This window comes from Mycolicibacterium boenickei, assembly GCF_010731295.1.
In the GTDB taxonomy this organism is placed as follows: Bacteria; Actinomycetota; Actinomycetes; order Mycobacteriales; family Mycobacteriaceae; genus Mycobacterium; species Mycobacterium boenickei.
This window is the reverse complement of the sequence record NZ_AP022579.1, coordinates 3,176,927-3,233,304: the sequence shown is the minus strand read 5'-3', so window position 1 is coordinate 3,233,304 and position 56,378 is coordinate 3,176,927. Positions and strand designations below refer to the sequence as shown.

Below are 56,378 nucleotides of genomic sequence, written 5' to 3'. Positions count from 1 at the left end.
TCGGATTCGATGTGGCGCAACATCGTGTCGACGTCGAACCGGCGGTGCAGCCGCATCCACGCACCGGTGTCGAGCACCATGGCGATGTTGAGCAATCCCAGGATGTGCGACGGCGGCGTCATGATCTGCATGCGGTCCGCGCTGGTGAATCCCAGCGCCCGACGCCAATGCTCGACGGCCGCGGCGAACCCGCGATGGGTGTGGCGCACAGCCTTGGGCAGGCCGGTGGTCCCGGAGCTGAAGACGAACAATGCGTCGCTGTCCGGATCAGGAACGTCGAACTGCCGCAGGCCCGGGGTGATGGGCTCGTCCAGATGCAGCATCGGCATCTGCGAAGCCAGCGCGTCGTGATCGCCCACCGCATGGCTCGGCGCGGTCAGCTCAAGGACGTGAGCCACCTCGGCCGCCTTCCACGCCGGGCTGATCAGCACGGCCACCGCCCGCAGTCCCCAGATCGCCCGCAGGGCGACGACGAACTCGGGGCGATTGGACGACATGATCGCGACCCGGTCGCCCGGCCGCACCCCGCGGTGCTCCAACGCGGTGGCCATCCCGCTGGTCAGCGCATCGAGTTCGGCCAGGGTGTACTCGCGGTCATCGAACGCGAGCACGACGGGGTCACTCAAGGTCCAACCCCTTTCCCCGGACACCGCTGGGCGTCGAGCACACCGAGAAGATACTATCAGTTAGCGAGAATGGTATTCTCTTCATATCAGAACGTACGTGCACAGGGGAGTCAGATGACCGCAGAACCGACGGCCGGCAGCGAAGCGGACGGCAAGGTCACGATCGTGTTCGACCGCGAGCAGCTGTCCGTGCCGCGGCGGCAGGGCGAGACACTGCTGGAGAGCGCGCGCCGGGCCGGCATGACGCCGCCGTTCTCGTGCGAGGCCGGCAACTGTGGCACCTGCATGGCCAAGCTCCTCGAGGGCACCGCCACCATGCGGGTCAACGATGCGCTCGACGACGACGAGGTGGCCGATGGCTACGTGTTGACCTGCCAGGCCGTCCCGGACTGCGATTCAGTGACAGTCTCCTACGACGAAGATTGAGCTTGGTGGCGGTCGCGAGCCCGGCGGTTTCTACAGCTGGGTTGCACAAATCAACTTGAGTTCAAGGGGTCTACGCAACACACCTTCTGATTTGAGGAGTGTTGCATGGCTCGGGGTTCGTTCCAGTCGAGAAAGCGGTTGTTTTGGGAGCGGGTCCGCGAAGGCCTGTTGCCCGGGGATGCCGGTGTGGCCGTCGGCGTGTCAGCGACCTGTGGACGGCGGTGGTTTCGTCAAGCTGGCGGGGTGAAACCGCACGTGAGTAAGCCTTCGGGCACCGGTGCGCGTCGACGGTTGAGTTTGCAGGAGCGCATCGAGATCCAAGCCGGCGTCCACGCCGACGAATCGCTGCGTTCCATCGGTCGACGGCTGGGCCGACCGGCCTCGACGATCAAACGCGAGATCGACGAGAACACCGAACTGCGCACCCGCAAGAATCCACACAAATCGGGGTATCGACGCAAGCATGCCTTCGGGGCTCAACAGAGTGGAGCCTCGGCGAAAGTGGTCTACCGCGCGTTGTCTGCCCACGACCGATCCGCTGATCGGGCCAGGCGACCCAAACAACGCCGCCTGGCGCGCAATGACAGGTTGCGTCAGCAGGTGCAGAGTCGATTGAGTTGCGGCACAGCCCGGCGCAGATCGCCCAGCGGCTGCGCATCGACTTTCCCGACGATCCGGAGATGTGGGTGTCACACGAAGCCATTTACCAGGCGATCTACGTGCAGGGACGGGGTTCGTTACGCCGAGAACTGCACCAGTGTCTGCGAACAAAACGGGCAATACGACGACCTCAACATCAGCCCGGAACTCGACGCAGCCGCATCCCGGACATGATCAACATCAGCCAACGCCCACCGGAGGTGGCCGACCGCGCAGTGCCCGGGCATTGGGAAGGCGATCTCATCATGGGCAGCACCGCCTCAGGCTCGGCGATCGGCACCCTGGTCGAACGCAGCACCCGGTTCGTGATGCTGCTGCACCTGCCCGACGACCACAGCGCCGAAAGTGTGCAAAACGCCATCGTCGCCAAGATCACCCAGCTGCCCGCGCACCTGCGCCGCTCGTTGACCTGGGATCAGGGCATTGAGATGTCCAACCACCGTGCCATCGCCAAAGCCACCGATCTCGACATCTACTTCTGCGATCCACATTCACCCTGGCAACGTGGCAGCAACGAGAACACCAACGGGCTACTGCGCCAATACTTCCCCAAAAGCACTGACCTGTCGGTCTACGGCGAGCACTACCTCGACTACGTCGCAGCCGAACTCAACGGCCGACCCCGCAAAACCCTTGAATGGAAAACCCCGGCCGAAGCACTCAACGAACTACTCTCAAAACCACCAGCTGTTGCGTAGACCGCTTGAAACCACCCAAGCAGTCACGCCCCTGGTGCAGAAACCGGCGTGTCAGAAACCGGCGAATGCCTGCCGTACTCGTCGAACACCGGGGCAGGCCGGTAGTCGGGCGCATAGCCGGCGACGTGCACCGGGCTGCCCACCAACCGGAAATCACCTGCGTTCACCAGCATCTCGGGCGTCGCCTCCAGCGCCTGCGGCAGGGTACGCACCGCGGCCGCCGGAATCCCGAGCGGCTTGAGCCGTGACTCCCAGCCCGCAGCGGTATCGGTCGCCAGCACGGCGGTCACCACATCCAGGACCTCGTCGCGCCGCGCGGCCCGTTCGGCCATGGTGCCGAAGCCCTCGATCCCGGCCTCCCCGGCAAACGACTTCCAGAACCCGTCATGGGTGATGAACAACGCCAGATAGCCATCCGCCGTCGGGAACAGCTGCGCGGGTACGTAATACGAGTGCGCACCGAAGGGATGGCGACGCGGTTCGGCACCGTCGTTGAGATATGCCGAAGCCCGGTAATTGAGCTGCGAGAGCATGACATCACGCAGCGACACATCCACCTGACCGCCGTCGCCCGAGACGATCATGGCCAGCAGGCCCAGCGCAGCGGTCAGACCGGTCGAGTTGTCCGCCGAGGAATAACCGGGCAGGGTGGGCGGGCCGTCCGGATCGCCGGTCATCGCGGCCACCCCGGTAGCGGCCTGGATCACGTAATCGAACGCCGGGTCATCTCCCCCGTTCAACCCGAAGCCCGTCATCGCGACACAGACGATCTTCTCGTTGAAGCGCCGCAGATTCTCATACGTGAGGCCGAGCCGGCGGATCACCGACGGCTTCATGTTCACCAGCAACGCATGCGAATCCGCCACCAGCTCGCCGAGTTTCGCCTTGCCCTGCTCGGAGGTCAGGTCGAGGCAGATGCTGCGCTTGCCCCGGTTGAGGCTGGCGAAATAGCTGTCACTGACCTGACGGGAGATCTCCCCGCCCGGCGGCTCGACCTTGATCACCTCGGCGCCGAGGTCCGCCAGCATCATGGTGGCGTACGGTCCGGCCAGCATGACGCCGACCTCGATGACGCGGATGCCCGCCAGCGGCGCGGTCATTGGGCCGTCACCGCACGGCCTTGGCGAGCTCGGCGATCACCTCACGCGTCCGGTACTTCGACGCGATCAGCTCGTCGCGGGTCTCCCCGATCGGCAACAGCCGCACCGACAGATCGGTCACCCCGGCATCGGCGAACTGCTTGAACCGCTTCAGGATCGACTCTTCGTCACCCGCCGCGCACAGGTCGCCGACGTTGCGGGCCTCGCCCCGGTCCAGCAACCGCTGGTAGTTCGGCGAGGTCTCGGCCTCGGCCAGGATGCGGTTGGCGCGGTCCTTGGCTGCCTCGATCTCGGAGTTGGCGCACAGCGTGACGGGGATGCCCGCCACGATGCGCGGCGCCGGCTTACCCGCTTCCGCGGCAGCCTTGTTGATCTTCGGGGCGATGTGCTCGCCGATCGCCTTCTCGTCAGCCATCCACAGCGAGGTTCCGTCAGCGTGCTCGCCCGCGATCTGCAGCATCACCGGGCCGAGCGCGGACACCAGCACGGGCATCGGGGTGTCCGCGGCGAGCACCGTCGGGTTGTGCACGGTGAACGAATCGTTCTCCACGTCAACAGGTCCCGGGCCGGCGATCGCCGCGTTCAGCACCTGCAGGTAGTCCCGCGTGTAGGCGGCGGGCTTTTCGTAAGGCAGGCCGAGCATGTCGCGCACGATCCAGTGGTGTGACGGCCCGACACCCAGCGCCAGCCGGCCCGCGGACATGGCGTGCACCGACAGCGCCTGCCGGGCCAGCGCGATCGGATGCTGCGCCTGCAGCGGCACCACGGCAGTGCCGAGCTCGATGCGCGAAGTGTTCGCCGCCATCAAGGCCACCATGGTCAGGCAGTCGAAATCGTTGGGTACCTGCGGCATCCACGCGCTGTCCAGCCCGGCCGATTCGGCCCACTGGATGTCGGAGACCAGCTTGGACACCTTGCGGGCCATGTCGCCGCGCTCGGCCCCGATCATCACGCCCAGCCTCATGACTCCGAAACCTTTTCTGTCAGCGCACGAACGTCGGTCACCAGCGTGTCGAGCGACGTCCCCGTGGGGAACACCGCCGCCGCACCGGCATCAAGAAGTTTCTGAACGTCGGACTGCGGGATGGTGCCGCCGACCACGACGGCGATGTCACCTGCATCGGCAGCGCGCAACGCCTCGACGGTGCGGGTGGTCAGTGCGACGTGCGCACCGGAGAGGATCGAAAGACCCACCAGCGCAACGTCTTCCTGCAGCGCGATCGACACGATGTCCTCGATGCGCTGACGGATGCCGGTGTAGATGACCTCGAACCCGGCATCACGCAGCGTACGAGCGACGATCTTGGCCCCGCGGTCGTGGCCGTCGAGTCCGGGTTTTGCGACCAATACGCGAGTTGCCATCAGAACACCACCGGTTGCTGGAACTCGCCCCACACCGACTTCAACGTCGACACCATCTCTCCCACTGTGCAATACGCATTGGCGCAGTCGATCAACCGGTGCATCAGGTTGTCTGCCCCCGGTCCACTGCCCTCGGCCCCCCTGGCCAACGCGGCCAGAGTCTCTTTGACCGCGACATCGTCACGCTCGGCCTTGACCTTCGACAGTCGCTTGAGTTGCAGATCGCGACCTTCGGCATCGAGCTCGTAGGTGTCGATGTCGGGCGCCGGCTCGTCGGTGACGAACTTGTTGACGCCGACCACAGGTCGTTCCCCTGATTCGACTTCCTGGTGGATCTTGAAGGCCTCATCCGCGATCAGACCCTGCAGGTAGCCGTCCTCGATGCATCTCACCATGCCGCCGTGCTTCTCGAGATCGTCCATGATCTCGATGATCTTGGCCTCGGTGGCGTCGGTGAGCGCTTCGACGAAGTACGAACCGCCCAGCGGGTCCGCGACTTTGGTGACACCGGTTTCGTAGGCCAGGATCTGCTGGGTCCGCAGCGCCAGCGTCGCGGATTCCTCACTGGGCAGCGCGAACGGTTCGTCCCAGGCCGCCGTGAACATGGACTGCACGCCGCCCAGCACCGCGGCCAACGACTCATAGGCCACCCGCACCAGGTTGTTCTGTGCCTGCGGCGCATACAAAGAAGCCCCGCCCGCCACACAGCCGAACCGGAACATCGAGGCCTTGTCGGTGGTCGCGCCGTAGCGCTCCCGCACGATCGTGGCCCAACGCCGGCGCCCGGCACGGTATTTCGCGATCTCCTCGAAGAAGTCGCCGTGGGTGTAGAAGAAGAAGGAGATCTGCGGGGCGAACTTGTCGATCGTCATCCGGCCGCGCTCGACCACGGTGTCGCAGTAGGTGACACCGTCCGCCAGCGTGAACGACATCTCCTGAACCGCATTGGCGCCGGCGTCGCGGAAGTGCGCGCCGGCCACCGAGATCGCATTGAACCGGGGTACCTCGGCAGCGCAGAACTCGATGGTGTCGGCGATCAATCGCAGCGACGGCTCAGGCGGCCAGATCCAGGTGCCGCGCGACGCGTATTCCTTGAGGATGTCGTTCTGGATGGTGCCGGTCAGCTTCTCGCGCGGGACGCCCTTCTTCTCCGCAGCGGCCACGTACAAGGCCAGCAGGATGGCCGCGGTGCCGTTGATGGTGAAGCTGGTGCTGATCTTGTCCAGCGGGATGCCGTCGAACAGGATCTCCGCGTCGGCCAAGGTGTCGACCGCAACGCCCACACGGCCCACTTCCTCGCCGTACTCTTCGTCGTCGGAGTCGTAGCCGCACTGGGTCGGCAGGTCCAGCGCGACCGACAGACCCGTCCCGCCCTGATCGAGCAGGTAGCGGTATCGGCGGTTGGATTCCTCGGCGGTGCCGAAGCCCGAGTACTGCCGGAAGGTCCAGGTCTTGCCGCGGTAGCCGGAGGCGAAGTTGCCACGGGTAAACGGATAGGTCCCGGGCGGCGGAGGCTCCACGGCGCGGTCGCTCGGCCCGTAGACGGGCGCAAGCGGGATACCCGACGGAGTCTCTACCGGAGGGACAGCTTTCTCGCTCATCAGTGGATAACGTACTTGCTAAAAATGAGAATGCCAATACCGCATGCGGGAAATATGGCGCCTGTACTGGCCGGGAGCGCTCCGACCTGCGCACCGACCACCTGCGACGACACGGGCGAACGGGTCTGGTCGACGCCGGTTCGACGGGCGGTGCCCCTGACGATTACGACACTTGCTAAAAATGAGAATGCCAATACCATTTGGGTACGGTTGACACACGGCGCATAGCGGATGCTGCGCTCGACGAGGAGGACCATGTCCAGCCAGCAGGAGTCATTCACCGATCGCACGCTGGTGGTATCCGGCGGCAGCCGCGGTATCGGACTGGCGATTGCGCTCGGTGCCGCTCGCCGCGGAGCGAACGTGGTGCTGCTCGCCAAGACCGCCGAACCCCACCCCAAGCTTCCCGGGACCGTGCACACCGCGGTCGCCGAGGTCGAGGCTGCCGGCGGCAAGGGCGTCGCCGTGGTGGGCGACGTGCGCAAGGAAGAGGACGTGGCCCGCGCCGTCGAGACCGCGGTAGACCACTTCGGCGGCGTCGACATCGTGGTCAACAACGCCAGCGCCATCTCCACCGACCCCACCGAGGCGCTGTCGGCCAAGAAGTTCGACCTGATGATGGACATCAACATCCGCGGCACGTTCCTGCTCACCAAGGCCGCGTTGCCGCACCTGCGGAAATCGACGAACGCACAGGTGCTGACGCTGGCCCCGCCGATGAACATGAACCCCTACTGGCTGGGCACACACCCGTCCTACACGCTGTCCAAATACGGCATGACGCTGCTGTCGCTGGGTTGGGCCGCCGAATACGCCGACGCCGGAATCGGATTCAGCTGCCTGTGGCCCGAGACCTACATCGCCACCGCGGCGGTGACCAACCTCGCCGACGGCGACAAGATGGCCTCGCAGTCCCGCAACCCCGAGATTATGGCGGACGCGGCCGTGGAGATCCTGTCGCGCCCGGCCGCCGAGGTGAACGGTCAGACCTTCATCGACTCGGAAGTGCTCACCGCTTCGGGTGTCACCGATCTCTCCCGCTACGGCGGTGGGGATAATCCGATCATCGACATCTTCATCGACGCACCGGGACAGGGCCTATGAGCATCTCGCTACTGCTGGAGATGGCGGTCTCGGGCGGAGCAGACCGTACCGCGGTGGTGTCCGACGATCTGCGCCTGACCACCGAGGAACTCAGCACCCTGGCAGACGGCGGCGCCGGTGTCATCGCGGCCTCCGGAGCGTCCCATGTGGCCTATGTCGGCACCGGCGGCGCACTGCTGCCGCTGCTGCTGTTCGCCTCGGCCCGCGCCGCTGTGCCGTTCACCCCGCTGAACTACCGCCTGAGCCGTGACGGCCTGCACGAACTGATCGAGCGGCTGCCCGAGCCGCTGGTGGTCACCGACACCGAGTACGCCGACGTGGTCGCCGGAACGGGCAAGCAGGTCATCACGTCCGAAGAGTTCTTGGCGGCGGCTCGTGTGGCCGAGCCCGCTGCCGAATTCGCCGACCCGGACGCGGTCGCGGTCGTGCTGTTCACCTCGGGCACCACCTCGCGCCCCAAGGCCGTGGAGCTCACCCACAACAACCTCACCAGCTACATCACCGGAACAGTCGAATTCGGCTCGGCGGCAGAGGAAGACGCAGCGCTGATCTGCGTCCCGCCGTATCACATCGCCGGGGTCAGCGCGGCCATGTCGAACCTCTACGCCGGCCGGAAGATGGTGTACCTGCGACACTTCGACGCCGACAAATGGGTCGAGCTGGTCCGCACCGAAGGCGTCACGTCGGCCACCGTCGTGCCGACCATGCTGGACCGTATCGTCACTGCCCTGGAGGCAGCCGGCCTCGAACTGCCCACCCTGCGCAACCTCGCCTACGGCGGCTCCAAGGTGGCGCTGCCCCTGGTTCGCAAGGCACTTCAGTTGCTGCCCAACGTCGGGTTCGTCAACGCCTACGGGTTGACCGAAACCAGTTCCACCATCGCGGTGCTTGGCCCCGACGACCACCGCGAGGCGCTGGCCGCGCAGGACGCCGCTGCGGCCCGCCGGCTCGGCTCGGTGGGCCAGGTGGTGCCGGGTATCGAGGTCCAGATCCGGGCCGAGGACGGCACCGTGCTGGGCCCCGGTGAGACCGGTGAACTGTTCGTCCGCGGTGAGCAGGTGTCCGGCCGCTACACCGACATCGGGTCGGTCCTCGACGCCGAAGGTTGGTTCCCCACCAAAGATGTCGCGATGCTCGACGAGGGCGGCTACCTGTTCATCGGCGGCCGTTCCGACGACACCATCATCCGCGGCGGGGAGAACATCGCCCCGGCCGAGATCGAGGACGTGCTCGTCGAACATCCCGAGGTCCGCGACGTCGCCGTCGTCGGCCCCGAGGACCCGCAGTGGGGACAGATCATCGTGGCCGTCGTGGTGCCCGCCGAGGGCACCTCCCCCGACCCGGACGCGTTGCGCGATCATGTGCGCAAGCAACTGCGCGGATCCCGCACTCCCGACCGGGTGGTGTTCCGCGATGAACTGCCCACCAACCCGACCGGCAAGGTCCTGCGCCGCCAACTCGTCGACGAACTCGCAGCAGCCAGCAAGGAGTCAGCATGATCAAGAACGGCACCCGCCTCCAGAGCCAGGTGTGCGACACCCAGGTCATCGTGGTGCGCAGCGCCGACAGCCTCGACGACCTCCGCGCCGGTGGTGTGGCCATGGTCCCGCTCGACCAGGAGAAGGATTCGACCGCAACGATCGACGCGGCGTTCTCGGACGGCAACCTGATGGGCAAGCGCTACGTCGACGAGGGTGGCGCCGAAGTGCTCGTCACCAAGGCCGGGGCGGGCACACTGTCCGTCGGGACCACCGCACTCAGCCTCAAGGAAGCCAAGCCGCTTCCCGCCAGCGACTAGCTCACGGGTGACGGCTGGTCACTCCCCCGTCCACCACGAGCTGCGTACCGGTGATGAACGACGCCTTCGGTGACATCAGGAACGCCACGGCGGCCGCAACCTCACCGGGCTGACCGAGCCGGCCCATCGGCGCGGCCTGTTCGAAGCTCGCGCGGATCTCCTCGACGTCCAACGCGATCTGCAGCATCGGGGTGTGGATGAAGCCCGGGCACACCGCGTTGACCCGAATTCCCAACGGGCCCAGTTGGGCAGCCATCGACCGGGTCATCCCGAGCAGGCCGGCCTTCGACGCGCAGTAGGCCGGAATGAACGGGTTGGCCGCCAGGCCCTCGATGCTCGAGATTCCGACCACCGCCGGCGATCCACCATCGGCCGCGGCCTTCTCCAGGTGCGGCAGCAGCAGCTGCATCAACAGCGCCTGCGCCCGCAGGTTCACATCGAGGACCGCGTCCCAGGACTCCTCGGTGTAGGCGCCCACCGGTTCGGGCAGCACGCGGCCCGCGGCATGCACCAAGCCGTCGATGCCGTCGAGTGCCTGCGCTGCCTCCTCCACCGCCGTCGCCAGCGCGCCCGTGTCGCACACGTCGATCACCGTTGCGGGCATACCGAGTGCACCGGCCACATCGCGAACCTCGGGAGCCATGTCCCACAACGCAACCCGCCGACCATCTGCGATCAGCGCCTCCGCGCTGGCCCGGCCGATCCCCGACGCTGCACCTGTCACCACCACACCTGTCATGCCGGACACCGTAGTGGCTCGGCGGGTGTCCGGATCGGAGATTCCCGTCAGGTGGTCGGTTTGACGGAATTCACCGACCGACGAAGTCGGCCTGCGCAGCCGTCACCCAACGACGGCCGGCATCGAATCCCAGCCGCGGACAGTCGAAGTCGGCGACAGCACGGCGTTGTCGAGGTCGACGTCCCACTCCGGGAAGCGCTTGAGCATCTCCTCCAGCGCGATCCGGCCCTCCAGTCGCGCGAGCGCCGAACCCAGGCAGTAGTGGGTGCCGACACTGAATGCGAGATGCTGGCGCTGCTCCCGGTGAATGTCGAAAACCCCACCGTCGGGCGGGAACTGCCGGCTGTCGCGGACGGCCGCGCCGATCAGCATCATCATCACACTGCCCTCGGGGACCGTCTGGCCGTAGTACTCGACGTCGCGCGTGACATACCGGGCCACGTGCGGGGCCGGCGGCTCGAACCGCAGCAACTCCTCGATGGCCTGCGGGATGAGCGCGGGGTTCTCGACGAGCTGACGCCGCTGATCGGGATGCTCGGCGAGCACCTTTGCCGCCCAACCGATCAGGCGCGTGGTGGTTTCGTTACCCGCACCTGCCACCACGTTGATGTAGATGAGGAGTTCCTCGCGGGTGAGCTTGCGGGTGACGCCGTGCTCGTCGGTGAACTCGACGTTGAGCAGGTCGGTCATGATGTCGTCGGACGGGTTGTCCTTGCGCCAGTCGATGTAGGTCTCGAAGATCGAGCCGTCGACCAGGCCCTGCTCGGCCGCCTTCATCGGCTTGCCTGCCTCGGTGCGCAACTGGTCGTTGCCGTGGTCGCGGATCATCTCCTGGTCGTCCTCGGGGATGCCCAGCAGCGCACTGATCACCCGCATCGGCATGATCGCGCCGAAATCCTTGATGAAGTCGAGCTTTCCGGCACCCACGAGCGGATCCAGCGACTGCGCACAGAATTCCCGGATCTTGGGCTCCAGTGCATTGATCTTGCGCGGGGTGAACATCCGGGCCAGCAGCTTGCGGTGCACGGTGTGGATCGGCGGATCCTCGAAAATCAGGGCGCCCGAGGGGATGTCGATGTTGGCCTTGATCAGTTCGATGATCGCGCCGCGCGCCGAGCTGAAGGTCTCGTGGTCGACGAGGCCCTTGTTGACATCGGCGAAACGGCTCAACGCGTAGAAGTCGTGTTGCTCGTTGTAGTACAGCGGCGATTCCTCACGGAGCCGAGCGAACGTCGGATACGGGTTGGCGTTGATCTCGACGTCATAGGGGTCGAAGTACACGTCACTGGTGGTGCTCACACTCACGGCGGTCCGCCTCTCTGAGGGCTGCGGAGAGTTACTTACACGCGTAAGTTACACGCCGGGAAGGCGGCCGGACAAGGCCATCGCGGGTTACGACTTACCGTTCACACGTAATGCTCAGGTGCTGTCACGCACGATGAGCCGGGCGGGGTCCCCACCGTCGACATCGCCGACGGTGGGATATCCCAGTTCGGCCATCATGGCCGGCACGGCCGCGTCGACGATGGTCTTGGCGTCGAATACGACGGAGGTCAGGGGCGGGGAACTCACCGCCCCGAGCGGTATCGCGTCGACCCCCATGACCGCGAGACCGTCAGGGCAGCGCAATCCGGCCCGCCGTATCCCGTGCAACACCGCGAACGCGGTCTCGTCGCTCTGCGCGCATACGGCTGTCACCCCGGCCGACACCCATTTCGACACGACGGCGGCCGCGTCGGATCCGTCGGTGGCCACACTGTCGACCTCGATCTCGGGCAGGCCGTGCTCACCGGCGGCCACCCGAAGGCCCGACAACCAGTAGTCACCGAGAGGCCGCAGCACCTCGGTGCCGGAATAGGCGAAGGCCAGGCGGGTGTGGCCGCGCGACATGAGATGTTCCACCCGCATCGCGCCGACCGTCAGATGCAGCGACCCGAGCGCCCGCAGTTTCTCGCTGCCCAGGTAGATCTGCGGGATCTTGGCCGCCTCGACAGCTGCGGCGGCCGCACCCGTGAGAGGGAACACGCCAGAGACTGCCACCGGGTTGAGGTTCGCCACCGCGTCGACGATGTTCTGTCCGTCGTCGGTCTCGAGCTGCATCGACAGCACGATGCCGTGCCGGCCGAGCGCCGTGGTGAGGCGACTGCCGACCTCCAGAGGCAGTTCACCGAGATCGGTCCGCGGCACGATGTAGAGCACCACGCCGCTGCCACCGACCGCGAGGTTGCGGGCCGCCAGGTTCGGCCGGTACCCGAGGTCGGCCGCGGCCTTACGCACCGCGGCTTGGGTCTGCTCGGAGATACGTTGACCCTGAACGTTGTTGAGCACATAGCTGACGGTTGCCGTGGAAACGTTGGCCAGCCTGGCAACGTCGGCTTTGGTCGGGCGGAGCCCGACACTCGACCTGAGCGGGCGTCCTTCATTCGACCTGAGCGGGCGTCCTTCATTCGACCTCGACGGGCGTCCTTCGTCCGATCCTGTAGGGCGTCCCTTTGCAGCGCTCACGGTGTCATCGTGACACGTTGCCCGCCGGTTGGGTCGTCCATGCCCGACAGTTGCCGCCCCGCGGTTTCGCGCAAGGTCAGGACAGTGAGCAACGAGACTATGCCGGCGGCAGCGAGATACAACGCGGGCGCCAGGTTGTTGCCGGTGGCCGCGGTGAGCCAGGTGACCACATACGGGGTGGTCCCGCCGAACAATGCCACCGCGATGTTGTAGCCGATCGAGAAGCCGCTGTAGCGCACCCGGGTGGCGAACAGTTCGACGCCGGCGGTCACCGCCGTCGCCACATACACCGATTCGATGGCGGCCAGCACGCAGTGTCCCGCGATCGCCGCCGCCACCGATCCCGAATTCATCAGCAGGAACAGCGGATACGCGCATACCGCGAACCCCACCGAGCCGGCGATCAACAGGGGCCTGCGCCCGATCCGGTCCGAAAGCGCCGCCAACGGCAGGATCAGGATCAGCGCCACCAGGCTGGCCAAGGTGATCGAGATGAAGGCCTGGGTCTTGGTGAAATGCAGGGCCTTGATGAAGTACGTCGGCAGGAACGTGAAGACGACGTAGTAGCCGACGTTGAACACGATGAACAGCCCGATGACCTGCAGGATCGCCCGCCGGGCCGTGCCCACGGCCTCGCGCAGCGGCGAGGTGGCCACCCGGTCGGCCTCGTCGAGTTTGGCGAATTCCGGTGTGTCGTCGAGGCGCAGCCTGATGTAGAGGCCGACCAGGCCGAGCGGCGCGGCCACCAGGAACGGGATACGCCAGCCGTAGCTTTCCATCGCATCCGCCGGCAGGTAGGCCTGCAACACCGTGACGGTGATCGAGCCCAGTAGGAAGCCCAGCACCCCTGACCACGCGATGAACGTGACCGTGAACCCGCGCCATCGGGTCTTCGCGTATTCCGCGAGATAGACCGCGCCGCCACCGTATTCACCACCCGCGGAGAATCCCTGCAGGCACCGCAGCAGGAGAAGCAGCAACGGAGCGGCCACGCCGATGGTGGCGTAGGTGGGCAGCAGGCCGATGCCGAGAGTGGCGGCCGACATCAACAGGATCACCACGGCGAGCACGCGCTGGCGACCCAGCCTGTCCCCCAGCGGACCGAAGACAAAGCCGCCCAGCGGACGCATGAAGAACGCGGCCGCGAAGATGGCGAAAGTGTTGAGCAGTGCGGCAGTTTCGTTGCCGGACGGGAAGAAGTTGGCGGCGATGTAGGTCGCCAGAAACCCGTAGATGGCGAAGTCGAACCATTCCACCGCGTTGCCGATGGACGCGCCGGTGATCGCCTTGCGCACGGTTGGGTCGATGCGGGTGTTTCTCTTCGGTGCCGTCAACAGAAAACTCGCCTCTCGGATTGCGAGAGGCGAGTTTATCTGTTTGGTTATGCGCTTAAGCCTCTTTTTGGAGGCTTGTGCGTCAGACCGCGGCGAGTGCGTCGGCGGTGAGCAGCGCCTGGGCCACCCCGGAGACGATCGACGCCAACCGGATGGCTTCGAAGATCGTCGTGCGGGACACCTCGGCGTCGCGCAACACGGTCTCGTGCGCCGACAGGCAGTGCGAGCAGCCGTTGATCGCCGACACCGCCAGCGACCACAGCTCGAAATCTTCCTTGGGCACACCGGGGTTGGCGATGATGTTCATCCGCAGGCCCGCGCGCAGGTCGTCGTAGCGTCCGTCGAGCTGACCCTTGGTGCGGTAGAAGACGTTGTTCATCCCCATGATCGCCGCAGCGCCGAGGGCGCCGTTGTAGGCCTCCGCGCTCAGCACGTCGAGGGCGTCCTCGGAGATCTCCTTCAGCAGGCGCTCCGACTTGGTCGCCGCAGCGGTGGCCACCAGGGCGCCCCACAGCTGCTGCTCGTTGAGCTCGGTCGACTTGACGATGCTGCCGAAGTTGAGCTTGAGGTCCTTCGCGTACTCCGGCAGGGCTTCCTTGATGTTGTCGATGCTCACGGTCAGACCGCCTCGGCCAACAGCTCGCCGGCGTCCAGCGTCGGGTCACCCTTCTTCCAGTTGCAGGCGCACAGCTCATCGGACTGCAGTGCGTCGAGCACACGCAGCACCTCATCGACATTGCGCCCAACCGAGCCAGCGGTCACCGAGACGAACTGGATCTCGTTGTTGGGATCGACGATGAAGGTCGCGCGGTCCGCGACCCCGTCGGCGTTGAGCACGCCCGCGGCCTGCGAGAGCTCACGCTTGAGGTCGGATGCCATGGGGAACGGCAGCTTCTTCAGGTCCTCGTGCTGGGCACGCCACTGGAAGTGCACGAACTCGTTGTCCACCGAAACACCGATGACCTTGGCGTCGCGATCCTCGAAGTCCTCGTTGAGCTTGCCGAACGCGGCGATCTCGGTCGGGCACACAAAGGTGAAGTCCTTGGGCCAGAAGAAGATGATCCGCCACTTGCCCTCGTCGTCCTTGTTGGTGACGCGGGTGAAATAGTCATCGGGCTGCTTGGCATCGACCTTCGACAGATCTCCGCCGACCACGGCCGTCAGGTCGTATTCCGGGAACTGAGAACCAATCGTCAAAAGTGCCATCGCAACCTATCCAATCTCGCATGTTTTTTCTGGAATGATTCCAGATTTACACATCGATTCTGGCCGCCGGCTGATAGTTATAGCAACTCGATCAGACGTGAGAATCCACACAGACGACATCAGTGTGAGTTGGGCGTCACGACGTCTGCCGAGACGACCAGATCGGCTCGCACCGCAGTGCCGGCCACCAGCCGCGCATTGGGTTCGTCGACCTCGGCAACCCACCGCCGCGCCGCGGTCGCCGACTTGCCGAAAGTGGTGTGGCGGGCCACCAGCCGCGCGATGCGCACATCGTCTTGAATTGCGCAGTACCAGATTTCATCGATCGCGGCCGCCACCGCCGGCCATGCGGAGACGTCGAGCAGAAGATAATTGCCCTCGGTGAGCAACACGGCCGTGTCCGGGAAGACCGGGATCGCGCCGGCGACCGGCTGCTCGATGTCGCGCTCGAAGCCCGGGGCGTAGACCACCTCGGCGCGCATGCGGATCCGGCGCAGCAGCGCGGCGTAGCCGGCAACGTCGAAAGTGTCAGGTGCGCCCTTGCGATCCAGCCGGCCCAGCCGGCGCAGTTCCACATCGGCGAGGTGAAATCCGTCCATCGGCACGTGGGCCACCGCCTCGGTGCCGAGACGGACGCGGGCTGCTGCGACGAGCGCCTCGGCCAGGGTGGACTTGCCCGCCCCCGGCGGACCCGTGATCCCGATGACGGAGGTACCCGGTTCCGCGGCGCGCGCCAGCACCCGAGCCAGCAGGTCGTCGAACGTGCACATAACGGGGCCATTGTCGCCCAGGTCATCTGCGGGCAATCCCGAACGTCCGCGCGAGCAGGTAGAACTGGCTGGGGTGAATCGCACGAAAGGCGGCTCAAAGTGGCGAGGCTTCGCTGGTGGCTCGGTCTGGCCTGTTGTGCCGTACTGCTCGCCGGCTGCGGCGACGCCACCGTGCTCGAGGGGCGGGCGACGTCGATGTTGTTCCTACCCGACCGGGTCGGCGGCCTGCCCGTCACCGACGGCCACAGCGGTATCCGCCCCGGCGCACCCGGGCCCACCCGCCGGGCGGAGAACACCGATGGCGGCCAGATCGACGACCTGGCACTGCTCGCCGTCGACGACATCGAGGACTTCTGGTCGCAGAACTACCGCGGCGGCTCGTTGCCGGGAACCTTCACCCCCGTATCCCGCCTCGTGTCCTACAACTCCGACGCCTCCCCCGGGCTCGACATCTGCGGACAGAACACCGTCGGGCTGACCAATGCCTTCTACTGCCTCAAGAGCGACGTGATGGCCTGGGACCGTGGCGTTGCGATTCCCGTCGCGGCGCAGTATTTCGGCCAGATGGGCGTCGTCGGGGTGATGGCGCACGAGTACGGCCATGCCGTCCAGCAACAAGCCCGGCTGATCAACGAGAGCACGCCCGTGCTCGTTGCGGAGCAGCAAGCCGACTGCCTCGCCGGGGTGTACCTGCGCTGGGTGGCCGCAGGCAACTCGCCGCGCTTCGAGTTGAGCACCGGCGACGGCCTCAACCACGTCCTCGGCGGCCTGATCTACATCCGCGATCCCCTGATGACGCGGGTCGACGCCACCCTCACCGGGGGCGAACACGGGTCGGCGCTGGACCGGGTCAGCGCGTTCCAGATCGGGTTCAGCGGCAACGTCGACCAATGCGCGGCCATGGATTCCGACGAGATCAAGAAGCGGCGGGGCGATCTACCCAAGTTCCTCGACTTCTTCAGCGGCGCGCAGGGCGGCAACAGCACGATCACCGCCGATCTGATCGACAAGACCATGCAGTCGCTGCGGCGCGTGTACGCACCTGCCAACCCACCGGCGTTGAGCACCGAGCCCAGCTCATGTCCCGACGCGGGCCCATCTCCTCCGGCGTCGTACTGCCCGGCGACAAACACCATCGTGGTGGATCTCGACGGGCTGAAAGCGTTGGGGGAAGCCAGGAACGAGAACGACGAGCAAGAACTCCTGCAAGGCGACAACTCGGCGATCTCCGTGCTGACGTCGCGATACGCGCTGGCCGTGCAGCACGAGAAGGGCCTGGTGCTCGACACTCCGGTGGCTGCCATGCGCACCGGCTGCCTGACCGGCGTGGGGCAGGCGAGGATGGCCGAACCGGGTCTGCCGATCACCCTGTCGGCTGGTGACACCGACGAGGCGATCAGCAGCCTGCTCACCAACGGGCTGGCCGCCAGCGACGTCAACGGCAGGGTGTTGCCGGCCGGGTTCACCCGCATCCTGGCCTACCGGTCCGGTCTGCAAGGCGATGACGCGCAGTGCTACCAACGGTTCGCGTGAGCCGATGAGCCGAGTCGAGGAGAGCCGATGAGCGGTCCCGAGCAACCGTGGTGGGCACGGCCGGGCGGCGCGCCCTTGCCCGGCGGCACGCCGCCACCCGGACCTCGTCCACCCCGGCCCGCATGGACGCCTCCCCCGCGGCAGCCGTCGCCGCCCCAACAGCCGCCCCGCCACCACGCGCGGGCCGCGCCCGCGCCCGCGCCACCACGCGCGCCGCAACCTCCGGCTCACCCCAAGCCCAAGTCCCAGCTCCCCGGGCGCCGGGTGCAGATCTCTGCAGCCGTCGCCGCCGCGGCCGTCGTGGTCATCGGGGTCGGGTTGTGGGTCTGGAGCCGCTCGGACGCCACCGGCACCCGGCTGGATGTCCGACAGGCCGAGGCCGGGGTGGCGCAGATCTTGTCCGACCCGATCAACGGCTACGGGGCCAACCGTGTCGTCGCGGTCGCATGCAACGACGGCAAGAATCCGGTCGTGCACACCGGGGAGACGTTCACCTGCGCGGTTGAGATCAACGACACACTGCGCCGGGTGATCGTGGAATTCACGGACGATAACGGGACTTATGCGGTGGACGGACCCCGATAGAGAGACCCACGACACATTTTCCACACCGGGTGACAACCCACACCGGACCACGCTGCGGGGCTTTATTAGAGGCGCTATTAGTCTTACCTGTTATGGGTCGGGATCCCTTCGCAACCAGTGCTGTTGATGCGTCGACGTCGAACATCGAGAACTACGTTCGCGACGACGGCACGATCGTCGTACCCGACGGCGTCACCCTTACGTCTTTCCTGGATCGCAACCGGTTCACGTTTGGGGACGAGCCGTCGTACCGATTCCTCGACTACTCGACCGACTCGGACGGCCGCGCCGTAGAGCTCAGCTGGAACGCCCTGTGGTCACAGGTATGCGCTGTCGGCGCCCGACTGCAGCAGGTCACCCAGCCCCGCGACCGCGTGGCTATCCTGGCTCCGCAGGGCGTCGAGTACGTCGCCGCCTTCTTCGCCGCGATCCACGCCGGCAATATCGCGGTGCCGCTGTTCGCGCCCAGCTTGGCCGGTCACACCGAACGTCTGGCCGCCGTGCTGGCAGACGCCAAACCCACCGTGGTCCTCACGACGAGCGCCGCCTCCGAGTCGGTGCGCAACTTCCTGCGCACCCTTCCCGCCGCCGAGCGTCCGCGCCTGATCGCGGTCGACGCGGTTCCGGACTCGCTGGCCGAGATGTTCCAGGCCCCCACCATCGGAACCGACGACATCGCCTACCTGCAGTACACCTCGGGCTCCACCCGGACCCCGGCCGGTGTGGAGATCACCCACCGCAACGTGTGTACCAACGTGCTGCAGATGATCCTGGCCGGTGACCTCAGCATGGGCATCCGCAGCGTCAGCTGGCTGCCGCTCTACCACGACATGGGCCTGATCATGATCATGTTCCCGGCGTTGTGCGGTAGCCACATCACGCTGATGGACCCCATGGCCTTCGTCCGGCGGCCCTACCGCTGGATCAAGCAGCTCGGTGTCGAGGCCGCCCACGGCCGCACCCTCGCCGCGGCACCCAACTTCGCCTTCGAGCTGGCGGCCGAGCGCGGCCTGCCGCCCGCAGGCGAAGCGCTGGACCTCACCAACGTGGTGACGTTGCTCAACGGCTCCGAACCGGTCACCATGGCCGCTGTCGAGAAGTTCACCTCGGCGTTCGCCCCGTACGGGCTGCCCGCGACCGCGGTCAAGCCGTCGTACGGCATGGCCGAGGCGACACTGTCGGTGGCCAGCATCGCCCCGAGTGCCGCGGCCAGCGCGGTGTACCTCGACCGCGACCAGCTCAGCGCCGGGCGCGCGGTGACCGTCGACCCGTCCGCCGAGGGCGCCGTGGCACATGTCTCCTGCGGCCAGCCGATTCCGAACCAGTGGGCGGTGATCGCCAGCCCTGACGGCGACGAGGTCGCCGACGGCACCGTCGGCGAGATCTGGCTGCACGGCAACAACGTCGGCCAGGGCTACTTCGGCCGCGCCGACGAGAGCGACCGGGTGTTCGCCAACAAGCTGCAGACCCGACTGACGGTCGGTAGCCACGCCGAGGAAGTGCCCGACAACGGCCACTGGCTGGCCACCGGTGACCTCGGGGTCTACCTCGACGGCGAGCTCTACCTCACCGGCCGGATCAAGGACATGATCCTGATCGACGGACGCAACCACTACCCGACCGACATCGAGACCACGGTCAGCGCGGCATCGCCCGCGGTGCGCTCCGGCTACGTCGCGGCGTTCTCCGTGGTCGGCGACCGCGGCGAGGAACTGGTGGTCGTCGCCGAACGCGCCGCCGGCGCAGGCCGTGCCGAGCCCGGCCCGATCGTCGACGCGATTCGCGCGGCTGTAGCACGTCACCACCAGATCCGGGTGGCCGACGTACGAATGGTCGCCGCAGGCGTGATCCCCCGCACGACGAGCGGGAAGCTGGCCCGGAGTGCTTGCCGCGCTGAGTATTTGAGCGGGAAGTTCAACAAGTAGGGCCGGTTATCGGGCTGGCATTCGAGCGTTTTGCCACCGAAATCGACGCCAGGGTCGTGCTGAGCGACGTTTAACAGCCGTGGCGTCGATCTCGGCGAATCTCAACCGGCGGCCCACTCCTTGGCCGCGTCGAGCTCGCCGAGCCCGAACACCTTGAGCTCGCCCGGGATCATCCAGGCGAACGCATGCATGGCGTGAGCGACCCACTCCATGTCGGACACGACGGCGATCCGTTTGAACGCCGAGTGATGGCGCAGCAGCGCACCGAGGCCGAGCTTCAAATCCTCGACCAACCCGCCAGATCCGAACCCCTCATAGTCAGGTGAAATCACCTCGACAATTCGAATCTCACCGGTCTGCAGCAATTCGTCCATCGTCGGGCGGAACTCGCGCAGGTCGTCACCACGCACTCGGCCCGACACCCGGATACCGAACACGCCCTCAGGCATGTCGGGAAGGACGTCGATCATCGGTTCTGCTCCCCTCTCACACCTCGAGTCTGCACCCAGCCGACGGTGGCTGATTCAGGAACGCGAAGACTCCCAGAGACCGGTGATCTCCGACGGCACCTTGTCCGGTTTGACGGCGCTCCTGGTCCACCCGCCGTGGCTGCCGGGGGCGATCCGGTACACGCCCGCATCACCCGAATAGACCCAGAGTTGTTCGGGTTCGGTCGGCAACCAGGTGATCATCGCGTCGTGGGGACTGTACGAGGAATGGTCGTGGAAGACCTCTTTGCCTGCCTTGTCCCGAACCACCACCACCCAGGGCTTCTCCCCGTTCTCTTCCTGCCCCGGTTCGGCCGACGCGGTGTAGGTGCCCGACGGAGACGTCTGAGAGTGATCGGGCGTGACGGTCTGCGCGGCCGCGTCGTCCTCTTTACCGCAACCCGCGGCGAGCGCCACCACTGCCAGAATTACCGCGACTATCCTCTTGCTCACGTGTATGGATTCCCTTTCGCACCCTGAGCCGCCTTGGCGAGATGGAACGATACGGTCTGGCCGCAAGGAGCGGTCAGGAACCCGGCTCGAGCATCGACGTCAGCCCGGCGATGACGACATCGAGGTTGAACTCCAACTGCGCGTCCTCATCGGGTTCCGAGGCCATCGTCAGCAGCACCTGCCGCAGCACCTTGTAGTCGCTGCCATCCCCAATGCCTATGGCCGCCAAGGCCTCTTCGTGTTGAGGGTGGACCCCTCGCCCGGCGCGGAGCAGGGAATCGCGTGCGGCCGACAATGCCAACTCGGCGATGGTGTTGGCCGCCCGGCCCGCCTGCGCGACGGTGAAACCGGCGTCCACCAGAGTTCGGAGAACGAACTCGGCCTGCTCCAATGCCGCGAGGCCGACGGCGCCCTCCATCGGGAACGTGTCGTGCACCCCGAGCTGGGCTATCGCGGTGCGGGCCCGGTGGGCATACCAGCGCAGCACATCGCGCCAGTCGCCGCCGACCGGCGGCGGGACACGCTCGAACTCCGCCTCGAATACTGCAGATGCCATGAGCGCCAACAACGTTTCACGATCACCGATGTGGTACTTGACGGACTTGCGGTCCACGCCGAGAGCGTCAGCCACCGCCTGCATGGTCAAGGGCTCGGGCGCGACGCCGAGCGCAGCAGAGACAATCTGGTCACGATTGATCCGCGCCGGGCGGCCGCGCCGGACCGGTGACGCGGCGTCGTCGCCGCTGTCGAGATCGTGACTGCTCACATCTCCCAGCCTAGATAACTGGCGCTTCGATTCGCGGGCTCCGGTTGTCGAGGATTGCCGTCAAACAATTTCCCCCGCCCCGGGACGGACGACGATCGTCGCCCGACCGCCGCCGTGTAGAACGGCACACCTGCCCAATCTGTGGATCGTGCAAGGAAACGATCCACTGGCGGCCATCACCCTTGTCCACGCTGTGGCCTCCCTCACATCATGGTGCCCACCAGCGCCGGAAGGGGGCCCAGAATGTCACAGCAGCAACGGGTTGCGGCCCGGGATCATCGCACCGATGGCACGAGGCGGCGGTCATGATGGGCCTCTCCCTCTCCCTGTTCATCACGTTCGTGGCGGTCGCCTGCCTGGTGGCATGGAGCAAGTCGCTCCGACGAGAGTCCGTCTGGCAGGCCGGCGGAAACGAGGACGGCGACGGCCGCGGAAACTGCAGTGCCGCAGGCGACGCTTCCGGTGGTTGCGGCGGTTGCGGCGGCGGCTGCGGCGGCTGCGGTGGGTGCGGTGGTTGCGGTGGGTAACGCAACGGCACGCCGCCGCTATCGGTTGAGCCATGTGTCGCAGGTGGTGGCCACCCTCGAGCTCCCGCCCGCCGTCTTCAAGACGTGCCCGTGGGAACCCCGGCCGCTGATCGAGACCGGCCTGCGGCAATGGCTGCGCTTGTGCGCGCCCGCATTGCGCGACAGCAAGGCGATCGGCATGCCATCGCACGCGGTCGACGAAGCCTGGCACGGCCTGATCCTCTGCACGGCGAGGTATTCAGCGTTCTGCACGAAGGCCTACGGCAAGTTTCTTCACCATCACCCGGTCGACGGTGCTCCCGCGGACGTCGCCGCTCTGGCCGAGCCCATGCCGGAGCGGCTGCGCCGGACGGTGATCGCGTGGTCACTCGTCGCCGAACCCGGCGAGGAGTGCGTGCTGTGGGATATCGACGAACGCCTCGGACTGGAACATCCCTGGGGCCTACCCATGGACCGGATCTCTCAGATCCAGACGTCGCTCGAGGGACTCCAATCGTCTCGGCTTCCGTCGTGACGAACACGAAATCAACCCCACTTCAACACATCTGAAAGGCAATCATGCAACCGAACCAAGAACCATCCACTCGACCGCGGTCGGTGGCCGGCAACGTGATCCGCGGTTCTCTCGGGAACCTGATCGAGTGGTACGACTGGTACGCATATGCCGCGTTCAGCATCTATTTCGCCGGCGTGTTCTTCCCGTCGGGAAATCAGACCGCCCAACTGCTGAACACCGCCGGCGTCTTCGCGGTGGGCTTCCTGGTCCGGCCACTCGGCGGTTGGCTGTTCGGCAGGTACGCGGACCGCTTCGGGCGCCGTGCGGCGTTGACCCTGTCGGTGACGTTGATGGGTATCGGCTCCCTCGGCATCGCCATCCTGCCGGGTTATGCCCAGATCGGTTTGCTCGCACCGGTCCTGCTGGTGGTGCTGCGACTACTGCAGGGTTTGTCACTCGGCGGCGAATATGGCACCTCGGCAACGTATTTGAGCGAAGTCGCCACACCGCACCGGCGCGGCTTCTATTCCTCGTTCCAGTATGTGACGCTGACCAGCGGACAACTCCTTGCGCTCGGTGTGCAGATCGTCCTGCAACAGGTTCTGACGCCCGAACAGATGCACAGCTGGGGCTGGCGCATCGCATTCCTGGTCGGCGCCGCCGCGGCGGTGACGGTGATGTGGCTGCGACGCACCATGGACGAGTCGGCCAACTATCACCTCGCCGTCAGCGAGAGCACCGAGGATGCCGAGCGCGGGAGCTTGCGGGTGCTGCTGTCCTACCCGAAGGAGTGCCTGACCGTCGTCGGCCTCACCCTCGGCGGCACCATCGCGTTCTACACGTTCACCACTTACATGCAGAAGTTCATGATCAACACGACCGGACTACCCAAAGAACAGGTGACGCTGATCAACTTCGTAGCGTTGGTCCTCTTCGTCGGCCTGCAGCCCGCGATGGGCGCACTGTCGGATCGGGTGGGACGTCGCCCGCTGCTGATTGCCTTCGGCGTGGGCGCAACACTTTTCAGCGTCCCACTGTTGTTCGCGGTGTCTCGGGCCGGCTCGGCGCTCTCCGCGTTCGGCCTGATGATGCTGGGGCTGATCATCGTGTCCGGGTACACGTCGATCAATGCGGTAGTGAAGGCGGAACTGTTCCCCGCCCGCATTCGCGCACTCGGTGTCGGACTGCCCTACGCGCTTACGGTTGCGATCTTCGGCGGTACCACCGAATACATTGCGCTGGGGCTGAAGAACATCGGCCACGAGCAACTGTTCTTCTTCTACGTGGCCGGCGCCGCCTTGATCTCCTTGCTGGTCTACGTGTTCATGGGTGAGTCCTCGAGTTCGTCGCACCTTGAGCGCGAGGCGGAGGAACTCCCCACCACGGACGCCGAGCTCGTCGATTCCGCGGCGTCCGGCGGAAAAGGTTCCTAGCATCAGCGCCATGCAGGTGCTGCTCGTCGAGGACGACGACGGAGTGGCGTCGGCGCTGGCCGATCTTCTCGGCCAGACCGGCGCCTCCGTTGTGCGCGCCTCTCACGGCACCGATGCACTGCACCGGGTCAAAGGCGCCGACCTGGTGTTGCTGGACCTCGGGCTTCCCGACATGGACGGCCTGGATGTGCTGCGCACCCTGCGGCGCGCATCGTCGGTACCGGTCATCATCATGACTGCCCGGGACAGCGACGGCTCAGTGGTCCTGGGGCTGCGCGCAGGCGCTGACGACTATCTCGTCAAGCCAGTACGGAAAGCCGTGCTGTTGGCCCGAATTGATGCCGTCATGCGTCGCCTACGTCGCGCCACAGGCGAAACCGCTGCCCCGTCAGCCCCGGTCGTCGCCGGGCCGGTCACCATCGACCGGGAACGCCGGGAAGTAACCCTGGCGGGAGCCTCTCAACCCCTGACCCGAACCGAATTCCAGATCCTCTCGACGCTGGCAGCCCGGCAGGGTGAGGCGGTCAGCCGAGAGGAGTTGATGCTGCAGGTGTGGGGCACGGCGGTCGTCGGCCGCTCCAGATCGTTGGACTTCTTCATCGGTCAGATCAGGGCCAAGCTGTCCGGGCTGCCGCTGCAGACGGTGCGCGGCTTCGGTTTTCGTCTGGACAGCTGACATGGGTCTGCGAGTCCGTATCGTTCTGGTCATCCTGCTTCTGCTCGCGGTCATGGCGCTGGCGGTGCCCCTGGCACTCACCTTGTCCGATCGGCGCACCGCAGCATTGGCCGCGGAACGGGACCGGCACCTCGCCGCGCTCACCGACGCCGCCGCCATGCCCGGCGTCCCTCTGCAGCCCCTCGTCGACCGGTACTACGAGGTTTATTCGGAAGGCCTGCTCATCGCCGACGCCGATGGCCACACCCTGGCCTCCCGCGGACTCGATCTTTCGGCGCCCGGGGCGCAGACGGCCCTGTCCCACGCACTGGTCGCCGCGCCGGTCTCGCCTTGGAGCCGGGTCCTGCCGTGGGACGACCACCGGCCACTGGCCACCTCCGCAATCAGACGCGACGGCGAACTGACAGGCGCGGCGGTACTGGCGGTCGATACCAGCACGGCTGCAAGAGATGTCGCGAAGGGCTGGCTGTGGATAGGCGTCGGGTGCCTGGCCTTCCTGCTGTTGGCGGCGGTGGTCGCGCGCGCATTGACGCGGTGGGTACTGCGGCCGCTCGACGGACTGGAGCGCGCCGTCGCCGAGATGACCGAGGGCGTAGCCGGGCCACCGGCCGATGTGGCCGGGCCACCGGAACTACGCCACTTCACCTCCGCCTTCAACACCATGGCCCAGGTGGTGCGTGCGTCGCTGGACCGTCAGCGTCGACTGGTGGCCGACGCGTCCCATCAGATGCGCAATCCGCTTGCCGCAGTTCGTCTTCGGGCCGACTCTCTGGAGAGCTATGTGATACCGGAAGGACGATCGAGCTACGATTCGATGACATCCGAGCTCGATCGTTTCGAGAACCTCCTGCAACAACTGCTCCGCCTGGCCCGTGCCGAGCAGGTCAGCGGCAGCCGCAAGGTGGGATTGTCCAACGGCGATGCCGCGAACACCGACCTCGGTGATGTCATCGCCGAGCGACTGACGTTCTGGGAACCACTTGCAGCCGGAAATCAGCAGCGACTCTGCAACAATGCGGGCCGCATCGGCCCGCCCGTACAGGTCCCCCGTCATGAGGTGGAACAACTGCTCGATGTGGCGTTAGACAACGCGGTCCGCTATGCGGGGCCGGACGCGACCATCACCGTGTCGGCGACCCGCGCCGACGAAACGTGGGTGGAGCTGACGATCAGCGACAGTGGCACCGGTCTACCCGAGGAGGATCTCTCGCAGGCGGCGTCACGTTTCTGGCGCGGACGGGACGACGGCACCGGCACCGGCCTCGGTCTGGCGATCGCCGCCGAGATCGTCCAAGGACACGGCGGAGCGATCGAGGTGCACCGAGCCCCCGAAGGCGGCCTCTTGATCCGCTACCGGCTGCCTGCAACAGATGTGCCGGCCTCATGAGCATGCAGTCTGTGCAGTTGAATCGCCGTACCTTCATCGCCGCAACGGCGCTACTGGCCGCAGGCTGCGTCCGCAGCTCACCGTCCGGACGACTGAGACTGGCTGCCGGAGATCCCGGCGGGCTGTATCTGGCCTTCGCGCAAATTCTTGCCGATCGGGTCCAGGCCCGCTGCCCGAACCTCGTCGTCGACGTCATCTCGACCGAGGGCAGTGTGCAGAACCTCGCCAAGCTGCGGGCTGGCGAGGTCGATATGGGCCTGACCCTGGCCGATGTTGCCGAACGCGACCGGGCTACCGGTCCAACCGCCTCCGCGCCACAGGCCGTGGCGCGAGTGTATGAGAACTATCTTCAGGTACTCGTCCGCAAATCGGCACTCGCCCAGACTGTTTCAGACCTTGCCGGCAAGCACGTCTCCATCGGACCCACCGGCTCGGGAGCAGCGGCGACCGGCACCGTCCTGTTCGACGCGGCAGGGCTACACGGCCGGGTAGCGATGGAGAACTACCGCCTGCGGGACGGATTGGCCCATCTTGCCGACGGTCGCGTGGAGGCGATGGTGTGGTCAGGCGGGGTCCCGACGCCGGCGATCGCCGACCTGCACAACCAGGTGCCGATGCGCATGCTCGACATCGGCGCACTGGCAGCACCGATGAGTGAGCTTGCCGGATACCCGTACACCGTCCGCTTCGCACCGTCCGGCGGATACGTACCTCCCGGAACACGCACCATCGGGGTCCCCGACCTGCTGCTGTGTCGTAACGACATCGCCTCCGAGTTGGTGGCGGCGGTTGTGGACGTCCTGGCCACCGACGCGCCCCGACTGATCCCTCCCGGCGTCCGAGGACTGCAGTACCTCGATGCTCCATCGATGATCCAGACCGGTGCCATCCCACTGCACACCGGCGCCATCGAGGCCTACCGCGCGCTGCACGGCTGAGGCCCGAACCTCGGGGTTGCCCACGCCCGTGGCAGATTTGTGCCGCACACTTTTGCGGTGACGACGCAACGCCTCGACAGATGGGAGGCCCGCGCCGAGTGGCCGCTGGCCTCGGTGGCAGCAGTGTTTCTCGCCGCGTATTCGGTGGAGGTGCTGGTACAGCCGCACGGGCTGGCGGCCCGTGCGGTCGAGCTGGCGACCTGGCTCACCTGGGCGGTGTTCTCGGCGGACTATGCGGCTCGGCTATTTCTCGCCGACGATCGCATGCGCTGGTTCCGCACGCACCTCGTCGATCTGGCGATCGTGCTTCTGCCCCTGTTGCGGCCGCTGCGCTTGTTGCGGCTGGTCGTTCTGATCGGGGTGATCCAGAAAGCCGTCGGCCACGCGATCCGCGGCAAGGTCATCCTCTACACGATCTCGGGCGCGGTCCTGCTCGTCTACGTCGCATCGCTGGCAGTGCTGCAGACCGAGCGTGGCCACCCCGATGCCCACATCACCGATTTCGGCCAGGCGATCTGGTGGGCCATCACCACCATCACCACCGTCGGCTACGGCGACATGTACCCGGTGACGACGACCGGCCGAGTCATCGCCGCGCTGTTGATGATCGGCGGGATCAGCCTGGTCGGTTCGATCACTGCGACGATCGCGTCGTGGATCGTGCAGAGCGTCGCTGACGACGACGCCGCCACCGCGGCTGCGACGGCGGCACACATCAATGAATTGCGGGCCGAGATCGCATCGCTGCGCGACGAGTTACGAGGGCCCGCCGTCGAGGGCGCGGGGACCGACCACCGACCATGAAACATGTGAGTTGAGTGCGGGCGGTGGGACTCGAACCCACACGTTCTTTCGAACACGGGCACCTAAAGCCCGCGCGTATGCCCAATTTCGCCACGCCCGCAGAGCACCGATCGTACAGCTCGCATCCCGACGAAATCTGTCGGAGGTCGGTCATACGTTTGATGGCACCGGCGGTCGAGAGAGGCGATGTGCGGTCAACGAACGAGTTCAATCGAGTCCACGCCTTGATTGCGGCGGGGCTGAACGACTGCGCCATTGCACGGGAAACCGGCATCCCGCGTCCGACAGTACGGGATTGGCGAGTACGACCACCATCGAAGTTAAGGCAACCGCAGGCTTCGTCTCAATGCGGCGTCGACCATGACTTCGGTGCGTTGCCTGCGCGCGCATATGCCTACCTGCTCGGCCTGTACCTGGGCGACGGTTGTATTTCACGTGACCGACGTGTTTGGCGCCTACGGATCACGCTCGATAGCAAGTACCCCGGAATTATTGACTGCTGCCGCGCGGCCATCGACACCCTGATGCCCGGGCAGCATGCGTCGGTAGAGCGACAGCCGACTTCATGCGTCCAGGTTTCGCTCTACTCCAAACACTGGCCGTGCCTGTTCCCCCAACACGGGCCCGGCCGAAAACACCATCGCCGCATCGCGCTCGAGCCTTGGCAAGAGGTCCTCGTCAAGAAAGCACCTGAAGACTTCGTGCGCGGTCTGATCCACAGTGACGGTTGCCGAGTCGTCGCGAATGACCGCGGTGTCAAGAGCATCCGCTACCACTTCACGAATCACTCCGAGGACATCCTCGGCCTCTTCACCGGCGCACTGGACCGGCTCGGCATCCCGTGGACGCGTTCCACCAAATACGTCGTCTCGATCTACCGCAAAGCCGCCACCGCTCGCCTCGACGAATTCATCGGCCCCAAGGTCTGAGCCGCGCGGGCGACACTAGACGGACGGAAGCACCTGCCCCGACATGTTGATCAGGCGGTCGTGTTCGTCGAAAAGCAGTTCGGCATGACCGTCCGACAGCGCGAGCCGTAGACCGCCCGGTATTTCCTCGATCGGTACTTGTCGGATCGCCGCCCACAGATAGACGCTGCGGGAAGCGACGGGCATCGCCTGCAGTGCCTCACCAACACAGCGCAGCAGTCGCGGTGCACTCGGCGCGGGCAACTTCAGCCGCTCGTCGGTCAGCACGATCACGCCCACTGTCCCACCGTCGAGTTCAAAGGTGTAGCAAGGCTTCAATCCGAGATTCAGCGAGGCTATCGCGGCCATCTGCCACGCGAACTCCCGCGGCGCCATGTCGCCGAGCGGCACCTCGGCATCACGCAGTTCGGCGATACCGTTCAACTCGCCGAAATCGCGGAGAACCGTGCCGCCGTAGACAGTCGCGAGCGGAAGTTCGGGGTTCGCCCATGCCCACTCCCATATACCGGCTTCCGGGCCGGCGGCGCCGATCAGTTGCGCCTGCGCCACGAACGGCTCCGCACCATGCGTCGAGGCAAGGGAGAACAAGCCGGCATCGCTGTCGAAGTTCCAGGCACCGTCATACGGCGTGCCGTCGCCGATGAGGTCTACGAGATAGGCCTGGACCTCGGCTTGCACGATCGCAGCGTCGAGCAGCATGTCTTCGAACACGCGAGAAGCCTAAGCGGCGATCGCGGCTCGCCCGGGCACGTATTTTCGACGCCCGAGACCCGCGCCGTACCATGGACGAATGTCCACTACACGGCGTAGGAGACCAGCGCTCATCGCACTGGTCTGTCTTGGCGCCGCCGGATGCCTGGCGTTGGCGTGGTGGCAGTGGACCCGCTACGAATCGGCATCGGGGACCTTCCAGAATCTCGGTTATGCCCTGCAGTGGCCGATGTTCGCCGGGTTCTGCTTCTACGCCTATTACAAGTTCGTCCGCTACGAGGATGCTCCACCGGAGCGGCCGAGCGGCGATGTCACCGAGATCCCTGCAGGCTTGCTGCCGGAGCGCCCCAAGGCCGCAGCCGCAGATGCCGGCGACCGAGAGCTTTCCGAATACAACGCCTACCTCGCCGAGCTGGCCAAGTCCGACCAGCCCGAGAACAAAGACAGGACCGATAGATGACCGAACCGCAGGCCGTCGTCACCCCCAAGGAGACCCTCCGCAAGGCGTTGCTGGGCTACCGCGTGCTGGCTTGGACGACGGGCATCTGGCTCATCGCGCTGTGCTACGAGATGGTGCTCAAGTACATCGTTCAGGTGGACAACCCGCCCAGCTGGATCGGCATCGTGCACGGCTGGGTGTACTTCATCTACCTGCTGTTCACGGCCAACCTCGCGGTCAAGGTCCGCTGGCCCATCGGCAAGACCATCGGGGTTCTGCTCGCGGGCACGATTCCACTGCTGGGCATCATCGTCGAGCACTTCAACACTCTGGATCTCAAGAAGCGCTTCGAGCTCTAGACTCCAGCGGCTATGCCATCGAAGCCAGCCGCTTGAGCAACGGCCCGGCTTTGACCAGGGTCGCCACCTCCTCGTCGGTCATCTGAGCGAACTGCTCGCGGACGCCCGCGGTCCAGGCCGCGTCGATCATCTTCTTGTGCTCGGCGGCCCTGGCCGTCAGGTGCAGCCGGATGCAGCGGCGGTCGTGCTCGTCGGGCGCGCGGTCGATCAAACCGCGCTCAACCAGTTTCCGCACGGTGGTGCTGACGTTGCTGGGCTGCAGCGACAGCAGATGGGCGGCCTCGGACACACTGATCCCCGGGTGGTCGCCCACCGTGCGGATGACCTCGAACTCCGAGTGTGGCAACGGCTCCAGGCCGACCTGCTTCTCCCCGAACCGTCGTAGCGACCAGACCAGCATCCGCACGGCGGCCGCGGTGTCACGCACATCACGCATCGCCGTGGGTACTCGTGCGGCCGTCATGTCGGCTATATTACCTATAAATTTATAGATAATTCTTGAATCTAAGGTCGTATGAGCACTCGAACCACAACTACCGATACAACGTCCCACACACCTGCGCTACCGCTGAGCTGGCTTGGCGTGCTCGCCCTGCTGACCGCCGTGGCGCCGCTGTCGATCGACATGTACCTGCCCGCCTTCCCGGCGATGGCCGCCGAGTTCGGCACATCGGCCTCGGCGGTCCAGTTCACCCTGACCTCGTTCATGGTGGGCCTGGCCAGTGGGCAGCTGATCCTCGGTCCGCTCTCGGACCGATTCGGAAGGCGTCCCCTGATGCTCGCGGGCACCTTCGTCTGCATCCTGGCCGGTGTGGCCTGCGCGCTCGCTCCGAACATCGCAGCGCTGACGGCATTCCGCTTCGTGCAGGGATTCAGCGGTGCCGCCGGCGTCGTGCTCAGCCGTGCCGTCGTAGCCGACCGAGCGCACGGTGCGGTGGCCGCACGAGCATTCAGCCTGATGATGATCATCAACGGCGCCGCGCCGGTGCTGGCACCGCTCATCGGAGGATCGCTGATGGGCGTGATCGGCTGGCGCGGCGTCTTCTGGATTCTCGCCGGGCTCGCCGTGGCGATGTTCCTCGGCGTCGTCGCCGTACTCACCGAGACCCACCCCAAGGACCGTCGTCACACCGGCGGGGTGACCGCGATGCTCCGCGATGCGCGGTCTGTGCTGACCAATCGCGACTACATCGGCTACACGCTGGCATTCGCGTTCGGCTTCACCGTGATGTTCGCCTACATCTCGGCCTCACCATTCGTGCTTCAGAACGTGCTCGGCCTGTCCCCGCTGCACTATTCGTTCGCCTTCGCCGCGAACGCCGCGGGCATCGTGATCATGAATGCCGTCAACGCCAGAATCGTCGGGCGATTCGGCCAGCGCCGGTTGCTGCACCTCGGCGTCGGCCTGCTCGTCCTCTTCTCAGTGCTGCTGTTGGTGGACGCGCTGCTCGGTCCGGTGCTGTGGGCGTCGCTGCTGCTGCTCTGGGGCGCGGTCGCGAGCCTCGGCCTGGTAGCCGCCAATGCGACCGCACTGGCACTCGATCAGGTCCGCCATGCGGCCGGCACCGGTTCTGCGGTACTGGGCGCATTGCAGTTCGGCCTCGCGGCGCTGGTGTCACCGATCGTCGGGCTCGGCGGGGACCACACCGCACTGCCCATGGCGGTGGCCATGGTGGTCAGTGCCGGCATCGGCGCGGCAGCGCTGCTGCTGACCCGCCGCTCGCAGGACCGGGCAACTGACTAGGACCCGGCCAACTCCCTGAGCGCCGGCACCAGCAGCGCCAGCGCCCGGCCACGGTGCGATGCCGCGTCCTTCTCGGCGGGTGACAGCTCGGCGGCCGTCAAAGTAGATCCGTCAGGTAGGAACACCGGGTCATACCCGAACCCGCCGGCGCCGCGGGGTTCGTGGGTGACGGTGCCGGGCCACTCGCCGCGCACCACCGTCGAACCCGATGCAGACACCAGCGCACACGCGGACACGAACGCCGCACCGCGACGCGCATACGGCACATCGGCCAGCTGCCCCAGGAGCAGAGCCGTGTTCGCGGCGTCGTCCCCGTGCTTACCGGACCACCTCGCGGACAGCACTCCGGGCATGCCGTTCAGGGCATCCACAGAGATTCCGGAATCGTCTGCCACGCAAGCCAATCCGGTGGCACGAAAGCCGTCCGTCGCCTTGGCCAACGCGTTGTCCTCGAACGTCGCACCGGTTTCAGGTGCCTCGTCATATGGGGCCACGTCGGCCAGGGACACCAGGTCAAGTCCGGTGATCCCGGCGGCATCCAGCACCCGCCGCAGCTCGGCCAGCTTCTTGGCGTTACGGCTGGCTACCAGAAGCGAGGGCACTCAGCTACCGAACGCTTTCTTGGGGGCAGGACCCTCGGGCAGCACGCCCGGGTACGGCAGTTCCAGTGCCTCACGCTGGATGACGAACAGCTGCTCGCACGCGCCGAGCGCGGCGTCGAGCATCTTGTCCAGCGTGGACCTCGGGAAGGTGGCGCCCTCGCCGGTGCCCTGAATTTCCACCAGGGTGCCGGTGTCCGTGGCGACGACGTTCATGTCCACCTCGGCGCGGGAATCCTCGACGTAGGGCAGGTCGACCCGGACACGTCCGTCGACCACGCCCACCGAAACGGCGGCGATCGCGCACGACAGCGGCCGCGGATCCGAAAGCCGCCCGGCCGCAGCCAGATACGTCACCGCGTCGGACAGCGCCACATAGGCGCCGGTGATGGCCGCGGTGCGGGTACCGCCGTCGGCCTGCAGCACGTCGCAGTCGATCGCGATGGTGTTCTCCCCCAACGCGCCGAGGTCGATGCACGCGCGCAGCGAGCGTCCGACCAGCCGGCTGATCTCCTGGGTGCGGCCGCCAACGCGGCCCTTGACCGATTCGCGGTCCGAGCGGTCATGCGTGGCGGCGGGCAGCATGGCGTACTCGGCCGTCAGCCAGCCTTGACCGGAACCCTTGCGCCAGCGCGGCACACCCTCGGTGACCGAGGCGGTGCACATGACGCGGGTCTGGCCGAACTCCACCAGTACCGAGCCTGCGGGATGCGATGTGAAACCGCGGGTGATGGTTACCGGGCGCAGTTCGTCGTCGAGACGACCGTCTTCTCGCTTGGACACCCGCCAACCCTAGCGGGTCAGCCCCGGGTGACGTCGAAGGTCTCGCCGCACACCACGGCGTGCACCGGGCCGTCGAACTCGGCCTTGGCTTCGCTGATCACATCCTCGCGTGAGGTCCACGGCGGAATGTGTGTCAGCAGCAGCTCACCGACGCCGGCTTCGGCCGCCGCGCGCCCGGCCTCGGTGCCCGACAGGTGCAGATGAGGCGGCCGGGACGGATCGTGTGTCCACGACGCCTCGCACAGGAAGACGTCAGCCCCGCGGGCGAGCTCGACCAGTGCGTCGCAGTAACCGGTATCCCCGCTGTAGACGAGGGTCGCCCCGGACGGATCGGTGAACCGCATGCCGTAGGACTCGGTGGGGTGGCACACCAGCCGCGGCGTGATGTTGAGCGTGCCCATCTGGACCGGTGCGCCGTCCTCCCAGTGCCGCACCTCGAAGATGTCGGTGAAGTCGTCGATCTCTCCGCCCTCCGGCGAGGACGCCGCACCCAGCCGGGCCCACGTGTTGGCCGGCCCGTACATCAGGCCGCGCTCGGTGGCCGGAATCGGGTGGTACCGCCGCCAGACGAACAACCCGGGCAGATCCAGGCAGTGATCGGCATGCAGATGCGACAGCAACACGTTGACCGAATTCGGATCGGCATAGCGCTGCAACGCACCAAGGACGCCACCGCCGAAGTCGACGACCATCGGAATCGTGTCTGGTGCGGTGACGAGATAGCCGGAGGCTGCCGAATCCGGGCCGACAACGCTGCCGGAGCATCCCAGGATGGTCAATCGCACAGTGTCTAGCTTGCCATGCCCGATGTGCACGTTGCCAAGACATCGGCGGTTTGGGCGATGCAGATCATTTTGTGACGCCCGCGTGACGCCGGACCTGCCGCGCCCCGTCCAGGCCCGGCCCCAGGAAACGCGCGGCGAGTGCGGTGAACGCCTCAGGATCTCCGGTCGCCTCGAACACCCGCTGCGCCGGACCCGAGTCGTGCGGCTTCAGCAAATCCAGTTCGGTCAGCACCCTGAGCAGGTCCTTGGCCGTCTCCTCCGCCGACGACACCAGCGTGACGTTGTCGCCCATCGCCAACTGGATGAGCCCCGACAGCATCGGATAGTGCGTGCAGCCCAACACCAGGGTGTCGACCTCGGCGCGCTGCAGAGGCTCCAGATAGCCCTCGGCCAGACCGAGCACCTGACGGCCGCTGGTGACCCCTCGCTCGACGAAGTCGACGAAGCGCGGGCAGGCGACCCCGAACACCTCGGTGTCCCGTGCGGCCGCGAACGCATCCTGATAGGCGCCCGAGGCGATCGTGGCGGCAGTGCCGATGACGCCGATGCGCCCATTGCGGGTAGCGGCCACCGCGCGCCGCACCGCGGGCAGGATCACCTCGACCACCGGCACCGGGGAGTAGCGCTCGCGCGCGTCACGCAGGCAGGCCGACGACGCGGTGTTGCACGCGATCACGAGAGCCTTGACGCCGCGGGCCACCAGGTCGTCGCCGATGGCCAGAGAGTGTGCCCGGATCTCGGGGATGGTCAGCGGCCCATACGGACCGTTGCCGGTGTCGCCGACGTAGATGATGTCCTCGTCGGGCAGTTGGTCGATGATCGCGCGGGCCACCGTCAGTCCGCCGACGCCGGAGTCGAAGATGCCGACGGGTGCCAGTTGGTCGTTCATAGGTTCATGCGCTCAGACGTGGCTGGGCGGAATTCTTCCTCGCTTCGCGCGACTTCCGTTCCGGTCCGGACAGGAGGTATGCCGCCACCACACCGGCAAGGGCCCCGCTCAAGTGGCCCTGCCAGGACACACCCGGGTTGCCCGGCAGCACCCCGAACAGCACACCGCCGTAGAAGAACAGCACGACGACGCCGACCACGATCTCCCACACCTTGCGGGTGAAGAAGCCGAGCACGATCAGAAATGCCAGCCAGCCGAAGATCAACCCGGAGGCGCCGATGTGCGTGCTCGTGCACTGCACCGTCACGTACGGACAGTGCAGACCGATGTTGCCTATCAGCCAGGTGCCGAAGCCGCCGAGAATCCAGATGATGGCCGTCGCGGCGACAAACCGCCCCATCCCGGCCAGCGTCATCAGGAAGCCGAGCACCAGTGCGGGCACGGTGTTGGCGATCAGGTGCGGCCAGCCGCCGTGCAGCAGCGGCGCCCACAGGATGCCCCAGAGGCCATCCGTCTGCAGGGGCCGGATGCCGTCCTGGTCGAGCCGGTGGCCCATGGCGGTGTCGATGAACTCGATCACGTACAGCAGCGCGACGAAGCTGACGATCGTGACGCCGCCGACGATCCATGCCGGCCGCTTCTTCGGTGCGCTGGACGCGGGTAGACCCGGGGTGGTCATCTCGGCCCACTCAAGCCCATAGCTGCCCTTCCAACGCATCCTCTGCGTCATCAAGGCTACCGGCGTAGGCACCGGTCGACAGATACTTCCAACCGGCGTCGGCGACGACGAACGCGATGTCGGCGCGCTCGCCGGCCTTGATCGCCTTGGCGCCCATACCGAGCGCCGCGTGCAGCACCGCGCCGGTGGAGATGCCGGCGAAGATGCCTTCGCGGGTCACCAGATCGCGGGTGCGTTTGACCGCGTCGTAGGAGCCCACCGAGAACCGGGTGGTCAGCACCTCGGGGTCATACAGCTCGGGGATGAACCCCTCATCGATGTTGCGCAGCGCGTAAACACCCTCGCCGTAGCGCGGTTCGGCGGCCACGATCTGCACGCCCGGCACGTTCTCGCGCAGGAAGCGGCCGGTGCCCATCAGGGTGCCGGTGGTACCGAGCCCCGCGACGAAGTGTGTGATCTCGGGCAGGTCGGCCAGCAGCTCGGGCCCGGTGCCGTAGTAGTGCGCGTCGGAATTGGCCTGGTTGCCGTACTGGTAGAGCATCACCCACGAAGGATTCTGGGCCGCAAGCTCTTTCGCGGTCGCCACCGCGGTATTGGAACCGCCCTCGGCGGCGCTGAAGATGATCCTCGCGCCGTACAGTTCGAGGATCTGGCGTCGCTCGATGGAGGTGTTCTCGGGCATCACGCAGATCATGTTGTAGCCCTTGAGCATCGCGGCCATGGCCAGCGAGATGCCTGTATTACCACTGGTGGGCTCCAGGATCGTGGCGCCCGGGCTGAGCAGCCCGTCACGTTCGGCCTGCTCGATCATGCGCAGCGCGGGCCGGTCTTTGATCGAGCCGGTCGGGTTGCGGTCCTCGAGCTTGGCCCACAACCGCACATGCGGCCCGTCGGAATTGTCCTCCCACCGCGGCGACAGGTGCTGCAGCCCGACCAACGGGGTGTTGCCGAGGGCCTGCAGCAGCGAGTCGTATCTGGTCATGGAGGGTTAGGCCCCACCCGCGACGGCGGGCAGGATCGTGACCGAGTCGCCGTCGGCGATGGCGGTGTCCAGCCCGCCGGAGAACCGCACATCCTCGTCGTTGACGTAGATGTTGACGAAGCGGTGCAACTTGCCGTTGTCGACGAGCCGGTCGGAGATGCCGGAGTAGTTGGCCTCGAGGTCGGCGATCACCGCCTGCAAGGTGGCGCCGGAGGCGCTGACGCGCTTCTGCCCGTCGGTGTGCGGACGCAGGATGGTGGGGATCGAAACGGTTACAGGCATGATGCGGGTGCCCTCCTCAGGACTATGTGTACTGCTCAACGATAGTGACGGGTTCCTCGGTGACGACGCCGTCGACGATGCGGTAGCTGCGCAACTCGTGCTCTTGCGGGTCCCGCGTGGAGACGAGCACATAGTGGGCGTCCGGCTCGGAGGCATAAGAGATGTCGGTGCGGCTCGGGTAGGCCTCGGTCGCGGTGTGTGAGTGGTAGATGACGACGGGCACCTCGTCGGCGTCATCCATCGCGCGCCACACCTTGAGCTGCTCGCCGGAGTCGAACCGGTAGAAGGTCGGGGAACGTTCGGCGTTGACCATCGCGATGAACCGGTCCGGCCGGTCAGAGCCCTCCGGTCCGGCGATCACCCCGCACGCCTCGTCAGGATGGTCGGCGCGGGCATGCGCCACCATGGCCTCGACGAGATCCCGGCGGATCACCAGCACTTGCTCACTCCCATCAAACTTCCTTCACTGCGAATGCTCCCGGCAACATGTCCCGGTAGGTCGGTATTCCTGCCACCGGCTCGGCGGCGAGCAGCCCGACCAGCACGGCGCGGGCCAGGACGTCCGCCGCGGCCGCCCCGACCCGGGTGACCAGTGCGGTCTCCGGCGACATCGCCGCCGGGGTCTTTTCGTCCGGTTCGACGGTCACCGCGCCGGTCGCCAGCGCAAACACCGTATCGCCATCCAGCGGGGTGTGACACGGCGAGATGGTCCTGGCCAGTCCGTCGTGCGCAGCGACGGCCACCCGGCGGCACCCGGCCGGGCTCAGATCGGCGTCGGTAGCGATCACCGCGATGGTGGTGTTCAGCGGGCCGATCTCACGATGCCGATCGGCATATGCGGCGAGTTGATCGGCGGGCGGGGCGACGAGCCCGAATTCCTCGATCAGCGACGCCATCCAGGGCAGGCCGGTGGCCGGGTCCGCGACATCACCGGCGGCGTTGAGGACGACCAGGGCCCCCACGGTCACGCCGCAGTCCAGGGTCACCGACGCGGTGCCGACACCGCCCTTGAGGACGCCGGCCCGCGCACCGACGCCGCCGCCGACGGTGCCCAACGCGAACTCCGTGGAGGCAGCAGCGGCAGCCGCGTAGCCGAACTCCGCCGTCGGCCGGTTGGCCCAGCCGCCGACCGGCAGATCGAAGATCACCGCGGCAGGCACGATCGGGACCACGCCGCCATCCATCGCCACCCCGCGGCCCTGCTCCTCCAGCCAGGTCATCACCCCGTCGGCGGCGGCGAGCCCGTAGGCACTGCCACCGGTGAGCACGACGGCGTCGACATGGCGCACGGTATTGATCGGGTCGAGCAGGTCGGTCTCGCGGGTGCCGGGGGCTCCGCCGCGACCGTCGACGGCGCCGACGGTCCCCGGCGGGGTCAGCACCACGGTGGATCCGGATGCCCACCCCGAGCCCAGCGTCACGTCGGGGTCGATCCGGTGATGGTGGCCGACGAGAATCCCGCCGACGTCGGTGATCGATCCCGTCAAGCTCATCGCTACTTCCCCATCAGGCCGAGGACGAGGTACTCCTGCAGCACGGTCAGCCACTGGTAGACGTCGACGTGCCCGGCCATCGGGTGCTCGGCGGGCAGCTGCTCGGGACCGTGCGGCCCGATCTCGAGCATGGTGCCCAACGCCAGTCGGATGTCGTTGACGGCGGCCGCCCACGCCTCGGCGTCGTCTTCGGTCAGCTCGAACTTGCCGCCGCCGTCCGGAATCGTGTCCAACAAACGTTGGGCCGCTTCACGTTTGGCCTCGATGATCGCCGGTTCATGCAGCCCGCGCAGCGCGCTGTTGAGACTCTCGGCGGTACCGGAGCCGGCGGGATGCTCGGTCTGCGGCCGATAGAAATCCGGGAGCAGACGCTTCATGGTGGCGTCCTCCGGCGGCTGCGGATTGCCGGTCTTCATTCCGGTGATCATCTCGAGTTCGTCTGTGGGCCCGGATGATCCACGCTCGTCCAGCATGCCGAGCATCGAAGTGCCCAGGCTCGTCAACAACGCGGCTTCGTGGGCTTCCAGCGCCGAGCGCAACCGCAGACCGTTCCCGGTCTCTACCCTTTTCCATTTGCGCACAGTCGATCAGCGGTCCTGTTGCATGGTCGCCCACAGCCCCGCGGCATGCAGTTTGGAAACGTCGGTCTCCATCGACTCACGGCTGCCCGCCGACACCACGGCCTTGCCTTCGTTGTGCACCTGCAGCATGAGTTTGGTGGCGTGCGGCTCGCTGTATCCGAACAGTTTCTGGAACACGTAGGTGACATAGGTCATCAGGTTGACCGGATCGTCCCAGACGATGGTCACCCACGGGCTTTCGGTAGCCTCGACTCCCTCGACACTGCGCTCTTCGCGGGTCCCCGGTCGGGCCTTCGCCGGTGTAACCATGGGCCCACAATACCGGCAGGGGTGCCGCGCTATTGAAACAGCCGCGAACAGCTACGGTTGCTGGTGTGACCGTCGCGTTGCTCACCGACAAGTACGAGCTGACGATGCTCGCCGCCGCTCTGCGCGATGGCACGGCGCACCGCCGCACCACGTTCGAGGTCTTTGCCCGCCGGCTACCCGAGGGACGTCGCTATGGCGTCGTCGCGGGCACCGGGCGGTTTGTGGAAGCGTTGGCGGAGTTCACGTTCGCAGCCGACGAGCTCGCCACGCTCGCGGAGTTCCTGGATACCGAAACACTGGATTTCCTGTCGAGCTACCGGTTCAGCGGCGACGTCGACGGCTACGCCGAGGGCGAGCTCTACTTCCCCGGTTCCCCGGTGCTGTCGGTGCATGGCAGCTTCGCCGAGTGTGTGGTGCTGGAAACGCTCGTGCTCTCAATCCTCAACCACGACACGGCGATCGCCTCGGCCGCGGCCCGGATGGCCAGTGCCGCCCACGGTCGGCCGATGATCGAGATGGGTTCACGCCGTACTCATGAGCTGGCCGCCGTCGCCGCGGCCCGCGCCGCCTACCTCGCCGGCTTCACCGGATCCTCGAATCTGGCCGCCCAGCAGCGCTACGGCGTGCCCGCACTGGGCACCGCGGCGCACGCCTACACCCTGCTGCACACCACCGAGTCCGGGCCGGACGAGCAGGCCGCGTTCCGCGGCCAGGTCGCAGCACTCGGCGTCGACACCACCCTGCTGGTGGACACCTACGACATCACCGCGGGGGTGGCGAATGCGATCGCGGCAGCCGGCCCGCAGTTGGGCGCGGTGCGCATCGACTCGGGTGATCTGGGTGTGCTGGCCCGTCAGGTGCGCCAGCAGCTCGATGACCTCGGCGCCACGAACACACAGATCGTGGTCTCCGGGGATCTCGACGAGTTCGCAATCGCTGCCCTTCGCGCCGAGCCCGTCGACAGCTACGGCGTCGGCACGTCGGTGGTCACCGGATCCGGCGCGCCGACCGCGGGCATGGTCTACAAGCTGGTCGAGGTCGACGGGATGCCCGTGGCCAAGCGCAGCAGCCGCAAGGAGTCCCACGGTGGCCGCAAGCAGGCCGTGCGGCTCGCCAAATCCTCGGGCACGATCGTCGAAGAGGTGGTCCACCCGTACGGTCAGGAGCCCCTGGAGACCTCGGGACTCACCGCTCGCCGGCTCACCGTGCCGCTGGTGACCGGCGGCGTCCCGGTGGAAGGACATCACCCGGCCACCGACCTGGCCGCCGCCCGCGAGCGAGTCGCCGCCGGGTTACACAGCCTGCCGTGGGATGGCCTGAAGTTGTCCCGCGGCGAGCCGGCCATCCCCACCCGGGTCGTGCCGCCCCAGACATGACGACGAAATCGAAGCCATCCCGTGAGGTGGCCAACGTGGTGACCAATCTGCTCAAGATCGCCGTCAAAGGGCTCGGCGGTGCCAGCCGTCCCGGCCAGGTGGAGATGGCCGAGGCCGTGGCCAACGCCTTCGAGTCCGGTGAGCACCTGGCGGTGCAGGCCGGCACCGGCACCGGCAAGTCGCTTGCCTACCTGGTGCCGTCGATCGCCCGCGCCCTGCAGACCGAGCAACCGGTGGTGGTGTCGACGGCCACGATCGCACTGCAACGTCAACTGGTGGACCGCGACCTGCCCCGGCTGGTGAACTCGCTGGCTGACGCGCTGCCCCGCAAACCTACCTTCGCCTTGCTCAAGGGGCGAGGAAACTATCTGTGCCTCAACAAGATTCACAATGGGTCAGCCGAAGATCCGGCGGACCGTCCACAGGACGAACTGTTCTCGCCGATGGCGATCAGCGCCATGGGCCGCGATGTGCAGCGGCTGACCGAGTGGTCCTCGGACACCGAGACCGGTGACCGCGACGAGCTGACTCCCGGCGTGCCGGACCGGTCGTGGTCTCAGGTCAGCGTGTCGGCACGCGAATGCATCGGGGTGTCGCGGTGCCAGTTCGGCACCGACTGCTTCGCCGAGCGGGCCAGGGAGAAGGCCGGTGCCGCCGACGTCGTCGTCACCAATCACGCCCTGCTGGCCATCGATGCGCTCTCCGAATTCTCGGTACTGCCCGAGTACGAACTGCTGGTGGTCGACGAGGCCCACGAACTGGCCGACCGGGTGACCGGGGTGGCCACCGCCGAGTTGTCGGCCACGTCCATGGGGGTGGCGCACCGCAGGATGTCGCGGCTCGTCGATGACGAACTGGCGCAACGCTTCGAGGCCGCCGTCGCGACGTTGACCTCGCTGCTGCACGAACTCGACGCCGGCCGTATCGACGTGCTCGACGAGGAACTGGGCGTCTATCTGACCGCGCTGCGCGACGCGGCCAACGCGGCGCGCACGGCGATCGACACCACCCCGAGTGACCCGCAGGCGGCCTCGGCCCGCACCGAGGCCGTCACCGCGCTGAGCGACGTCAGCGACACCGCCACCCGCATCCTCACATCGTTCGTCCCACCCATCCCCGACCGCGTCGACGTGGTCTGGGTGGCCCGGGAAGAAAGCGCGAACGCCACCCGGGTGATCTTGCGAGTCGCCCCGATGTCGGTCGCCGGGCTGTTGCGCACCAGGCTGTTCGCCAACACCACCGCGGTGTTGACCTCGGCGACGCTGACCCTGGGCGGCAACTTCGACGCGATGGCGCGCAACTGGGGGCTGGGCGGCCTCGGCGATGCCGGCGAGCCGGCCAAACCGGGCGGGGCCGGCGCACCCGCCAAACCGGGCTGGCGCGGCTTGGACGTGGGGTCACCGTTCGACCACGCCAAATCCGCAATCCTCTACGTAGCCAAGCATTTACCGGCGCCGGGGCGAGACGGCACCGATGCCCGGACCCTGGACGAGATCGAGGGACTGATCACCGCCGCCGGTGGCCGCACCCTGGGCCTGTTCTCCTCGATGCGCGCGGCCAAGGCCGCTGCCGAGGTCATGCGCGAGCGCCTGTCCACCCCGGTGCTCTGCCAGGGTGAGGATACGACTTCGGCTTTGGTGCAACAGTTTTCCGACGATCCCGAGACCTCCCTGTTCGGCACCCTGTCGCTGTGGCAGGGCGTGGACGTCCCGGGGCCGTCGCTGTCACTGGTGCTGATCGATCGGATTCCCTTCCCGCGCCCGGACGATCCGCTGTTGACCGCGCGGCAACGGGCGATCAGCGCGCACGGCGGCAACGGCTTCATGGCGATCGCCGCCAATCACGCCGCGCTGCTGCTGGCCCAGGGCACCGGACGGCTGCTGCGCCACACCGACGATCGGGGCGTGATCGCGGTGCTGGACTCCCGGTTGGCGACCGCCCGCTACGGCGGGTACCTGCGATCGTCATTGCCGCCGTTCTGGTCCACCACCGATCCTGAGCGGGTACGTCAGTCGCTGAAGCGGCTTCGGGGAGCGGGCTGATAACCGCACCGGGTGCGCGCCGAGTTAACTAGTGTGTGCGGCATAGCCGCGCGGACAGATAACCGCCAGAGTGCACCGGAAGGCAGCGATGATGAGCCGACGCACCCTGTTCGGCATCGCGCTGACAGTGTGCACGGTGTTGTCGCTGGCCGGGTGCTCGTCTCTGGTCGGCGGCACGGCGGTATCGGTGTTCGCCGATCCCTTCTCGGTCGCCGGCATGCCTGCCACCGACGGCTCCAGCGGGCTGCGTCCCAACGCCGAGCAACCTTCGCGCCAGGTCAAGAACACCGACGGCGGCAAGGCCGACAACCTCGCGGCCAGTGCCGTCAGCGATCTCGAAGAGTTCTGGTCGGACGCCTACGCCGAGGCGTTCGACGGTGAATTCCAGCCGGTGCGGGCGCTGATCTCCTGGGACGCCGAGGGTTTCGACGGGCAGTTCTGCGGCATGGACACCTACGGTCTGGTCAATGCCGCGTTCTGCAAACCGGACCGGACCATCGGCTGGGACCGCGGCGTGCTGATTCCCGGCCTGCGCCAGCAGAACGGCGACATGGGAGCCGTCATGGTGCTCGCACACGAGTACGGCCACGCCATCCAGCAGCAGGCCGGGCTGATCACCCGCCAGACACCCACCCTGGTCGCCGAACAGCAGGCCGACTGCCTGGCGGGCACCTACATGCGATGGGTGGCCCAGGGCGATTCCCCGCGGTTCACGCTCAGTACTGCCGACGGGCTCAACAACCTGCTGGCCGCGGTGATCGCGTTCCGGGACCCGCTGCTCACCGAGGCCGAAGCTCAGGTCGGGATCGACGAGCACGGATCGGCGTTCGAACGGATCTCGGCGTTCCAGTTCGGATTCACCGACGGCCCGGCGGCCTGCGCCGCGATCGACGTCAAGGAGATCAACCAGCGGCGTGGCGACCTGCCGGTCCTGCTGCCCGAGGATCAGAGCGGCGACCTGGACATCACCGAACGCTGGGTCCGCTCGATGGTCGACGCGCTCAACATCATCTTCAAACCCACCGATCCCCCGCAGCTCAACTTCCGGCCCGACGCCGCGGTGGACTGTCCGAGCGCGCGGCCCAGCCCGCCGGCGTCCTATTGCCCGGACACCAACAGCATCGTGATCGACCTGGCCGAATTGCAGGCGCTCGCAGCGCCGTCCGACGAGGTCGACGTCGGCGACCTGGCCGGCGGCGACAACACCGCCTTCTCCGTCCTGATCTCCCGCTACATGCTGGCCCTGCAGCATGCCCGCGGCCTGGTGCTCGACAACGCGGAGGCGGCGCTGCGCACCGCCTGTCTGACCGGGGTGGCCACCGCCAGGATGATCAAGCCGGTGAAGCTGCCCAACGGCGACACCATTCTGCTGACCGCCGGTGATGTCGACGAGGCGGTGTCGGGCATCCTCACCAACGGGTTGGCGGCCAGTGACGTGAACGGCGAGTCGGTGCCGTCGGGGTTCGCCCGCATCGACGCGTTCCGGGTCGGCATCCTCGGCGACGAGCAACGTTGCCTCAAGCGGTTCGCCTGAGCGTCAGACCACCTTCGTGGTGCCGTACCAGGCCAGCACCGCCTCGGACTGGTCGGTCGAGCGGGTCAGCACGGTATAGGACCGGATGAACGACTGACCCACGCAGCCGTCGATCTTCACCCGGAAGTTGCTGATCATCACCCACGGCTCGGTGCCCTTGAACTCCTTCTCGGCCACCGGGATCAGGTTGATGATGCCCGGTTTGAGACCGATCGTGATGCCGCCGCCGATGTTCGCGCCGACACCCGGCAGGATGCCCTCTGGCCAGGGTGAGACCACATCGGTGCCGAGAACCCCGATGGAGCTGTTGAGGCCCGCGGTGCCGGTCAACGAGACACCGTTGGAGGTGCTCATGTCGATACCACACCCGATTTGATAGCCGGCCTCCAGCGTGCCGCGCGGATCGTCGCCGCCGGGTCCGGCCATCGAGCCGCGATAGGTGCCGCCGACCACGTACTCGCGCGAGGACACCGCGGTGGTCAGCGGAGCCACCGCGGCCTGCGTCTCGTCACTGGCCGACACCGTCAGATTCCAGCCGTCCGGGGTCTTGAGGTGCGTCGGCGGCGTCGACTCGACGAGGTCGGCGGCGGCGGGTTCGCCCGGTGCGGGCACGACATCGGCGACGGTCTCGACGTCGGGGGTGACGACGGGATCGGCCGAGGCAGGCACCACCGACGCCGTGTAGGCCACGGACACCGCGATGAGCAGTCCGAACGAGCGAATCAACACAGGCGGCCTCTCGTTACGGTTCCCCGCGGGAACGAACTGCCTATGTACTTACCCGACCGTCAGCGCGGGTCAGCAGTCAGGTGGGCATTTTCAGGACGAATCCACACTCAAGCGCCACCCAGCAGGCGCCGTCCGGACCGATCGCCAACCCGTGCGGTTCGCTGCCGGGCGGCAGGTCGATGGTCACCACGTCCCCGTCCCCACTGATCCTGGCGATCTGATCGGCACCCCACAGGCTCACCCACACCCCGTCGGTCGGGTCGGCGACCACTGCATGCGGTTTGCCCGGCAGGTCCAATTCCTGGATGGCGTCGTTGACCGGTATTCTGCCGATCTTGTCGGCACGGATCTCGGTGAACCACACGGCGTCGTCGTGGGTGGCCGCGATGCCGACGGGACCGGCTGCGGCAGTGGGCAACTCGCGCACCTTGAGAGATCCGTCCACGGTCAGCCGACCCACCGCACCGGTCTCGTTGAGCGTGAACCACAACGCACCGTCGGGCCCCTGGGTGATCATGGAGGGCATCCCGCCGACCGTGGCCGCCGTGGTGATCTCACCGTCGGTATCGATTCTGCCGATCTCACCCGACGACATCGTGGTGAACCACAATGCCCCGTCGGGACCCGCGGTGATCCCGAAAGGCGCACTGCCCCCGGGCAATTCGAAGGAGCTCAGCTCCCCCGCCGTGGTGATCCGGCCGATGTGATCGTCGCCTGCCCGGGTGAACCAGAGTGCCCCGTCCGGCCCGGCGGTGATGATCGACGGGCGCGAGTTTTCTCCGATCGAGTACGTGCTGACCTCACCGCTGGCCGAGACCCGGGCGATGGCGCCACCGTGCACCAGGGTCACCCACATCGCACCGTCGCTTCCGGCCGCCAGCGCGTACGGTCCTCCGTCCAGGGAGACTTTGAGCGCCTTACTCAAGCCAGCGCCACCAGGCCGAGCTCGTTGTCGGCGGTCAGCAGCCGGTGGTGCGGCAGAACCCGCACGGTGTAGCCCACCGGCCCGGCCACCGGCAGCGGCGTGCTGGTCGAGAACACCTCGGTACCTCCGTCGGCAGAGCCGGTGTGCGCCATCGGTACGGTCACCGGATTCAGGATCACGTCACCGGCGTCCACCCGGCCCAGCACGGCCTGCACCGTCACCTCGTCGGGCCGCAGGCCGGCCAACTGCACCGTGGCGGTCAGCGTCAGCTGAGACCCCAGCAATGGCGTGTCGGGCAAGCCGTAGCTGTCCACATCGGTGATCTGGATCTTCGGCCAGGCCTCCTGGGCGCGGCGCCGGTAGGTGGCCAATTCCCTCGCCGCACCGAACGGCTCGCCCGAGGTGGCCTCGACGGTCTCTCGCAACGACTGCGCCGCAGGCAGGTAGTACCTCTCGGTGTAGTCGCGCACCATCCGCGAGGCCAGCACCTTCGGCCCCAGCACCTGCAACGTGTGACGCACCATCTCGACCCAGCGGGTCGGCACCCCATGCTCGTCGCGCTCGTAGAACTTGGGCGTGACAGCGTGTTCGAGCAGGTCGTAGAGAGCGGCGGCCTCCAGGTCGTCGCGCCGGGCCTCGTCCTCCACTCCGTCGGCGGTCGGGATCTCCCATCCGTTCTCGCCGTCGTACCACTCGTCCCACCAGCCGTCCCGGATCGAGAGGTTCAGCCCGCCGTTGAGCGCACTCTTCATCCCCGATGTGCCGCAGGCCTCCAACGGCCGCAGCGGATTGTTGAGCCAGACGTCGCAACCCCAGTACAGCAGCCGGGCCATCGACATGTCGTAGTCCGGTAGGAACGCGATCCGGTGCCGCACCTCCGGGCGGTCGGCGAACCGCACGATCTGCTGGATGAGTGCCTTACCACCGTCGTCGGCCGGGTGCGACTTGCCCGCCACGATCAACTGCACCGGCCGCTTCTCGTCGAGCAGCAGTTTCTCCAACCGCTCAGGATCGCGCAGCATCAGCGTCAGCCGCTTGTACGTCGGCACCCGTCGCGCGAATCCGACGGTCAGCACCGACGGATCGAAAGCCGTTGCGATCCAGCCGAGTTCGGCCTCGGACGCGCCACGCTCCAGCCAGGAGCGACGCAGCCGGTCCCGGACATCGGCGATCAGCGTCTCCCGCAGCTGGGAGCGGATCCACCACATGTGCCCCGGCTCGACCTCCTGCAGCCGCTCCCACACCGCCGGCTCGGCGGCCTCGGAACCGATCAGTTCCCGCCCCAGGGCCAACCACTGAGGGGCCGCCCAGGTCGGGGCGTGCACGCCGTTGGTGATCGATCCGATCGGCACCTCGGCCCGGTCGAATCCGGGCCACAGGTCGTTGAACATGGCCCGGCTGACCCTGCCGTGCAGCAAGGACACGCCGTTGGCCCGCTGCGCCAGCCGCAGACCCATGTGCGCCATGTTGAACTTCGACGGATCGTCCTCGGCACCGAACGCGACCACCCGCTCGAGCGGCACACCGGGCAGCAACCGGGAATCGGCGGGGCCCCCGGGTGGGCTTCCGAAGTAACGCCTGATCATCTCGACCGGGAACCGGTCGATACCGGCCGGGACCGGGGTGTGGGTGGTGAACACCGTCGACGACCGCACGACGGTCAGCGCGGTGTCGAAGTCCAGCCCGGCGGCGACCAATTCGCGGATCCGCTCCACGCCGAGGAAGCCGGCGTGGCCCTCGTTCATGTGGAACACCTCGGGGGCAGGCAGATTCTCGATCTCGGTGAACGCCCGGATCGCGCGCACTCCGCCGATACCGGCCAGGATCTCCTGCCGGATGCGGTGCTCCTGATCGCCGCCGTACAGCCGGTCGGTGACACCGCGGAGTTCGTGCTCGTTCTCCGGGACGTCGGAATCGAGGAGAAGCAGCGGAATCCGGCCCACCTGCGCGACCCACACCCGGGCCCGCAGCTCGCGGGCATCGGGCAGCGCCAGCGTCACCAGCACGGGCGCCCCGGAGGCATCGGTGAGCAGCCGCAACGGCAGCCCCTGCGGGTCCAGCGACGGGTACGTCTCATGCTGCCAACCGTCAGCGGTCAGTGACTGCCGGAAGTAGCCCGAGCGGTAGTACAGGCCCACGGCGACCAACGGCAGACCCAGATCCGATGCGGATTTCAGATGGTCGCCGGCCAGGATGCCCAGGCCGCCCGAATAGTTGGGCAGCACCTCGGCGACACCGAACTCCATCGAGAAATAGGCGATGCCCTTCGGCATCTCGACTCCGTCGGCGATTTGCTGCTGGTACCACAACGGGCGGCTCAGATAGTTGTCCAGGTCCGCGGCCAGCTCATCGAGACGGCCCAGGAACGAATCGTCGGCAGCCAGCTCGTCGAGCCGCTGCGGGCTGACCGCCCCCAGCAGCGCCACCGGATCGCCCTTGGTCTGCTCCCACAGCTCGGCATCGATGACAGCAAACAGATCCTGGGTCGGCTTGTGCCACGACCAGCGCAGGTTGATCGACAGCCGTTCCAGCGCCGCCAACCGCTCGGGAAGGTGCGCGCGGACGGTGAACCTTCTGAGGGCTTTCACGCGAACCAACCTTACTGACAAATCCGGTTCGTGCAGCGGTCGGCGATATCCGTACAGCCGGTGTTATCCGTACGAGCGGCCACGCTTAACGCCCGCGAGATTGGGCAGCCCATTACGGTGGGTATCAGACGCGACAAGGCAAGTGAACGAGAGACAGCCGCTTGATCGAGACGACGTGAGGAGTGGATGGGTGGCCGGTCGTATCGGAATCGACGATGTCGCGCCTGTGGTGTTCGGCGGACAGTTCCCGGCAAAAGCCGTCGTCGGCGAAGTCGTGCCGGTACGGGCCACGGTCTGGCGCGAAGGTCATGACGCGGTCGCGGCCACGTTGGTGGTCCGTTACCTCGGCACGGACTACCCCCGGCTGGCCACCGGCCCCGGCACCGCAGCGGTCCCCGTGCCGATCACCGAGGTGGTGCGCCCCGCCCAGCGCATCAAGCCGCAGGCCCTGCCGATGTCCACCGGGCACACCCCCGATGTCTTCCACGGGCAGTTCACCCCCGACAGCGTCGGCCTGTGGACCTACCGGGTCGACGGCTGGGGCGACCCGATCGCCACCTGGCGGCACGCGGTCGAGGCCAAGCTCGGTGCAGGTCAGAGCGAGGCCGAGCTGTCCAACGACCTGCTGGTCGGCGCGCGCCTGCTCGAGCGCGCTGCCGCGGGGGTGCCCCGCAAACTGCGCGATCCCCTGATCGAGGCCGCCGCGGCGCTGCGCACTCCCGGCGACCCGTTCCTGCGTGCCGGGACGGCCCTGTCCGGCGAGGTCACCGAACTGCTCGACCAGTACCCGTTGCGCGAGTTGGTCACCCGCGGTGAGCAATACGGCGTGTGGGTGGATCGGCCGCTGGCCCGGTTCTCCTCCTGGTATGAGATGTTCCCGCGGTCCACGGGTGGCTGGGACAAGACCGGACATCCGGTGCACGGGACATTCGCCACCGCCGCCGAGCAGCTCCCCCGCATCGCCCGCATGGGTTTCAACATCGTCTACCTGCCGCCCATCCATCCGATCGGCAAGGTGCACCGCAAGGGCCGCAACAACGCCGTGACTGCCGGACCCGACGACGTCGGGTCACCATGGGCGATCGGTAGCGACGAGGGCGGCCACGACGCCGTGCACCCCGACCTGGGAACGATCGACGACTTCGATGACTTCGTGGCCGCCGCGCGCAAGCAGGGCGTCGAGGTGGCGCTGGACCTCGCGTTGCAGTGCGCGCCCGACCATCCTTGGGCCGCAGCACATCCGGAGTGGTTCACGGTGCTACCCGACGGCACCATCGCCTACGCGGAGAACCCGCCCAAGAAGTACCAGGACATCTATCCGCTCAACTTCGACAACGATCCGGCCGGCCTCTACCACGAGGTGCTGCGGGTGGTCCGATTCTGGATCTCGCACGGCGTCAAGGTCTTTCGCGTCGACAACCCGCACACCAAACCACCCAACTTCTGGGTCTGGCTGATCGCCGAGGTCAAGAACGAGGACCCGGACGTGCTGTTCCTGTCCGAGGCGTTCACCCGCCCAGCCCGCCTCTACGGCCTGGCCAAACGCGGTTTCACGCAGTCCTACACGTACTTCACCTGGCGGACCAACAAGTGGGAGCTCACCGAATTCGGCAATGAGATCACCGCGAACGCCGACAGCGCGCGGCCCAGCCTGTGGGTCAACACCCCCGACATCCTGCACGAGTCACTGCAGCACGGCGGTCCGGGCATGTTCGCGATCCGCGCGGTACTGGCCGCCACCATGAGCCCGTCGTGGGGCATGTATTCGGGTTTCGAGCTGTTCGAGCACCGGCCCGTCCGGGAAGGCAGCGAGGAGTACCTCGACTCGGAGAAGTACGAGCTACGCCCGCGCGACTTCGCGGCCGCGCTTGCCGAGGGGCGTTCGCTTGAGCCATTCGTGACCCGGCTCAACGAGATCCGGCGGCTACACCCGGCGCTGCGCCAGCTCCGGACCCTGACCTTCCACCACGTGGACAACGACGCACTGCTCGCCTACAGCAAGTTCGACCCGATCACCGGCGACACCGTGCTCGTGGTGGTCACCCTCAACCCGTTCAGCCCGGAGGAAGCCACGCTGTGGTTGAACATGGGCGCACTGGGTATGGAATCACATGACCGGTTCTGGGTACGCGACGAGATCACCGGCGAGGAATACCAGTGGGGACAGTCGAATTACGTCCGGATCGATCCCGCCAAGGCGGTGGCGCACGTATTGAACATGCCGCTCGTACCCTATGAGCAACGACTGGGCTTGCTACGCAGGGAATGAGAACGAGATGACGAGAATCAACCACCTCACCGACCTACATCTGCGGCCCGACCCCACCGACATCCAGCGGCTGCTGATCGGTCAACACCACGACCCGCATTCGGTGCTCGGTGCCCACGAGTACAACGGCCGGACCGTGATCCGGGCCTACCGCCCGCACGCCGCCAAGGTCGTCGCGGTGATCGGCGGTGACCGATACCCACTGCAGCACATCGACTCCGGGATTTTCGCAGTCTCTGTTCCGTTCACCAACCTGGCTGACTACCGCCTGGAGATCGGCTATCCCGGCGCCGACGACACGATCTTCACCTACACCACCGCCGACGCCTACCGGTTCCTGCCCACCCTCGGCGAACTGGACCTCCATCTGTTCGCGGAAGGGCGCCACGAACGCCTGTGGGAGATCCTGGGCGCACACCCGCGCAGTTTCACCACCCCCGACGGGATCGTCGAAGGTGTCTCCTTCGCGGTATGGGCGCCGAATGCCAAGGGCGTCAGTGTGATCGGCGACTTCAACCACTGGGACGGCAACGAGGCGCAGATGCGCGTGCTGGGCTCCTCCGGGGTATGGGAGCTGTTTTGGCCCGGGTTCCCCGTCAGCGGCCTGTACAAGTTCCGCGTACACGGTGCCGGCGGAGTGACCACCGACCGTGCCGACCCGATGGCGTTCGCCACCGAGGTACCGCCGCAGACCGCGTCGCGGGTCACCACCAGCACGTACACCTGGAACGACGGCAAGTGGATGACCGCGCGCGCCGCGCAGAACCCGGTTTTCGAACCGATGAGCACCTACGAGGTGCATCTGATGTCCTGGCGGCCAGGCCTCAGCTACCGCCAGCTCGCCACCGAGCTCACCGAATACGTTGTGGAACAGGGCTTCACCCACGTCGAACTGCTGCCGGTGGCCGAGCACCCGTTCGGCGGCTCGTGGGGTTACCAGGTCACCTCCTACTACGCCCCGACCTCACGTCTGGGAACACCTGACGACTTCCGGTACCTGGTGGATTCGCTGCACCGGGCCGGGATCGGGGTGATCGTCGACTGGGTCCCGGCCCACTTCCCCAAGGACGCCTGGGCACTGGGCCGGTTCGACGGCACCCCGCTCTACGAGCATTCCGATCCGCACCGCGGTGAACAGCTCGACTGGGGCACCTACGTTTTCGACTTCGGCCGGCCGGAGGTACGCAACTTCCTGGTCGCCAACGCGTTGTACTGGTTGAAGGAGTACCACGTCGACGGCCTGCGGGTGGATGCCGTCGCCTCGATGCTCTACCTCGACTACTCGCGCCCAGAAGGCGGCTGGACACCCAACATCCACGGTGGGCGGGAGAACCTGGAGGCGGTGCAGTTCCTGCAGGAGATGAACGCCACCGTGCACAAGGTGACCCCGGGCATCGTCACCATCGCCGAGGAGTCGACGTCCTGGCCGGGTGTCACCCGCCCGACCAACCTTGGCGGCCTTGGTTTCTCGATGAAATGGAACATGGGCTGGATGAACGACACGCTCGACTACGTCAGCCACGACCCGGTGCACCGCAGCTACCACCATCACGAGATGACGTTCTCGATGCTGTACGCCTTCAGTGAGAACTACGTGCTGCCGATAAGCCACGACGAGGTCGTGCACGGCAAGGGCACGCTGTGGACCCGGATGCCCGGTGACGATCACGCCAAGGCCGCGGGTCTACGCAGTCTGCTCGCCTACCAGTGGGCCCATCCGGGCAAGCAACTGCTGTTCATGGGCCAGGAATTCGGGCAGCGGGCCGAATGGTCCGAGGAACGCGGGCTGGATTGGTTCCAGCTCGACGAGCAGGGCTTCTCGGGCGGCGTGCAGCGGCTGGTGCGCGATCTCAACGGGATCTACCGCCGCCACCCGGCGCTGTGGAGCCGGGACACCAGCCCGGAGGGCTACTCCTGGATCGACGCGAACGACTCAGCCAACAACGTGCTGAGCTTCCTGCGGTTCGGCGCCGACGGTTCCGTGCTGGCCTGCGTGGTCAACTTCGCAGGCAGCGAGCACACCGAGTACCGGCTCGGACTACCGCACACCGGTGAGTGGCGCGAGGTGCTCAACACCGACGCCACGATCTACAACGGCGCGGGGATCGGGAACATGGGCGCGGTGCAGGCCACCGATGAACCGTGGCACGGCCGCCCGGCCTCGGCGGTGATGGTGCTGCCGCCGCTGGCGATGCTGTGGTTCGAACCCGCCTGACGCGCTAGTACAGCGCGTTCGCCAGGTTGCGCCGGCCCGCGACCACCTCGGGATCGGCCGGGTCGAACAGGTCGAACAGTTCGACGAGCCGGGTTCGCACCGTGGTCCGGTCGTCGCCGGCGGTCCGCTTGATCAGTGCGATGAGCCGGTCGAAGGCCGCCGACACGTTCTGCGCCAGGATCTCGGCGTCGGCAGCGGCCAATGCCGCCTCGATGTCGTCGGGAGCGGCGTCGGCAGCGGCCACCGCATCGGGACGCTGCGCGCTCGCCCGCTGCAGGAAGGCAATCTGCCGCACGGCCCCCTTGGCCTCGGCGTGGTTGGGCTGGGCATCGAGTATCGCCTGGTAGGCAGTCGATGCGGCAGCGAAGTCGCCCTCGTCGAGGGCGGCCCTGGCCGCGGCCAGTTCGGGATCGACCTGCTCGGGCTCATCGTCACCGGCACCGGAGCCGGTCAGCTTGCCCGCGGTCGCCTCGAGCAGCGAGTCGACCCAGCGGCGGAGTTCGTCGGCCGGTTGGGAGCCCTGGAAGCTGGCGATCGGCTGCCCTCCGGCAAGCGCGACGACGGTAGGCACGCCCTGGATGCCGAACATCTGAGCCACTCGCGGGGTGGTGTCGACGTTGACCAGCGCCAGGGACCATTTGCCGTTGTCGGCCGCGGCCAGCCCGGCCAGGGTGTCCCCCAGCGCGGCACTGGAATCGCTGCGCGGCGACCACAGCAGCACCACCACCGGTACCTGGCCCGAGCGGACCAGCACCTCGGCTTCGAAGTTCGCTTCGTTGACCTCGGTGACATTCGGGCCGCCGGCCGCGCTGGGGCTGCCACCGCTGCCACCGCCCGCCGCGGGCCGCTGCTTGAGTGCCGAGAGGTCAACCGCGCCGGCCAGCGCCGGCCCGACAGAAGGTCGTGGACGAGTCACGCCACCAAGTCTGTCACGTTGTTTCTGGCACAGCGTCGCCCGGTTGCGACAGCAGGGCCGAGACGTCGGCCGACTCCGGGCCGGAGCCCAGCCGGGCGGTGCGGTCGGCCCACATGACGAAGATCACACTGCCCAACGGCACGATGCTGGCCAGCAAAGCCAGGATCCAGGTGCCGAGGCCCCATTTGCGGGCCAGCCCGACCAGCACAGCGGCCACCACGAAGGCGATGAAAATGCCACCGTGGATCGGGCCGAACACCTTGACGCCGATCTCCGTGCGCGGACTTCCCAGGTACTTGAAGTACATCCCGACCAGCAGGCCGGCCCAGCTCACCGCCTCGGCAAGGGCGATGAGCCGGAACCAGCCGGCAACCGTACGCAGGTCGAAGGAGCTCGTCATGGCCGCCATTGTGCCTGAATCGGCGGCCAGCTACTACGCTCTGTCGTTTTCGAGTCGGCGGTTAGCTACGGGCGGCGCAGGATCAGCGCATCGCCCTGGCCACCGGCACCACACAGCGCGGCCACCGCGTAGCCGGATCCCTTGCGAGCCAGCTCCAGCGCGGCGTGCAGCGTGATGCGGGCACCGGACATGCCGATCGGGTGGCCGATGGCGATCGCGCCGCCGTTGACGTTCACCTTGGAAGCGATGGACGCCTCGTCCAGCCCCAGTTCGCGGGCGGAGGCCAGCGACACCGCAGCGAACGCCTCATTGATCTCGAGGACGTCCAGCTGATCGACGCTGATGCCCTCACGCTCGACCGCCTTCTTGATGGCGTTGGCCGGCTGGCTCTGCAGCGTCGAATCCGGGCCGGCGACCACACCGTGGGCGCCGATCTCACACAGCCAGTCCAGGCCCAGTTCCTGCGCCTTGGCCTTGCTCATCACCACGACCGCGGCCGCACCGTCGGAGATCTGCGATGACGAGCCTGCGGTGATGGTGCCGTCCTTGCGGAACGCCGGACGCAGACCGCCGAGCGACTCGGCCGTGGTGTTGGCGCGAATGCCCTCGTCCTCGGCGAATTCGATCGGGTCACCCTTGCGCTGCGGGATCGACACCGGCACCACCTCGTCGGCGTACACGCCGTCCTTCCACGCGGCGGCGGCCTTCTGATGCGACTGGGCGGCGAACTCATCCTGCTCGGCGCGGGTGAACTTGTCGGTGTCGTTGCGCTGCTCGGTGAGCGCGCCCATCGGCTGGTCGGTGAACACGTCGTGCAGGCCGTCATAGGCCAGGTGGTCGACCAGCGTCGCGTCGCCGTACTTGTAGCCCTCACGGCTCTTGGGCAGCAGGTGCGGGGCCTGGCTCATCGACTCCTGACCACCGGCCACGACAACCTCGAACTCGCCGGCCCGGATCAGCTGGTCGGCCAGCGCGATCGCATCGATGCCGGACAGGCACATCTTGTTGATGGACAGCGCAGGCACATCCCAGGGAATCCCGGCGGCCACCGCGGACTGGCGAGCGGGCATCTGGCCGGCCCCGGCGGTCAGCACCTGGCCCATGATCACGTAGTCCACCAGCGAAGCGTCGACCTTCGCCTTCTCCAGGGCACCGCGGATCGCGATCGCACCCAGGTCACTGCCGGAAAAGTCCTTCAGCGAACCCATCAATCTACCGACCGGAGTACGCGCTCCAGCAACGATCACCGACGTGCGAGATTCCGCAGTCATTTCCTACCTCCAAGGCCTGGTTCCAAGAGCTGTGTGGGCGATCACACATACGCAAACATTCAGCTAGAGGTTACCGTTACGTTATGACCGCCGATCAGGTTGATGCCCGTCCCGCACTCGCTTCCGCGCTGGTGACGGCGATCGATCACGTCGGTATCGCCGTTCCCGATCTGGACGCCGCGGCCAAGTGGTACCACGACAACCTCGGCATGATTGTCCTCCACGAGGAGATCAACGAGGAGCAGGGTGTCCGCGAGGCGATGCTCTCGGTGCGCGGTGCCCCCAAGGGCAGCGCCCAGATCCAGCTGCTGGCCCCGTTGGACGAGAAGTCCACGATCGCCAAGTTCATCGACCGCAGCGGCCCCGGCCTGCAGCAGCTCGCCTACCGGACCAGTGACATCGACGCGCTGAGTGAGCGTCTGCGCAGCCAGGGCGTCCGGCTGCTCTACGAAGCTCCCCGCAAGGGCACCGCGAACTCGCGAATCAACTTCATCCACCCGAAGGACGCCGGCGGCGTGCTGATCGAGCTGGTCGAACCGGCCGCGGATTCAGACCACTAAGACCACTTTCTCGTCGGGCCACGATTGGCCCGATTCGCCCAGCAGGCGG

At 66.8% G+C, this 56,378-nt stretch carries 58 protein-coding genes, 1 tRNA gene and 1 pseudogene (2 of these 60 running past the window's edge); 24 read left to right on the top strand and 36 right to left on the bottom strand.

What is annotated here, in order from left to right; translation table 11 throughout:
- Positions 1-626 carry the 5' portion of a class I adenylate-forming enzyme family protein gene (locus tag G6N57_RS15430; RefSeq protein WP_077741577.1) on the bottom strand. It extends 745 nt beyond the left edge of the window, so 626 of the gene's 1,371 nt are visible here — the first part of the coding sequence; it begins with the start codon at positions 624-626; its stop codon lies off the left edge, out of view.
- Positions 627-740: 114 nt separating this feature from the next.
- On the opposite strand from G6N57_RS15430, the gene G6N57_RS15425 reads away from it, so the two are divergent.
- Together G6N57_RS15425 and G6N57_RS15420 are read left to right on the top strand one after the other, a co-directional pair.
- On the top strand, positions 741-1,052 hold the full coding sequence (locus tag G6N57_RS15425; RefSeq protein WP_075921131.1) for a 2Fe-2S iron-sulfur cluster-binding protein: 312 nt from the start codon (positions 741-743) through the stop codon (positions 1,050-1,052).
- 105 nt (positions 1,053-1,157) lie between these two features.
- Positions 1,158-2,410: pseudogene (locus G6N57_RS15420) on the top strand (IS30 family transposase).
- A 23-nt stretch (positions 2,411-2,433) separates the two neighbouring features.
- Here G6N57_RS15420 and G6N57_RS15415 read toward each other — a convergent pair.
- From G6N57_RS15415 to G6N57_RS15400, 4 genes are read right to left on the bottom strand one after another with little or no spacing between them, the layout of a single operon-like run.
- Positions 2,434-3,510 carry a CaiB/BaiF CoA transferase family protein gene (locus G6N57_RS15415; protein ID WP_077741578.1) on the bottom strand — a complete coding sequence of 359 codons (1,077 nt, stop codon included), beginning with the start codon at positions 3,508-3,510 and terminating at the stop codon, positions 2,434-2,436.
- Between the two features lie 7 nt (positions 3,511-3,517).
- Positions 3,518-4,474: an LLM class F420-dependent oxidoreductase gene (locus G6N57_RS15410; RefSeq protein WP_077741579.1), complete on the bottom strand. Its 957-nt coding sequence runs from the start codon at positions 4,472-4,474 to the stop codon at positions 3,518-3,520.
- Positions 4,471-4,872, bottom strand: a complete 402-nt coding sequence (locus G6N57_RS15405; protein WP_044522188.1) for a cobalamin B12-binding domain-containing protein — start codon at positions 4,870-4,872, stop codon at positions 4,471-4,473. Before G6N57_RS15405 ends, G6N57_RS15410 begins: the two co-directional genes overlap by 4 nt.
- Positions 4,872-6,473 carry a methylmalonyl-CoA mutase family protein gene (locus tag G6N57_RS15400; RefSeq protein ID WP_077741580.1) on the bottom strand — a complete coding sequence of 534 codons (1,602 nt, stop codon included), beginning with the start codon at positions 6,471-6,473 and terminating at the stop codon, positions 4,872-4,874. Before G6N57_RS15400 ends, G6N57_RS15405 begins: the two co-directional genes overlap by 1 nt.
- A 255-nt stretch (positions 6,474-6,728) precedes the next feature.
- Between G6N57_RS15400 and G6N57_RS15395 the strand changes: the two genes are divergently transcribed.
- The 3 genes from G6N57_RS15395 to G6N57_RS15385 are packed head-to-tail and all read left to right on the top strand — an operon-like array spanning position 6,729 to position 9,375.
- The gene (locus G6N57_RS15395; RefSeq protein WP_077741582.1) at positions 6,729-7,577 is read left to right on the top strand and encodes an SDR family oxidoreductase; all 849 of its coding nucleotides are present in this window, start codon (positions 6,729-6,731) and stop codon (positions 7,575-7,577) included.
- Complete coding sequence (locus G6N57_RS15390) at positions 7,574-9,076, top strand: class I adenylate-forming enzyme family protein (RefSeq protein WP_077741583.1); 1,503 nt, start codon at positions 7,574-7,576, stop codon at positions 9,074-9,076. Before G6N57_RS15395 ends, G6N57_RS15390 begins: the two co-directional genes overlap by 4 nt.
- A complete protein-coding gene (locus G6N57_RS15385; RefSeq protein WP_077741584.1) occupies positions 9,073-9,375 on the top strand; it encodes a hypothetical protein in 303 nt (100 codons plus the stop codon). The genes G6N57_RS15390 and G6N57_RS15385 overlap by 4 nt, the downstream gene beginning before the upstream one ends.
- A gap of 1 nt (position 9,376) precedes the next feature.
- Here the strand turns inward: G6N57_RS15385 and G6N57_RS15380 are convergent, their stop codons facing one another.
- The 7 genes from G6N57_RS15380 to G6N57_RS15350 form a co-directional block, all read right to left on the bottom strand.
- Positions 9,377-10,114 (bottom strand): SDR family NAD(P)-dependent oxidoreductase, encoded by a 738-nt coding sequence (locus G6N57_RS15380; protein WP_077741585.1) that lies wholly within the window; start codon positions 10,112-10,114, stop codon positions 9,377-9,379.
- Between the two features lie 102 nt (positions 10,115-10,216).
- A complete protein-coding gene (locus tag G6N57_RS15375) occupies positions 10,217-11,419 on the bottom strand; it encodes a cytochrome P450 (RefSeq protein ID WP_077741586.1) in 1,203 nt (400 codons plus the stop codon).
- 114 nt (positions 11,420-11,533) lie between these two features.
- Positions 11,534-12,475, bottom strand: a complete 942-nt coding sequence (locus G6N57_RS15370; protein WP_272936941.1) for a LacI family DNA-binding transcriptional regulator — start codon at positions 12,473-12,475, stop codon at positions 11,534-11,536.
- 140 nt (positions 12,476-12,615) lie between these two features.
- A complete protein-coding gene (locus tag G6N57_RS15365) occupies positions 12,616-13,953 on the bottom strand; it encodes an MFS transporter (protein ID WP_407665972.1) in 1,338 nt (445 codons plus the stop codon).
- 82 nt (positions 13,954-14,035) lie between these two features.
- Entirely contained in the window at positions 14,036-14,569 is a 534-nt protein-coding gene (ahpD, locus tag G6N57_RS15360; RefSeq protein ID WP_077741588.1) for an alkyl hydroperoxide reductase AhpD, read from the bottom strand.
- 2 nt (positions 14,570-14,571) lie between these two features.
- A complete protein-coding gene (locus G6N57_RS15355; protein WP_077741589.1) occupies positions 14,572-15,159 on the bottom strand; it encodes a peroxiredoxin in 588 nt (195 codons plus the stop codon).
- Positions 15,160-15,278: 119 nt separating this feature from the next.
- Positions 15,279-15,929, bottom strand: coding sequence for a nucleoside/nucleotide kinase family protein (locus G6N57_RS15350; RefSeq protein WP_077741590.1), 651 nt, complete (start codon positions 15,927-15,929; stop codon positions 15,279-15,281).
- A 99-nt stretch (positions 15,930-16,028) separates the two neighbouring features.
- Here G6N57_RS15350 and G6N57_RS15345 point away from each other — a divergent pair, with 99 nt between their 5' ends.
- The 3 genes from G6N57_RS15345 (at position 16,029) to G6N57_RS15335 (ending at position 19,972) form a co-directional block, all read left to right on the top strand.
- On the top strand, positions 16,029-17,462 hold the full coding sequence (locus G6N57_RS15345; protein ID WP_077741591.1) for a neutral zinc metallopeptidase: 1,434 nt from the start codon (positions 16,029-16,031) through the stop codon (positions 17,460-17,462).
- A gap of 27 nt (positions 17,463-17,489) precedes the next feature.
- Positions 17,490-18,047, top strand: coding sequence for a DUF4333 domain-containing protein (locus G6N57_RS32055; protein WP_234815851.1), 558 nt, complete (start codon positions 17,490-17,492; stop codon positions 18,045-18,047).
- 92 nt (positions 18,048-18,139) lie between these two features.
- On the top strand, positions 18,140-19,972 hold the full coding sequence (locus tag G6N57_RS15335; protein ID WP_077741592.1) for a fatty acyl-AMP ligase: 1,833 nt from the start codon (positions 18,140-18,142) through the stop codon (positions 19,970-19,972).
- A 101-nt stretch (positions 19,973-20,073) separates the two neighbouring features.
- Here the strand turns inward: G6N57_RS15335 and G6N57_RS15330 are convergent, their stop codons facing one another.
- The 3 genes from G6N57_RS15330 to G6N57_RS15320 form a co-directional block, all read right to left on the bottom strand.
- Complete coding sequence (locus G6N57_RS15330) at positions 20,074-20,442, bottom strand: SpoIIAA family protein (protein ID WP_077741593.1); 369 nt, start codon at positions 20,440-20,442, stop codon at positions 20,074-20,076.
- A gap of 54 nt (positions 20,443-20,496) precedes the next feature.
- Positions 20,497-20,913 (bottom strand): hypothetical protein, encoded by a 417-nt coding sequence (locus G6N57_RS15325; protein WP_174814486.1) that lies wholly within the window; start codon positions 20,911-20,913, stop codon positions 20,497-20,499.
- 73 nt (positions 20,914-20,986) lie between these two features.
- Positions 20,987-21,679, bottom strand: coding sequence for a TetR/AcrR family transcriptional regulator C-terminal domain-containing protein (locus G6N57_RS15320; RefSeq protein ID WP_077741594.1), 693 nt, complete (start codon positions 21,677-21,679; stop codon positions 20,987-20,989).
- 519 nt (positions 21,680-22,198) lie between these two features.
- On the opposite strand from G6N57_RS15320, the gene G6N57_RS15315 reads away from it, so the two are divergent.
- From G6N57_RS15315 to G6N57_RS15290, 6 genes are read left to right on the top strand one after another with little or no spacing between them, the layout of a single operon-like run.
- Positions 22,199-22,720, top strand: coding sequence for a UCP032817 domain-containing protein (locus G6N57_RS15315; protein ID WP_077742076.1), 522 nt, complete (start codon positions 22,199-22,201; stop codon positions 22,718-22,720).
- Positions 22,721-22,764: 44 nt separating this feature from the next.
- Positions 22,765-24,135: an MFS transporter gene (locus tag G6N57_RS15310; protein ID WP_077741595.1), complete on the top strand. Its 1,371-nt coding sequence runs from the start codon at positions 22,765-22,767 to the stop codon at positions 24,133-24,135.
- A gap of 10 nt (positions 24,136-24,145) precedes the next feature.
- Entirely contained in the window at positions 24,146-24,811 is a 666-nt protein-coding gene (locus G6N57_RS15305) for a response regulator transcription factor (protein WP_077741596.1), read from the top strand.
- Between the two features lies 1 nt (position 24,812).
- Entirely contained in the window at positions 24,813-26,198 is a 1,386-nt protein-coding gene (locus tag G6N57_RS15300) for a sensor histidine kinase (protein ID WP_077741597.1), read from the top strand.
- Positions 26,195-27,136, top strand: coding sequence for a TAXI family TRAP transporter solute-binding subunit (locus G6N57_RS15295; protein WP_234815852.1), 942 nt, complete (start codon positions 26,195-26,197; stop codon positions 27,134-27,136). Before G6N57_RS15300 ends, G6N57_RS15295 begins: the two co-directional genes overlap by 4 nt.
- A 57-nt stretch (positions 27,137-27,193) precedes the next feature.
- Positions 27,194-27,940 carry a potassium channel family protein gene (locus G6N57_RS15290; protein ID WP_077741599.1) on the top strand — a complete coding sequence of 249 codons (747 nt, stop codon included), beginning with the start codon at positions 27,194-27,196 and terminating at the stop codon, positions 27,938-27,940.
- A 15-nt stretch (positions 27,941-27,955) separates the two neighbouring features.
- On the opposite strand, the gene G6N57_RS15285 is transcribed toward G6N57_RS15290, so the two are convergent.
- Positions 27,956-28,040, bottom strand: a tRNA-Leu gene (locus G6N57_RS15285).
- Positions 28,041-28,101: 61 nt separating this feature from the next.
- On the opposite strand from G6N57_RS15285, the gene G6N57_RS15280 reads away from it, so the two are divergent.
- Positions 28,102-28,869: an LAGLIDADG family homing endonuclease gene (locus G6N57_RS15280; RefSeq protein WP_162563966.1), complete on the top strand. Its 768-nt coding sequence runs from the start codon at positions 28,102-28,104 to the stop codon at positions 28,867-28,869.
- 15 nt (positions 28,870-28,884) lie between these two features.
- Here the strand turns inward: G6N57_RS15280 and G6N57_RS15275 are convergent, their stop codons facing one another.
- Positions 28,885-29,580 carry a DUF6882 domain-containing protein gene (locus tag G6N57_RS15275; protein ID WP_077741600.1) on the bottom strand — a complete coding sequence of 232 codons (696 nt, stop codon included), beginning with the start codon at positions 29,578-29,580 and terminating at the stop codon, positions 28,885-28,887.
- Positions 29,581-29,659: 79 nt separating this feature from the next.
- Between G6N57_RS15275 and G6N57_RS15270 the strand changes: the two genes are divergently transcribed.
- Together G6N57_RS15270 and G6N57_RS15265 are read left to right on the top strand one after the other, a co-directional pair.
- Positions 29,660-30,040 carry a hypothetical protein gene (locus G6N57_RS15270; RefSeq protein ID WP_077741601.1) on the top strand — a complete coding sequence of 127 codons (381 nt, stop codon included), beginning with the start codon at positions 29,660-29,662 and terminating at the stop codon, positions 30,038-30,040.
- Positions 30,037-30,378, top strand: coding sequence for a DUF3817 domain-containing protein (locus G6N57_RS15265; RefSeq protein ID WP_077741602.1), 342 nt, complete (start codon positions 30,037-30,039; stop codon positions 30,376-30,378). The genes G6N57_RS15270 and G6N57_RS15265 overlap by 4 nt, the downstream gene beginning before the upstream one ends.
- 10 nt (positions 30,379-30,388) lie before the next feature.
- Here the strand turns inward: G6N57_RS15265 and G6N57_RS15260 are convergent, their stop codons facing one another.
- Complete coding sequence (locus G6N57_RS15260; RefSeq protein WP_234815853.1) at positions 30,389-30,841, bottom strand: MarR family winged helix-turn-helix transcriptional regulator; 453 nt, start codon at positions 30,839-30,841, stop codon at positions 30,389-30,391.
- Between the two features lie 51 nt (positions 30,842-30,892).
- Here G6N57_RS15260 and G6N57_RS15255 point away from each other — a divergent pair, with 51 nt between their 5' ends.
- Complete coding sequence (locus tag G6N57_RS15255) at positions 30,893-32,122, top strand: multidrug effflux MFS transporter (RefSeq protein ID WP_077741604.1); 1,230 nt, start codon at positions 30,893-30,895, stop codon at positions 32,120-32,122.
- Here the strand turns inward: G6N57_RS15255 and G6N57_RS15250 are convergent.
- The 11 genes from G6N57_RS15250 to clpS form a co-directional block, all read right to left on the bottom strand.
- Positions 32,119-32,724, bottom strand: coding sequence for a non-canonical purine NTP pyrophosphatase (locus tag G6N57_RS15250; protein WP_077741605.1), 606 nt, complete (start codon positions 32,722-32,724; stop codon positions 32,119-32,121). The genes G6N57_RS15255 and G6N57_RS15250 overlap by 4 nt on opposite strands.
- The gene (gene rph, locus G6N57_RS15245) at positions 32,725-33,504 is read right to left on the bottom strand and encodes a ribonuclease PH (RefSeq protein ID WP_003880216.1); all 780 of its coding nucleotides are present in this window, start codon (positions 33,502-33,504) and stop codon (positions 32,725-32,727) included. It lies immediately after the preceding gene.
- 17 nt (positions 33,505-33,521) lie between these two features.
- Positions 33,522-34,289 (bottom strand): cyclic nucleotide-degrading phosphodiesterase, encoded by a 768-nt coding sequence (locus G6N57_RS15240; protein WP_077742078.1) that lies wholly within the window; start codon positions 34,287-34,289, stop codon positions 33,522-33,524.
- A 64-nt stretch (positions 34,290-34,353) separates the two neighbouring features.
- Positions 34,354-35,178, bottom strand: a complete 825-nt coding sequence (gene murI, locus G6N57_RS15235; protein WP_075923709.1) for a glutamate racemase — start codon at positions 35,176-35,178, stop codon at positions 34,354-34,356.
- A 4-nt stretch (positions 35,179-35,182) separates the two neighbouring features.
- The gene (locus G6N57_RS15230; protein ID WP_077741606.1) at positions 35,183-35,857 is read right to left on the bottom strand and encodes a rhomboid family intramembrane serine protease; all 675 of its coding nucleotides are present in this window, start codon (positions 35,855-35,857) and stop codon (positions 35,183-35,185) included.
- Positions 35,858-35,867: 10 nt separating this feature from the next.
- On the bottom strand, positions 35,868-36,839 hold the full coding sequence (locus tag G6N57_RS15225; protein WP_077741607.1) for a cysteine synthase: 972 nt from the start codon (positions 36,837-36,839) through the stop codon (positions 35,868-35,870).
- A gap of 6 nt (positions 36,840-36,845) precedes the next feature.
- Entirely contained in the window at positions 36,846-37,121 is a 276-nt protein-coding gene (locus tag G6N57_RS15220; protein ID WP_077741608.1) for a MoaD/ThiS family protein, read from the bottom strand.
- A 22-nt stretch (positions 37,122-37,143) separates the two neighbouring features.
- Positions 37,144-37,560: a M67 family metallopeptidase gene (locus tag G6N57_RS15215; RefSeq protein ID WP_077741609.1), complete on the bottom strand. Its 417-nt coding sequence runs from the start codon at positions 37,558-37,560 to the stop codon at positions 37,144-37,146.
- A gap of 13 nt (positions 37,561-37,573) precedes the next feature.
- Positions 37,574-38,614 (bottom strand): P1 family peptidase, encoded by a 1,041-nt coding sequence (locus tag G6N57_RS15210; protein ID WP_077741610.1) that lies wholly within the window; start codon positions 38,612-38,614, stop codon positions 37,574-37,576.
- A 2-nt stretch (positions 38,615-38,616) separates the two neighbouring features.
- Positions 38,617-39,195 (bottom strand): oxidative stress transcriptional regulator AosR, encoded by a 579-nt coding sequence (gene aosR / locus G6N57_RS15205; protein ID WP_077741611.1) that lies wholly within the window; start codon positions 39,193-39,195, stop codon positions 38,617-38,619.
- A gap of 6 nt (positions 39,196-39,201) precedes the next feature.
- Positions 39,202-39,504 carry an ATP-dependent Clp protease adapter ClpS gene (gene clpS, locus G6N57_RS15200; RefSeq protein WP_036448452.1) on the bottom strand — a complete coding sequence of 101 codons (303 nt, stop codon included), beginning with the start codon at positions 39,502-39,504 and terminating at the stop codon, positions 39,202-39,204.
- A gap of 65 nt (positions 39,505-39,569) precedes the next feature.
- On the opposite strand from clpS, the gene G6N57_RS15195 reads away from it, so the two are divergent.
- From G6N57_RS15195 to G6N57_RS15185, 3 genes are all read left to right on the top strand, one after another.
- A complete protein-coding gene (locus tag G6N57_RS15195; protein WP_077741612.1) occupies positions 39,570-40,880 on the top strand; it encodes a nicotinate phosphoribosyltransferase in 1,311 nt (436 codons plus the stop codon).
- Positions 40,877-42,922: an ATP-dependent DNA helicase gene (locus tag G6N57_RS15190; protein ID WP_097926442.1), complete on the top strand. Its 2,046-nt coding sequence runs from the start codon at positions 40,877-40,879 to the stop codon at positions 42,920-42,922. The genes G6N57_RS15195 and G6N57_RS15190 overlap by 4 nt, the downstream gene beginning before the upstream one ends.
- A 91-nt stretch (positions 42,923-43,013) precedes the next feature.
- Positions 43,014-44,456: a neutral zinc metallopeptidase gene (locus G6N57_RS15185; RefSeq protein ID WP_077742079.1), complete on the top strand. Its 1,443-nt coding sequence runs from the start codon at positions 43,014-43,016 to the stop codon at positions 44,454-44,456.
- Positions 44,457-44,459: 3 nt separating this feature from the next.
- Here G6N57_RS15185 and G6N57_RS15180 read toward each other — a convergent pair whose 3' ends face one another.
- From G6N57_RS15180 to G6N57_RS15170, 3 genes are all read right to left on the bottom strand, one after another.
- The gene (locus G6N57_RS15180; RefSeq protein ID WP_407665985.1) at positions 44,460-45,128 is read right to left on the bottom strand and encodes an MspA family porin; all 669 of its coding nucleotides are present in this window, start codon (positions 45,126-45,128) and stop codon (positions 44,460-44,462) included.
- Between the two features lie 133 nt (positions 45,129-45,261).
- Entirely contained in the window at positions 45,262-46,110 is an 849-nt protein-coding gene (locus G6N57_RS15175; RefSeq protein ID WP_077741614.1) for a Vgb family protein, read from the bottom strand.
- Positions 46,107-48,698, bottom strand: a complete 2,592-nt coding sequence (locus G6N57_RS15170; RefSeq protein ID WP_077741615.1) for a glycosyltransferase family 1 protein — start codon at positions 48,696-48,698, stop codon at positions 46,107-46,109. The genes G6N57_RS15175 and G6N57_RS15170 overlap by 4 nt, the downstream gene beginning before the upstream one ends.
- Before the next feature lie 190 nt (positions 48,699-48,888).
- On the opposite strand from G6N57_RS15170, the gene G6N57_RS15165 reads away from it, so the two are divergent.
- Positions 48,889-50,967, top strand: a complete 2,079-nt coding sequence (locus tag G6N57_RS15165; RefSeq protein ID WP_077741616.1) for an alpha-1,4-glucan--maltose-1-phosphate maltosyltransferase — start codon at positions 48,889-48,891, stop codon at positions 50,965-50,967.
- 7 nt (positions 50,968-50,974) lie between these two features.
- A complete protein-coding gene (glgB, locus tag G6N57_RS15160) occupies positions 50,975-53,182 on the top strand; it encodes a 1,4-alpha-glucan branching protein GlgB (RefSeq protein ID WP_077741617.1) in 2,208 nt (735 codons plus the stop codon).
- 4 nt (positions 53,183-53,186) lie between these two features.
- Here glgB and G6N57_RS15155 read toward each other — a convergent pair whose 3' ends face one another.
- Genes G6N57_RS15155 through G6N57_RS15145 form a run of 3 tightly spaced genes read right to left on the bottom strand, consistent with a single transcriptional unit; the run spans position 53,187 to position 55,769 of the window.
- On the bottom strand, positions 53,187-54,098 hold the full coding sequence (locus G6N57_RS15155; protein WP_077741618.1) for a tetratricopeptide repeat protein: 912 nt from the start codon (positions 54,096-54,098) through the stop codon (positions 53,187-53,189).
- Between the two features lie 13 nt (positions 54,099-54,111).
- Positions 54,112-54,507, bottom strand: a complete 396-nt coding sequence (locus tag G6N57_RS15150) for a DUF3817 domain-containing protein (RefSeq protein ID WP_077741619.1) — start codon at positions 54,505-54,507, stop codon at positions 54,112-54,114.
- Positions 54,508-54,563: 56 nt separating this feature from the next.
- A complete protein-coding gene (locus G6N57_RS15145; RefSeq protein ID WP_077741620.1) occupies positions 54,564-55,769 on the bottom strand; it encodes an acetyl-CoA C-acetyltransferase in 1,206 nt (401 codons plus the stop codon).
- 83 nt (positions 55,770-55,852) lie between these two features.
- Here G6N57_RS15145 and mce point away from each other — a divergent pair, with 83 nt between their 5' ends.
- Entirely contained in the window at positions 55,853-56,329 is a 477-nt protein-coding gene (gene mce / locus G6N57_RS15140) for a methylmalonyl-CoA epimerase (RefSeq protein ID WP_077741621.1), read from the top strand.
- Here mce and G6N57_RS15135 read toward each other — a convergent pair.
- Positions 56,326-56,378, bottom strand: partial view of an Rv1322 family protein gene (locus G6N57_RS15135; protein WP_077741622.1) — the final stretch only. 229 nt of this gene lie beyond the right edge of the window; 53 of the gene's 282 nt are visible here — the last part of the coding sequence; the start codon falls outside the window, past its right edge; the stop codon is at positions 56,326-56,328. The two genes, mce and G6N57_RS15135, sit on opposite strands and share 4 nt — an antisense overlap.

What these genes read in the sequence shown, in the direction of transcription:
- murI (WP_075923709.1), bottom strand. Translation starts at nt 35,178, where the DNA reads ATGAACGACCAACTGGCACCCGTCGGCATCTTCGACTCCGGCGTCGGC.
- G6N57_RS15305 (WP_077741596.1), top strand. Translation starts at nt 24,146, where the DNA reads ATGCAGGTGCTGCTCGTCGAGGACGACGACGGAGTGGCGTCGGCGCTG.
- G6N57_RS15295 (WP_234815852.1), top strand. Translation starts at nt 26,195, where the DNA reads ATGAGCATGCAGTCTGTGCAGTTGAATCGCCGTACCTTCATCGCCGCA.
- G6N57_RS15335 (WP_077741592.1), top strand. Translation starts at nt 18,140, where the DNA reads ATGGGTCGGGATCCCTTCGCAACCAGTGCTGTTGATGCGTCGACGTCG.
- G6N57_RS15260 (WP_234815853.1), bottom strand. Translation starts at nt 30,841, where the DNA reads ATGACGGCCGCACGAGTACCCACGGCGATGCGTGATGTGCGTGACACC.
- G6N57_RS15400 (WP_077741580.1), bottom strand. Translation starts at nt 6,473, where the DNA reads ATGAGCGAGAAAGCTGTCCCTCCGGTAGAGACTCCGTCGGGTATCCCG.
- G6N57_RS15265 (WP_077741602.1), top strand. Translation starts at nt 30,037, where the DNA reads ATGACCGAACCGCAGGCCGTCGTCACCCCCAAGGAGACCCTCCGCAAG.
- G6N57_RS15310 (WP_077741595.1), top strand. Translation starts at nt 22,765, where the DNA reads ATGCAACCGAACCAAGAACCATCCACTCGACCGCGGTCGGTGGCCGGC.
- G6N57_RS15150 (WP_077741619.1), bottom strand. Translation starts at nt 54,507, where the DNA reads ATGGCGGCCATGACGAGCTCCTTCGACCTGCGTACGGTTGCCGGCTGG.
- G6N57_RS15385 (WP_077741584.1), top strand. Translation starts at nt 9,073, where the DNA reads ATGATCAAGAACGGCACCCGCCTCCAGAGCCAGGTGTGCGACACCCAG.
- G6N57_RS15300 (WP_077741597.1), top strand. Translation starts at nt 24,813, where the DNA reads ATGGGTCTGCGAGTCCGTATCGTTCTGGTCATCCTGCTTCTGCTCGCG.
- G6N57_RS15415 (WP_077741578.1), bottom strand. Translation starts at nt 3,510, where the DNA reads ATGACCGCGCCGCTGGCGGGCATCCGCGTCATCGAGGTCGGCGTCATG.
- G6N57_RS15280 (WP_162563966.1), top strand. Translation starts at nt 28,102, where the DNA reads ATGGCACCGGCGGTCGAGAGAGGCGATGTGCGGTCAACGAACGAGTTC.
- G6N57_RS15380 (WP_077741585.1), bottom strand. Translation starts at nt 10,114, where the DNA reads ATGACAGGTGTGGTGGTGACAGGTGCAGCGTCGGGGATCGGCCGGGCC.
- G6N57_RS15210 (WP_077741610.1), bottom strand. Translation starts at nt 38,614, where the DNA reads ATGAGCTTGACGGGATCGATCACCGACGTCGGCGGGATTCTCGTCGGC.
- G6N57_RS15330 (WP_077741593.1), bottom strand. Translation starts at nt 20,442, where the DNA reads ATGATCGACGTCCTTCCCGACATGCCTGAGGGCGTGTTCGGTATCCGG.
- G6N57_RS15395 (WP_077741582.1), top strand. Translation starts at nt 6,729, where the DNA reads ATGTCCAGCCAGCAGGAGTCATTCACCGATCGCACGCTGGTGGTATCC.
- glgB (WP_077741617.1), top strand. Translation starts at nt 50,975, where the DNA reads ATGACGAGAATCAACCACCTCACCGACCTACATCTGCGGCCCGACCCC.
- G6N57_RS15270 (WP_077741601.1), top strand. Translation starts at nt 29,660, where the DNA reads ATGTCCACTACACGGCGTAGGAGACCAGCGCTCATCGCACTGGTCTGT.
- G6N57_RS15220 (WP_077741608.1), bottom strand. Translation starts at nt 37,121, where the DNA reads ATGCCTGTAACCGTTTCGATCCCCACCATCCTGCGTCCGCACACCGAC.
- G6N57_RS15390 (WP_077741583.1), top strand. Translation starts at nt 7,574, where the DNA reads ATGAGCATCTCGCTACTGCTGGAGATGGCGGTCTCGGGCGGAGCAGAC.
- G6N57_RS32055 (WP_234815851.1), top strand. Translation starts at nt 17,490, where the DNA reads ATGAGCGGTCCCGAGCAACCGTGGTGGGCACGGCCGGGCGGCGCGCCC.
- G6N57_RS15145 (WP_077741620.1), bottom strand. Translation starts at nt 55,769, where the DNA reads ATGACTGCGGAATCTCGCACGTCGGTGATCGTTGCTGGAGCGCGTACT.
- clpS (WP_036448452.1), bottom strand. Translation starts at nt 39,504, where the DNA reads ATGGTTACACCGGCGAAGGCCCGACCGGGGACCCGCGAAGAGCGCAGT.
- G6N57_RS15190 (WP_097926442.1), top strand. Translation starts at nt 40,877, where the DNA reads ATGACGACGAAATCGAAGCCATCCCGTGAGGTGGCCAACGTGGTGACC.
- G6N57_RS15350 (WP_077741590.1), bottom strand. Translation starts at nt 15,929, where the DNA reads ATGTGCACGTTCGACGACCTGCTGGCTCGGGTGCTGGCGCGCGCCGCG.
- G6N57_RS15185 (WP_077742079.1), top strand. Translation starts at nt 43,014, where the DNA reads ATGAGCCGACGCACCCTGTTCGGCATCGCGCTGACAGTGTGCACGGTG.
- G6N57_RS15355 (WP_077741589.1), bottom strand. Translation starts at nt 15,159, where the DNA reads ATGGCACTTTTGACGATTGGTTCTCAGTTCCCGGAATACGACCTGACG.
- G6N57_RS15410 (WP_077741579.1), bottom strand. Translation starts at nt 4,474, where the DNA reads ATGAGGCTGGGCGTGATGATCGGGGCCGAGCGCGGCGACATGGCCCGC.
- G6N57_RS15405 (WP_044522188.1), bottom strand. Translation starts at nt 4,872, where the DNA reads ATGGCAACTCGCGTATTGGTCGCAAAACCCGGACTCGACGGCCACGAC.
- G6N57_RS15425 (WP_075921131.1), top strand. Translation starts at nt 741, where the DNA reads ATGACCGCAGAACCGACGGCCGGCAGCGAAGCGGACGGCAAGGTCACG.
- mce (WP_077741621.1), top strand. Translation starts at nt 55,853, where the DNA reads ATGACCGCCGATCAGGTTGATGCCCGTCCCGCACTCGCTTCCGCGCTG.
- G6N57_RS15230 (WP_077741606.1), bottom strand. Translation starts at nt 35,857, where the DNA reads ATGACCACCCCGGGTCTACCCGCGTCCAGCGCACCGAAGAAGCGGCCG.
- G6N57_RS15255 (WP_077741604.1), top strand. Translation starts at nt 30,893, where the DNA reads ATGAGCACTCGAACCACAACTACCGATACAACGTCCCACACACCTGCG.
- G6N57_RS15225 (WP_077741607.1), bottom strand. Translation starts at nt 36,839, where the DNA reads ATGACCAGATACGACTCGCTGCTGCAGGCCCTCGGCAACACCCCGTTG.